Source organism: Lentzea aerocolonigenes (assembly GCF_000955955.1).
Lineage (GTDB): Bacteria > Actinomycetota > Actinomycetes > Mycobacteriales > Pseudonocardiaceae > Lentzea > Lentzea aerocolonigenes_A.
In genome coordinates, this window is the sequence record NZ_JYJG01000119.1 from 1 (window position 1) to 56,757 (window position 56,757).

The 56,757-nt window shown below is 68.5% G+C and carries 50 protein-coding genes, 2 tRNA genes, 1 other RNA gene and 5 pseudogenes (1 of these 58 only partly in view); 39 read left to right on the forward strand and 19 right to left on the reverse strand.

What is annotated here, in order from left to right:
• Positions 1-21: 21 nt before the first annotated feature.
• From UK23_RS18240 to UK23_RS18260, 5 genes and pseudogenes are all read right to left on the reverse strand, one after another.
• On the reverse strand, positions 22-1,206 hold the full coding sequence (locus UK23_RS18240; protein ID WP_045312764.1) for a thiolase family protein: 1,185 nt from the start codon (positions 1,204-1,206) through the stop codon (positions 22-24).
• An 18-nt stretch (positions 1,207-1,224) separates the two neighbouring features.
• Complete coding sequence (locus tag UK23_RS18245) at positions 1,225-2,946, reverse strand: hypothetical protein (RefSeq protein ID WP_045312765.1); 1,722 nt, start codon at positions 2,944-2,946, stop codon at positions 1,225-1,227.
• Positions 2,947-2,965: 19 nt separating this feature from the next.
• On the reverse strand, positions 2,966-4,516 hold the full coding sequence (locus UK23_RS18250; RefSeq protein ID WP_045312766.1) for a fibronectin type III domain-containing protein: 1,551 nt from the start codon (positions 4,514-4,516) through the stop codon (positions 2,966-2,968).
• A 9-nt stretch (positions 4,517-4,525) separates the two neighbouring features.
• Positions 4,526-5,485 (reverse strand): annotated as a pseudogene (locus tag UK23_RS18255) (prephenate dehydrogenase); the annotation flags it as partial.
• Positions 5,486-5,498: 13 nt separating this feature from the next.
• A complete protein-coding gene (locus UK23_RS18260) occupies positions 5,499-6,704 on the reverse strand; it encodes a M20 metallopeptidase family protein (protein ID WP_045312767.1) in 1,206 nt (401 codons plus the stop codon).
• A gap of 60 nt (positions 6,705-6,764) precedes the next feature.
• Here UK23_RS18260 and UK23_RS18265 point away from each other — a divergent pair, with 60 nt between their 5' ends.
• The 5 genes from UK23_RS18265 (at position 6,765) to UK23_RS18285 (ending at position 8,674) form a co-directional block, all read left to right on the forward strand.
• Complete coding sequence (locus UK23_RS18265; protein ID WP_045312768.1) at positions 6,765-7,253, forward strand: tRNA adenosine deaminase-associated protein; 489 nt, start codon at positions 6,765-6,767, stop codon at positions 7,251-7,253.
• Positions 7,254-7,267: 14 nt separating this feature from the next.
• Entirely contained in the window at positions 7,268-7,699 is a 432-nt protein-coding gene (locus UK23_RS18270) for a nucleoside deaminase (protein ID WP_082114758.1), read from the forward strand.
• 32 nt (positions 7,700-7,731) lie between these two features.
• Positions 7,732-7,816: transfer RNA gene (locus tag UK23_RS18275), tRNA-Ser, on the forward strand.
• A 127-nt stretch (positions 7,817-7,943) separates the two neighbouring features.
• The gene (locus UK23_RS18280; protein WP_156213203.1) at positions 7,944-8,294 is read left to right on the forward strand and encodes a hypothetical protein; all 351 of its coding nucleotides are present in this window, start codon (positions 7,944-7,946) and stop codon (positions 8,292-8,294) included.
• 14 nt (positions 8,295-8,308) lie between these two features.
• The gene (locus UK23_RS18285) at positions 8,309-8,674 is read left to right on the forward strand and encodes a hypothetical protein (RefSeq protein WP_156213204.1); all 366 of its coding nucleotides are present in this window, start codon (positions 8,309-8,311) and stop codon (positions 8,672-8,674) included.
• A gap of 44 nt (positions 8,675-8,718) precedes the next feature.
• Here the strand turns inward: UK23_RS18285 and UK23_RS18290 are convergent, their stop codons facing one another.
• A complete protein-coding gene (locus tag UK23_RS18290; protein WP_045312771.1) occupies positions 8,719-9,489 on the reverse strand; it encodes a maleylpyruvate isomerase family mycothiol-dependent enzyme in 771 nt (256 codons plus the stop codon).
• A 2-nt stretch (positions 9,490-9,491) separates the two neighbouring features.
• A complete protein-coding gene (locus tag UK23_RS18295) occupies positions 9,492-10,265 on the reverse strand; it encodes a maleylpyruvate isomerase family mycothiol-dependent enzyme (protein WP_045312772.1) in 774 nt (257 codons plus the stop codon).
• 199 nt (positions 10,266-10,464) lie between these two features.
• Here UK23_RS18295 and UK23_RS18300 point away from each other — a divergent pair, with 199 nt between their 5' ends.
• Positions 10,465-12,900, forward strand: coding sequence for an endonuclease/exonuclease/phosphatase family protein (locus UK23_RS18300; protein WP_045312773.1), 2,436 nt, complete (start codon positions 10,465-10,467; stop codon positions 12,898-12,900).
• A gap of 26 nt (positions 12,901-12,926) precedes the next feature.
• On the opposite strand, the gene UK23_RS18305 is transcribed toward UK23_RS18300, so the two are convergent.
• The 4 genes and pseudogenes from UK23_RS18305 to UK23_RS18315 all read right to left on the reverse strand — a co-directional run bounded on the left by UK23_RS18305 (position 12,927) and on the right by UK23_RS18315 (position 14,317).
• On the reverse strand, positions 12,927-13,571 hold the full coding sequence (locus UK23_RS18305) for a GOLPH3/VPS74 family protein (RefSeq protein WP_045312774.1): 645 nt from the start codon (positions 13,569-13,571) through the stop codon (positions 12,927-12,929).
• A 22-nt stretch (positions 13,572-13,593) separates the two neighbouring features.
• Positions 13,594-13,851 (reverse strand): GOLPH3/VPS74 family protein, encoded by a 258-nt coding sequence (locus UK23_RS18310; protein ID WP_082114759.1) that lies wholly within the window; start codon positions 13,849-13,851, stop codon positions 13,594-13,596.
• Positions 13,796-14,008, reverse strand: a pseudogene (locus UK23_RS55025) (GPP34 family phosphoprotein); the annotation flags it as partial. The gene UK23_RS18310 and the pseudogene UK23_RS55025, both read right to left, overlap by 56 nt.
• A gap of 221 nt (positions 14,009-14,229) precedes the next feature.
• A tRNA-Ser gene (locus tag UK23_RS18315) sits at positions 14,230-14,317 on the reverse strand.
• A gap of 130 nt (positions 14,318-14,447) precedes the next feature.
• On the opposite strand from UK23_RS18315, the gene UK23_RS18320 reads away from it, so the two are divergent.
• From UK23_RS18320 to UK23_RS18350, 8 genes are all read left to right on the forward strand, one after another.
• Positions 14,448-14,786 (forward strand): YciI family protein, encoded by a 339-nt coding sequence (locus UK23_RS18320; protein WP_045312776.1) that lies wholly within the window; start codon positions 14,448-14,450, stop codon positions 14,784-14,786.
• 7 nt (positions 14,787-14,793) lie between these two features.
• Positions 14,794-15,975, forward strand: a complete 1,182-nt coding sequence (locus UK23_RS18325; RefSeq protein WP_045312777.1) for an RNA polymerase sigma factor — start codon at positions 14,794-14,796, stop codon at positions 15,973-15,975.
• Entirely contained in the window at positions 15,972-16,385 is a 414-nt protein-coding gene (locus UK23_RS18330; protein ID WP_156213205.1) for a hypothetical protein, read from the forward strand. Before UK23_RS18325 ends, UK23_RS18330 begins: the two co-directional genes overlap by 4 nt.
• An 18-nt stretch (positions 16,386-16,403) precedes the next feature.
• Positions 16,404-16,498, forward strand: an RNA gene (ffs, locus tag UK23_RS49720) — signal recognition particle sRNA small type.
• Between the two features lie 31 nt (positions 16,499-16,529).
• Positions 16,530-18,527: a DNA polymerase III subunit gamma and tau gene (locus tag UK23_RS18335; RefSeq protein WP_045312778.1), complete on the forward strand. Its 1,998-nt coding sequence runs from the start codon at positions 16,530-16,532 to the stop codon at positions 18,525-18,527.
• A gap of 242 nt (positions 18,528-18,769) precedes the next feature.
• A complete protein-coding gene (locus UK23_RS18340) occupies positions 18,770-19,072 on the forward strand; it encodes a YbaB/EbfC family nucleoid-associated protein (protein ID WP_156213212.1) in 303 nt (100 codons plus the stop codon).
• An 89-nt stretch (positions 19,073-19,161) separates the two neighbouring features.
• Positions 19,162-19,770 (forward strand): recombination mediator RecR, encoded by a 609-nt coding sequence (gene recR / locus UK23_RS18345; protein WP_045312780.1) that lies wholly within the window; start codon positions 19,162-19,164, stop codon positions 19,768-19,770.
• On the forward strand, positions 19,767-20,288 hold the full coding sequence (locus UK23_RS18350) for a uridine kinase family protein (RefSeq protein ID WP_231114558.1): 522 nt from the start codon (positions 19,767-19,769) through the stop codon (positions 20,286-20,288). Before recR ends, UK23_RS18350 begins: the two co-directional genes overlap by 4 nt.
• Here UK23_RS18350 and UK23_RS18355 read toward each other — a convergent pair.
• Positions 20,267-23,545 (reverse strand): AfsR/SARP family transcriptional regulator, encoded by a 3,279-nt coding sequence (locus UK23_RS18355; protein WP_045312782.1) that lies wholly within the window; start codon positions 23,543-23,545, stop codon positions 20,267-20,269. The genes UK23_RS18350 and UK23_RS18355 overlap by 22 nt on opposite strands.
• Positions 23,546-23,761: 216 nt before the next feature.
• Here UK23_RS18355 and UK23_RS18360 point away from each other — a divergent pair, with 216 nt between their 5' ends.
• The 7 genes from UK23_RS18360 to UK23_RS18390 are packed head-to-tail and all read left to right on the forward strand — an operon-like array spanning position 23,762 to position 31,272.
• A complete protein-coding gene (locus tag UK23_RS18360) occupies positions 23,762-25,441 on the forward strand; it encodes an ABC transporter substrate-binding protein (protein WP_045312783.1) in 1,680 nt (559 codons plus the stop codon).
• Positions 25,442-25,485: 44 nt separating this feature from the next.
• Positions 25,486-26,490: an ABC transporter permease gene (locus tag UK23_RS18365; RefSeq protein ID WP_045312784.1), complete on the forward strand. Its 1,005-nt coding sequence runs from the start codon at positions 25,486-25,488 to the stop codon at positions 26,488-26,490.
• A gap of 5 nt (positions 26,491-26,495) precedes the next feature.
• Positions 26,496-27,419, forward strand: a complete 924-nt coding sequence (locus tag UK23_RS18370) for an ABC transporter permease (protein WP_045312785.1) — start codon at positions 26,496-26,498, stop codon at positions 27,417-27,419.
• A gap of 6 nt (positions 27,420-27,425) precedes the next feature.
• Positions 27,426-28,424 (forward strand): ABC transporter ATP-binding protein, encoded by a 999-nt coding sequence (locus UK23_RS18375; RefSeq protein WP_045312786.1) that lies wholly within the window; start codon positions 27,426-27,428, stop codon positions 28,422-28,424.
• Between the two features lie 26 nt (positions 28,425-28,450).
• The gene (locus UK23_RS18380; protein ID WP_045312810.1) at positions 28,451-29,527 is read left to right on the forward strand and encodes an ABC transporter ATP-binding protein; all 1,077 of its coding nucleotides are present in this window, start codon (positions 28,451-28,453) and stop codon (positions 29,525-29,527) included.
• 1 nt (position 29,528) lies between these two features.
• Positions 29,529-30,656 (forward strand): winged helix DNA-binding domain-containing protein, encoded by a 1,128-nt coding sequence (locus UK23_RS18385; RefSeq protein ID WP_045312787.1) that lies wholly within the window; start codon positions 29,529-29,531, stop codon positions 30,654-30,656.
• 22 nt (positions 30,657-30,678) lie between these two features.
• Positions 30,679-31,272: a TetR/AcrR family transcriptional regulator gene (locus UK23_RS18390; RefSeq protein WP_045312788.1), complete on the forward strand. Its 594-nt coding sequence runs from the start codon at positions 30,679-30,681 to the stop codon at positions 31,270-31,272.
• Between the two features lie 56 nt (positions 31,273-31,328).
• Here UK23_RS18390 and UK23_RS50315 read toward each other — a convergent pair.
• Positions 31,329-31,703, reverse strand: a pseudogene (locus UK23_RS50315) (DedA family protein); the annotation flags it as partial.
• Between the two features lie 94 nt (positions 31,704-31,797).
• Here UK23_RS50315 and UK23_RS18400 point away from each other — a divergent pair.
• From UK23_RS18400 to UK23_RS51690, 4 genes and pseudogenes are all read left to right on the forward strand, one after another.
• Positions 31,798-32,493 (forward strand): DUF4184 family protein, encoded by a 696-nt coding sequence (locus tag UK23_RS18400; protein WP_045312790.1) that lies wholly within the window; start codon positions 31,798-31,800, stop codon positions 32,491-32,493.
• 155 nt (positions 32,494-32,648) lie between these two features.
• Positions 32,649-34,217, forward strand: coding sequence for a discoidin domain-containing protein (locus tag UK23_RS18405; protein ID WP_231114559.1), 1,569 nt, complete (start codon positions 32,649-32,651; stop codon positions 34,215-34,217).
• A gap of 31 nt (positions 34,218-34,248) precedes the next feature.
• Positions 34,249-35,453: pseudogene (locus UK23_RS51685) on the forward strand (MFS transporter); the annotation flags it as partial.
• Positions 35,454-35,465: 12 nt separating this feature from the next.
• Entirely contained in the window at positions 35,466-36,326 is an 861-nt protein-coding gene (locus UK23_RS51690; RefSeq protein WP_419503887.1) for a hypothetical protein, read from the forward strand.
• Here UK23_RS51690 and leuA read toward each other — a convergent pair.
• On the reverse strand, positions 36,316-38,124 hold the full coding sequence (leuA, locus tag UK23_RS18420; protein WP_045312791.1) for a 2-isopropylmalate synthase: 1,809 nt from the start codon (positions 38,122-38,124) through the stop codon (positions 36,316-36,318). The genes UK23_RS51690 and leuA overlap by 11 nt on opposite strands.
• 277 nt (positions 38,125-38,401) lie before the next feature.
• Between leuA and UK23_RS18425 the strand changes: the two genes are divergently transcribed.
• Genes UK23_RS18425 through UK23_RS18435 form a run of 3 tightly spaced genes read left to right on the forward strand, consistent with a single transcriptional unit; the run spans position 38,402 to position 39,515 of the window.
• Entirely contained in the window at positions 38,402-38,698 is a 297-nt protein-coding gene (locus tag UK23_RS18425) for a hypothetical protein (RefSeq protein WP_045312792.1), read from the forward strand.
• 18 nt (positions 38,699-38,716) lie between these two features.
• A complete protein-coding gene (locus tag UK23_RS18430) occupies positions 38,717-39,004 on the forward strand; it encodes a hypothetical protein (protein WP_156213208.1) in 288 nt (95 codons plus the stop codon).
• A gap of 10 nt (positions 39,005-39,014) precedes the next feature.
• Positions 39,015-39,515 (forward strand): NUDIX domain-containing protein, encoded by a 501-nt coding sequence (locus tag UK23_RS18435; protein ID WP_045312793.1) that lies wholly within the window; start codon positions 39,015-39,017, stop codon positions 39,513-39,515.
• Here UK23_RS18435 and UK23_RS18440 read toward each other — a convergent pair.
• Positions 39,501-40,061 (reverse strand): nitroreductase family protein, encoded by a 561-nt coding sequence (locus UK23_RS18440; RefSeq protein ID WP_045312794.1) that lies wholly within the window; start codon positions 40,059-40,061, stop codon positions 39,501-39,503. The two genes, UK23_RS18435 and UK23_RS18440, sit on opposite strands and share 15 nt — an antisense overlap.
• On the reverse strand, positions 40,061-41,284 hold the full coding sequence (locus UK23_RS18445; RefSeq protein WP_045312795.1) for a membrane protein: 1,224 nt from the start codon (positions 41,282-41,284) through the stop codon (positions 40,061-40,063). The genes UK23_RS18440 and UK23_RS18445 overlap by 1 nt, the downstream gene beginning before the upstream one ends.
• A 104-nt stretch (positions 41,285-41,388) precedes the next feature.
• Between UK23_RS18445 and UK23_RS18450 the strand changes: the two genes are divergently transcribed.
• The 8 genes from UK23_RS18450 (at position 41,389) to UK23_RS18485 (ending at position 51,022) form a co-directional block, all read left to right on the forward strand.
• Positions 41,389-42,654 (forward strand): aspartate kinase, encoded by a 1,266-nt coding sequence (locus UK23_RS18450; RefSeq protein ID WP_045312796.1) that lies wholly within the window; start codon positions 41,389-41,391, stop codon positions 42,652-42,654.
• Positions 42,651-43,715, forward strand: a complete 1,065-nt coding sequence (locus tag UK23_RS18455; protein ID WP_045312797.1) for an aspartate-semialdehyde dehydrogenase — start codon at positions 42,651-42,653, stop codon at positions 43,713-43,715. The genes UK23_RS18450 and UK23_RS18455 overlap by 4 nt, the downstream gene beginning before the upstream one ends.
• 44 nt (positions 43,716-43,759) lie before the next feature.
• Positions 43,760-44,305, forward strand: coding sequence for a hypothetical protein (locus UK23_RS18460; protein ID WP_156213209.1), 546 nt, complete (start codon positions 43,760-43,762; stop codon positions 44,303-44,305).
• The gene (locus UK23_RS51695) at positions 44,302-46,302 is read left to right on the forward strand and encodes an ADP-ribosylglycohydrolase family protein (RefSeq protein ID WP_156213210.1); all 2,001 of its coding nucleotides are present in this window, start codon (positions 44,302-44,304) and stop codon (positions 46,300-46,302) included. The genes UK23_RS18460 and UK23_RS51695 overlap by 4 nt, the downstream gene beginning before the upstream one ends.
• Before the next feature lie 10 nt (positions 46,303-46,312).
• Positions 46,313-47,044 (forward strand): class I SAM-dependent methyltransferase, encoded by a 732-nt coding sequence (locus tag UK23_RS18470; RefSeq protein ID WP_052684785.1) that lies wholly within the window; start codon positions 46,313-46,315, stop codon positions 47,042-47,044.
• Positions 47,041-48,456 carry a gluconokinase gene (locus tag UK23_RS18475; RefSeq protein ID WP_052684786.1) on the forward strand — a complete coding sequence of 472 codons (1,416 nt, stop codon included), beginning with the start codon at positions 47,041-47,043 and terminating at the stop codon, positions 48,454-48,456. Before UK23_RS18470 ends, UK23_RS18475 begins: the two co-directional genes overlap by 4 nt.
• A 195-nt stretch (positions 48,457-48,651) precedes the next feature.
• Positions 48,652-49,836, forward strand: coding sequence for an MFS transporter (locus UK23_RS18480; RefSeq protein ID WP_045312800.1), 1,185 nt, complete (start codon positions 48,652-48,654; stop codon positions 49,834-49,836).
• 10 nt (positions 49,837-49,846) lie between these two features.
• Positions 49,847-51,022, forward strand: coding sequence for an MFS transporter (locus tag UK23_RS18485; RefSeq protein WP_045312801.1), 1,176 nt, complete (start codon positions 49,847-49,849; stop codon positions 51,020-51,022).
• Here the strand turns inward: UK23_RS18485 and UK23_RS18490 are convergent.
• Positions 50,998-52,050: an alpha/beta hydrolase gene (locus tag UK23_RS18490; protein ID WP_045312802.1), complete on the reverse strand. Its 1,053-nt coding sequence runs from the start codon at positions 52,048-52,050 to the stop codon at positions 50,998-51,000. The two genes, UK23_RS18485 and UK23_RS18490, sit on opposite strands and share 25 nt — an antisense overlap.
• 65 nt (positions 52,051-52,115) lie before the next feature.
• Between UK23_RS18490 and UK23_RS18495 the strand changes: the two genes are divergently transcribed.
• The 3 genes from UK23_RS18495 (at position 52,116) to UK23_RS18505 (ending at position 53,687) form a co-directional block, all read left to right on the forward strand.
• A complete protein-coding gene (locus tag UK23_RS18495; protein ID WP_045312803.1) occupies positions 52,116-52,691 on the forward strand; it encodes an NADPH-dependent FMN reductase in 576 nt (191 codons plus the stop codon).
• Between the two features lie 80 nt (positions 52,692-52,771).
• A complete protein-coding gene (locus UK23_RS18500; RefSeq protein WP_045312804.1) occupies positions 52,772-53,194 on the forward strand; it encodes an organic hydroperoxide resistance protein in 423 nt (140 codons plus the stop codon).
• A 16-nt stretch (positions 53,195-53,210) separates the two neighbouring features.
• Positions 53,211-53,687 carry a Dps family protein gene (locus UK23_RS18505; protein ID WP_045312805.1) on the forward strand — a complete coding sequence of 159 codons (477 nt, stop codon included), beginning with the start codon at positions 53,211-53,213 and terminating at the stop codon, positions 53,685-53,687.
• 51 nt (positions 53,688-53,738) lie between these two features.
• Here the strand turns inward: UK23_RS18505 and UK23_RS48745 are convergent, their stop codons facing one another.
• Both UK23_RS48745 and UK23_RS18515 read right to left on the reverse strand, forming a co-directional pair.
• Entirely contained in the window at positions 53,739-55,244 is a 1,506-nt protein-coding gene (locus UK23_RS48745; RefSeq protein WP_156213211.1) for a trypsin-like serine peptidase, read from the reverse strand.
• 39 nt (positions 55,245-55,283) lie between these two features.
• Positions 55,284-56,757, reverse strand: a pseudogene (locus tag UK23_RS18515) (S9 family peptidase) (it continues 337 nt past the right edge of the window).

The following is a 56,757-nucleotide window of genomic DNA, read 5'->3' on the forward strand; positions in this document are numbered from 1 at the left end:
AAGAACTAACGACTCAGGACACTAGACGCGCACCGCCACGGCCACCCCCTGGCCGACGCCGACGCAGGCAGCCGCAATGCCGACGCCACCACCACGTGCGCGCAGGTGCCGTGCGACGTCAACGATCACGCGCGGCATCGACGCACCCAACGGATGCCCGTAGGCGATGGCGCCGCCGTGGACGTTGACCTTCTCGCGGTCGATCTCCGGAAGGTGGTGCAGCACCGACAACGCCATGGCGGCGAACGCCTCGTTGATCTCCCACAGGTCGATCTGCGTGGCTTCAAGATGCAGGCGCTTCAACAACTTCCGGATCGCCGACACCGGCGCGATCGTGAACCGGTGCGGCTCCTCGCCGGTCGTCGCGGAACCGAGCACCTCGCCCAGAGGCTCCACACCGAGTTCGGAAGCCATCGCCTCCGTGCCCATCAACGCGGCCATTGCGCCGTCGTTCAACGGAGAAGCGTTGCCGGCGGTCACCGATCCGTTCTCGGAGAACGCGGGCTTCAGCTTCCCGAGCTTCTCGATGCTCGTGTCCGCGCGGACGTTCTCGTCGCGCCGCACCGCGGTCCCGTCCGGCAGCTGCACGGAGAACGCGAAACCCTCGTGCACACCGGCATCCCACGCAGCTGCAGCACGCCGGTGTGAGCGCAACGCGAAGTTGTCCATCTCGGCGCGCGTGATGCCGAGCTCGTGAGCCACGTTCTCAGCGGCCAACCCCAGCGGAACCGTGTAGTGCTTGGGCATTCGCGGGTTCACCAGCCGCCAGCCCAGCGCCGTCGACACGGTCTCCAAGCGGTCCGGGAAGGCCTTGTCCGGCCGTGCCGTCACGAACGGCGCCCGCGACATCCCCTCCACGCCACCGGCCACGAGCAGATCCGCATCCCCGGCGGCCAGCGCCCGAGCAGCCTGCACCACGGCCTCGCCACCGGACGCGCACAGCCGGTTCAGCGTCACGCCCGGCACGGAGACCGGCAGCCCGGCGAGCAGCGCGGCCATGCGGGCGACGTTGCGGTTGTCCTCACCGGCGCCGTTCGCGTCGCCGAGCAGCACGTCGTCGATGCGCGCCAGGTCCAGTGACGGATAGCGACGCAGCAGGTCGACGATGGGCAGCGCCGCGAGGTCGTCCACCCGGATGCCGGAGAGACCTCCCCGGTACCTGCCGAACGGCGTGCGGGCTGCGTCGAGGATCAGTGCGCGGGCCATACGCCCATAGTGAACCAATCAGGGCTTCAGCAGGAACGGGACGTAACCCGTTTCGGGATGCACGTCTGAATCGGTGCTGAACGCCCTGACCTCGACGGCGTGCGGACCGGCGGTCAACGACGACGTGTTCAGTGAAATCCGCCACCGGCCCGCGGCGGCCGGTCCGTCGACGGTGGTCGGCACGGTCGCGATGTGGTTGCCGTCGAGCCGGATCTCGAACCCGGCGAGGCCCGCGACAGCCGAGTCGAGGGCGTTCACGCGCACCTCCAGCACCACCCGGCCCCGGTTGAACGCGGCACCGTTCTCGATCGGCTGGCCACCGGCGTCGAGCATCTCGGGCACGGGATCAGCGAGTACCGGATGTGCGTCGACCAACGGCGTACCGGCCTGGCGTTGCGGTGGGCTCTTGGGGCCGGTCAGCTCGACGTCGGTGTGCGTGACCTGGATGCGCTCCTGCGTCACCAGCTGGACGTTGAGGTTGTCCGTGAAGGCCTCTTTGGGCAGGTCGGCGACGGCCGGGTACTCCGCGCCGGGCTTCCACGGCGTGCCGGGCACGGCAGGACGCAACGGCACCTCCACACCGTTGATCCTCACGGCGGTCACGGGCTCGCTCTCCCGCGACGGGATCAGGGCGATCCGCAGCTGGCCAGAGGTGACGTCCGGGATCGGGTGAGTGCTGCTCACGGGCCCGTCGATGCGGACCTGCGGCGTCGGCACGTTGGGCGGCGCGTCGGAGCGGGCGGTCCGGTAGCCGATGAGGTCGACGCCCGCGCGGATCCGGTCGCCCGCGAGTGCCGCGAAGCCGATCAACGCCGTCGCCTCGTGCCACTCAGGGACGAACGGCGACGTCGCGACGACCTCGCCGTCACGGGTGATCTGGGTGCCGGTCTTGGTCAGCACGATCTCCCAGCGCACGGTCATCCCCGGCACCGCGGCCGGGATCGGCTTGGCCGCCGTGCCGTTCGGGACGAGCTCGACGATCGAGTTGCCGACTACATCGGTGGAGATGGTCGCGCGGATCGCACCAGGCAGGACCGGGTCGCCCTGGACGCTGACCGGGCCGGGCACCAGGTCCAGCAGCAGTTTGCCGCCGGTGCTCGGCGCGTCGGTCTCGATCACGAAGCGCGATTCGTCGTCGCTGCGCACGAATGGCGTGCGGGACCGCAACGTCACCGCGCGCGTGCCGCAGCTGCTGCTGATGACCAACCGGTCGTGGTCTTCCTCGTCGCCCGAGGTCGCGCGGGCGCAGTCGGTGCGCTTGGCGAGGCGCCAGCGTTGGAGATCGGGCTCGTCCGGGCTGTCGAAGCGGTCGACGAACGTGTACGGGGCGTTGTCGGCACGCGGTGTGGCCTTGGTGCGAGCCGGCTGTGAGCGCTGGCCGAACGAGTCGACCGCGCGGATCTCGATCTCCTGCTCGCGCTCGTTCTCCAGACCGTTGAGCTGGGTGCCGGGCCGCGTCACGAGCTTGGTCTTCGAGCCCCACTTCACCTCGTAGGCGGGAGCCTCGCCGGACCAGTTGAGCTGGATCTTGTGGTGACCGCCGCGCGCCACGACGTTCGCCGGTGTCGCCGGACGCCCCTGCGGGCTCGGCACCAGCACCTGGTCCGACACGTACGGCTTGAGCTTCGTCGGTGGCGGGGGAGCCGTGGGCAACGTCGAGTTACCCCCGTCGGTGTCGCGCAGGACGATCACGCCCACCACCAACGCGAGGCCTGCGACGACGAAGGCGACCCGCTTCATGCGAGTCACGCTAAGGCGTTCACCCCAGCTCGAACACGGTTTCGGTGGTAACGGGTTCGCCATGGTCCGCCGGAAGGACGCTGAGCTTGAGCCGAGCGTGCGACCCGGAGGCCAGGTTCTTCGCGTCGAGCCAGAATTCGTGCCTCCCGGGCACGCCTGGACCCTGCTCGTCGGTGGGCAGCGAAACGATCCGCCTGCCGTCGAGTTCGAGCTCGATCCCGCGGTGGCCGATGGCGTTCACCTCCGCCGTGACGAGGATGCGGCCGGTGTGCGGGAGGGGCTGCGGCGGCTTGGTGCCGTCCTCGTGCATGACGTGCAGCCGGGGGCCGCCGGTCTTGATGCCACCTGGCCGGTCGGAGAGCTTCGGCAACGTGCCGGGGCGGCTCTCCGGCTTGCGGATCACGACGAGCTGGGCCGGTGGGGCAGCGACGATCTTGCCGGACTCGATCGGGACGTCGGCGACCCTGACCTGGTTGCCGGCCTCGGGCGTGACGATCTTGGCGGCCACCACGTCCGCGGGCACCTCGGTGTCCGGCAGGATCGGGATGACCTCGGTGGGCACGACCCGTTCGGGCACGCCGCCGACGCCGAACGCGTCCAGGAAGCCGCCACCGTCGATCCGGACCCTGGGGTGCACCAGCGGTTCCTTGAGCGCCACCGGCTCGTAGGCGACGACCACGCCGTCGCGCAACGCCAGCACCGCGTCCGGCAGCACCCGCATCTCCCAGCGGTGCCGCACGCCCGCCACGAGCCCGGTCAGCGGTGCGTCGCCGAGCTGGACCTGCTTGCCGGTGCGGGGGAGTTCCGGGTCGGCGACGATCCGCGTGCCCTGGGTCGTGATGTCCAGGCTGACCGCGCCGCGCGCCTGGACGTCGTTCTCCTTGAGGTACTGCCACGGGTCCGGCAGCAGCGTCAGCCGCACGTGGCTCGACTCGACGGCTCCGGCGACGCTGATGATCGCCCGGCCGATCGCGCCGTCACTCGCCGCAACGCCGAACCTGATCGGCGTGTTCGACTGGAACGCGGCCATCGGGCAGTCGACGTCTATGCGCTTGCTCGGACCGAACGGCCGCAGCCCCAGGCACTCCTGTTCGGCCTCGACGCGCCACTTCCGCGGGTCGAGCGCCTCCGGGCCGTCGAACTTGTCGATCTGGCCGACGAGCTGGTCGTCCCACTTGTCGTCGTAGAGGTCCTTGGGCGTGGCGGCGATCTTGAGCGGCTCTGACCGCCGGCCGGTCGCGCTGACCGCCCGAATCTCGACCTCGACCTGGGCGTCCGGGTTCAGCCCGGGAATCTCGACCTCGGGGCCGGGCACGAGCTGCTGGTTGCCGTTCCAGCGCACCTCGTAGGCGGACGCCGAGCCGTTCCACGCGATCTGCAGCGAGTCCGCGTCGAGCGCCTGGGCCCGCGCGTTCGACGGTTTGCCGGGTTCCTGCTGCTCCACGACCTGGACGACGTCGTCGATCTCGCGCTTAAGCGTGTCCGGCCCGTCACCGGTTCTGAGCGCTACGACCGCCGCGATGACGAGCGCGAGTCCACCGAGCCCACCGGCGAGCGTCCGTCGATCCACCCGGCGACCCTACGACGTTTCCGCTGTGGCGGTGCTGCCGTTCAGCCCAACCACGCGCCCGCCACGTGATCCAAGGTTCCGCAACGCCGCGAGGGCTCCCGGCTTGGTCAGATCGATGGTGATCTTGGTGCGCTGAGGCTGGTTGACCAGCGTGTTCCGGCCTTCGTGGCCCGCTTCGATAGTCTTGGCGAGGCCGCCGGTGGAGGCGAGCGATCCTCGTGCCGCGCCGAGTCTGCCGAGGGCGTCGTCGACGGCCATCAGGAGCGCGTCCCGGTTGCCTTCACACATGGCGCGGACGAGTTCCGGCCTGCTGCCCGCGACCCGCGTGCCGTCGCCGAAGCTGCCCGCCGCGAGCGCCATCGCGAGTGGTCCGCCGTCGGCTCCGGTCGCGGCCAGGATCGCGGCCATGACGTGCGGGAGGTGGCTGATCCGCGCGACCGCCTCGTCGTGCTCCTCCGGCGTGGTCGGGACGACGTGGGCGCCGAGGTCGAGGGCGAGCTCCATGACGTCGTTGAGGTGGTCGTCGGCCTCTTCCGGCGTGACGACCCAGGCCGCGTTCTGGAAGAGGGTGGCCGATCCCGCGTCCCAGCCGCTCTGGCTCGTGCCGGCCATGGGGTGGCCGCCGACGAACCTGACCTCTTTGGCGTACCGGTGCACGGCGTCGTGGACAGGCCCCTTCACGCTGGTCACGTCCGTGAGCCGGGTGCCTGCGGGGATCTTGCGCAGGAGGTCGGGCAGCGCCGGCAACGGCACGGCGAGCACGACGAGCGCCTCGGGGTCGCGGCCGAGGGCTTCGTCGACGGAGGTGATGTCGAAGCCCTCAGCCCGCGCCTTGTCCGCGTCCTCTTTGCTCGCCGTGGCGCCCCACACCGTGCGCCCGGCAGCCTTCGCGGCTCGCAGCACGGAGCCGCCGATCAGTCCCAGTCCGATCACGCACACGTCTCGCACGGCGTCCATCATTCCGTGCGACGCGTGTTCGGAACTACCGGAGGGCGTCCAGCGCGAACGCCGCGTACGTCGCCACCCCGTGCTCCATCGCGGCCTCGTCGAACAGCACCCGGTTCGAGTGGTTCGGCGGGGCGTCGTCCAGGTCGATGCCGCGCGGGCAGGCACCGAGGAACGCGAGCGCGCCCGGCACCCGTTGCAGCACGTAGGAGAAGTCCTCGGCGCCCATCAACGGGTCGAGCATGGGCTCGCTCCACGTCGGTCCCATCGCCTGCGCGGCGAGGTCGACGACGTGCTGGCCGACCACGTCGTCGTTCACCGTCACCGGGTAGCCGGGCACGATGCTGACCTCGGCGTGGCACCCGTAGGCGGCGGCGGTGTGCTTGATGACCTGCTTGAGCTCCTTGTGCACGAGCTTGCGCGTGGTCTCCGACAACGTCCGGATCGTCCCGTCGAGCGTGGCGGTCTCCGGGATGATGTTCGTCGTCGTACCGGCGTTGATCTGCGCGACCGTCACCACGGCCGGTTCGTGCACGCTGACCCTGCGCCCGACCATCGTCTGCAGCGCTCCGACCATCGCCGCGGCCGCCGGCACCGGGTCGAGCGCGTTGTGCGGCATCGCGCCGTGCCCGCCGCGGCCCTTCACGTGGACGTGGAACGTGTCCGCGGAGGCCATGATCGCGCCCGGCCGGCACGTCACCACGCCGGACTTCATGCTCGACGTGATGTGCAGCGCGAACGCCTTCTCCACGCCGTCGTCGAGCAGGCCTTCCTCGATCATGTACCGGGCGCCGTGGTAGCCCTCCTCGCCCGGCTGGAACATGAAGAGCACGTTGCCCCTGAGCGCGTCGCGCCGATCAGCGAGCAGCCGGGCGCTCGACGCCAGCATCGCCACGTGCGTGTCGTGCCCGCAGGCGTGCATGTTGCCGTCCACTTCGGACGCGTACGGCAGCCCGGTGTCCTCCTGGAGCGGCAGCCCGTCCATGTCACCGCGCAACAACACCGTCGGCCCCGGCCGTTCGCCCTCGAGCACCGCCACGACCGAAGTCGTCGACTCGCCCTTCGTGACCTTGAGCGGCAGCCCCTCCAACGCGTGCAGGATCGCCGCTTGGGTCTTGGGGAGCTGAAGTCCCTGCTCAGGGTGGCGGTGGATCTGCCTGCGCAGCGCCACGGTGCGGGGCTGCAGCGAGCGCGCCCCTTCGAGCAGTCCGGCGAGACGCGGGTCCGGCGTAGTTGTGCTCATCTATCGATGGTGCCACCACCTCAGCTACCGGGAAGGTCGTCTGGGCCCTACGGTGTGCACATGACACAGCAGGAGCCGGTCAACGGCTTCGCGGTCGCGGTCGTCCGGGAGGACGGCCGCTGGCGGTGCAGCAGGATGGACAGCTCCGCGTTGTCGGAGCTGGACGCGGCGATCACACAGCTGCGCCAACTGCGGTCGACCGGCGCCGCGTTCGGTCTACTGGCCGTCGACGACGAGTTCTTCATCATCCTGCGCCCCGTGCCCGGCGGTGTGGCGTTGCTGCTCTCCGACGCGGCCGCCGCCCTCGACTACGACATCGCGGCCGACGTTCTCGATCTCCTGCGCGTCGAACCGCCGGACGAGGAAGACACCGAACTCTGGCCGGAGGGCGACCTGGGCGTGCTGGCCGACCTCGGCATGCCGTCGCACGAGCTGCAGATCATCGTCGACGAGGTCGACCTCTACCCGGACGAGCAGCTCCAGATGATCGCCCAGCGCATCGGCTTCATCGACGAGTTCACGAAGCTGCTCGACACGATCCAGGCGTGATCTCCCCAGAAGCCATGATCAGGGCCGCTCTCGTCGCGGCTTCGTTGTCGGGCGCGGACGTCCCGATCGGCGCGGTCGTCTTCGCGCCGGACGGTTCCGTGCTCGCCTCGGCCTGCAACGCCCGTGAGGCTCTCGGCGACCCGACCGCGCACGCCGAGATCTTGGCTCTGCGTCAGGCAGCCTCTCGTTTCGGCGACGGCTGGCGGCTCGACGGCTGCACCCTGGCCGTGACTCTCGAACCCTGCACGATGTGTGCGGGCGCCTTGGTGCTGGCGCGTGTTTCTCGTCTCGTTTTCGGTGCCTGGGAGCCCAAAACCGGGGCTGTGGGGTCGCTGTGGGACGTCGTGCGCGACCGCCGGCTCAACCATCGGCCGGAGGTTCAGGGCGGTGTGCTGGAGTCCGAGTGTGCTGACCTGCTCGAACAGTTCTTCCGGACCCAGCGTTAACCCGGTGGATCGACCCCTGTATTGTTCTTAGCGGTGGCGTGTCCGAGCGGCCGAAGGAGCACGCCTCGAAAGCGTGTGAGGTTAACGCCTCCGTGGGTTCAAATCCCACCGCCACCGCTCGAACGGGGCCCGACCTGACACAGGTCGGGCCCCGTTCTGTTTCCCTGGGCAGGCCTGATCTCGGCTTCAACGTTTCTGCAACGTGCCGCTGCCACCGTCGTCTGTGACACAGATGGGGGTGGAGATGAAGTTCTCCAAGGTATGCGCTGCCGTGACGATGACCATCGCTGCGGCAGCTTCGGTGCTGTCAGTGCCGGCCAGTGCGGCACCAGCCGGTGACGGGCCGCAGATCGTTCGCACGCAGGCAGCCGAGGGCGTGACCACCTGCACGATCGAGCGCGTGTTCCGCGTGTGGTGGAAGTGGGACCCGAACGGCAAGAGCGAGGGTTTCTACGACCGCGGGCAGACCGTGGACACCTACAACTACGGCTGGGACAGCAACGGGTTGGCGTACTACCAGGGTGATCCGTGGGGCGCCCGGCAGCAGGGAATCTGGATCCCGGCCTACGCGTTCGGCAAGCCCTGCTTCGGATGAACGGGCAGGGTGTCATGACCAAGAGGGGGATGGGAATGAAGTTCAGCGCTGTTCGCAGGGCATGCGCCGTCGCGGTGTTGACGGTGGCCGCTGGCGTCTCGGTGACGGCGTCGGCGGGCGCCGCGCCGGAGATCGTTCGCACGCAGGCGGCCGAGGGCGTGACCACGTGCACGATCGAGCACGTGAACAGCGTGCTTTGGCAGTACAGCCCGGATGGCGCCTACGGCGGCGAGTACTGGCGAGGCCAGAACGTCGACACGTACAACTACGGCTGGGACAAGTACGGCCAGGCGTACTACCAGGGTGACGCGTGGGGCGACCGCAACCACAGGGGAGTGTGGATCCCGGCTTACGCCTTCGGCAGGCCCTGCTACGGCTGAGTGGTGAAAGGCCCCGGATCTCTCCCGGGGCCTTTCCTGCTTCTTCAGAACCGCGCGCGAGCCAGGAACTCCTTCAGCAGCGCGGAATCTCCGGACACGTCGAGCCCGTCCGGCCCTCGTCGTCGATAGAGCGCCAGCACCAGTTCCGCGGCCGGTCCGCGCACGGTCACCGCACCCGTCCCCTCGCCCTGAAGCGCCACGGGCTTGGTCCCGGTCAGATCCACCAGCCACCGGGCGTCGACATCGGTCGCCTCGAACGCCAGCGTGCCCGTCCCGAGCAGTTCGGCGAACTCGGGCCGGCGCAGGTGGACGATCTGCAGCCCCACCTTCATCCACTCGTACAACCCGTCGGCGGCGACCACCGGATCGACTTCGAACGGCACGCCCAGCGCCTCGAACGCGTCGTGGCGGTGCACCCACGTCTCGTGCGCCATCCGTCGCGCCCAGAACCGCGGCCCCGGCTGGTCGGGGAACAGCACCGCGATCGGCTCGTCCTCCGGCACCTCGCGCATCGCGGAAGCCAGCAGCGTCGCACCCTCGGTCAGCCACGGGCCCAGCTCGGCGGCAGTTTCTCCGGCGTACGAGTCGACCGAGTGCGCCTTGCTGAGCGAGCGGTCGGCGTCCGGGATCCGCTCCCGCACCAGCTGCTCGATCCACCGGTGCGCGTACCCGAGGTGGCGCAGGAGCTGGTTCAACGTCCAGTCCGGTGTCGCGGGCACCGGGATCGACAGGTCGGCGCCGACGAGTTCGGCAACGAGCAGCTCGGTCTGCGCGACGCCCGTGTCGAGCCGCTGCGCGTGAGTCAGCATCCCCATGGTCAAAAACGTACGCGCTCAAGGAGTTCGGCGAGCAGCTCCCGATCGCCGAACACTTCGAGGCCCTCCACCGGCCGCCGCCGGTAGACCGCCAGCACCAGTTCGACGACCGGCCCGCGCAACGCCACGGCGGCCTTCTCGTGTCCCTCCCGCACCACCGGCTTCTCGGCGGTGAGATCGATCACCAGCTCCACGTCGGCGTCGGTCGCATGCAGGTGCACGGTGTGGCCAGGGCCCACGAGCGGCTGGGTCTGCTCGGGCCACCTCTGGAACGCGTACGGCAGTGCCATCGCGGTCCACTCGATCAACGTGTCGGACGCGACCTCGGGATCCAGCTCGAACGGCACACCCAGGGCGTTCTCGGCATCCCAGCGGTGCATCACGAGCTCGTGCGTCATCCGTCGCGACCACACCCGTGGCCCGGGATGACCGGCGAGCACGGCGATCATCTCGTCCGGGGAGACGGCCTCGAGCGCAGCGGAAAGCGAGGCGGCGCCCTCCACCAGCCACGGCCCCAACGTGGCGGCCTTCTCGCCGGCGTACGACGACACGTTCATCGCGTTGTTGCGGTCGAACGGGATCTCCGGGGAACGGGAGCGGATCATCTCGTCTGCCCACCGCACCGCGAAGCCGACGTGGCGAACCAGCTGGTTCACCGTCCAGTCGGGGCAGGACGGCACCTGAACGCCCAGGTCAGAGCCGTCCAAGGAAGAAGCTAAGAGAGAAGCCTGGTTGACGATCTCGGCGCAATGGCGCTCGTAGCTCAACATGACCATGCTCTAAAAGTAGGGACGCCGACCGGCGCCTGGGAGGGGCCCACCGGTCAGCGTTCCGAAAGCGAGCATACACCATGATCGAACACTTGTTCGAGTGATCATTGATGGGCCAACCGGTTAACCGTTAGTAACAACCGCTACCAAACATCACTCGATCGAGGAAAGATGCGTCGGTCCGCCGCATCCCCTGGAGGAAGTTTTGAGACCCACCCTGCCCGGCGTCGGGACAGCGGTGGCGGCGATCATGTTCGCCGCCGTGCCCGCTGTTGCCGCACCCAGCCCCGACGCGCTGATCTCCGAGGTCTACGGAGGCGGCGGCAACTCCGGCGCCACCCTCAACCAGGACTTCGTCGAGCTCGCCAACAAGGGCGCGGCCGCGATCAGCCTGGACGGCTACAGCGTCCAGTACATCTCGGCCACCCCCGGCGCGACCACGCAGTGGGGCGTGACCCCGCTGACCGGTTCGATCGCGCCCGGCAAGACGTTCCTCGTCGCCGAGGCCAAGGGCAGCGGCGGCACGGTCAACCTGCCCGCCCCGGACGCCACCGGCACGATCGCCATGAGCGCCACCGGCGGCACCATCGCGCTGGTCAACGGCACCGCGGCGCTCACCTGCAAGACGGCCGCCGACTGCGCAGCCGACGCGCGCGTGAAGGACCTCGTCGGCTACGGCACCGCGGTCGTCCGCGAAGGCACCGCGACCAACGCCCTGAGCAACACCACCTCGGCGTTCCGCAACATCGAGCTCGGCGACACGGACGACAACTCCGCCGACTTCAAGGTCGGCGACCCCAGCCCGACCAACTCCAAGGGCGAGACCCCGGGCGGCGGCAACCCGGATCCCGACCCGGACCCCACGCCAGGCGACAAGCGCATCCACGACATCCAGGGCGTCACGCGCTACTCGCCGCTGTTCGGCCAGAAGGTCACCAACGTCCCCGGCGTCGTCACCGGCACGCGTGCCACGGGTGACCGCGGCTTCTGGATCCAGGACACGGTCGGCCCCGACGCCGACCCGCGCACCAGCGAGGGCATCTTCGTCTACACGGCAGGCACCGCGCCGACCGTGGCCGTCGGCGACAACGTGCTGGTCAGCGGCACGGTCGCGGAGTACCGGCCGGGTGGTGAGACGGGCTCCAACCAGACCCTCACCGAGATCGCCCAGCCCACCACGATCACGGTGTCGAAGGGCAACCCCGTCCCGGCACCGGTCGTCGTGAAGAACATCCCGGCCGGCTACCTGCCCGCGCCGGGCGGCAGCATCGAGCAGCTCCCGCTCGAGCCGGACAAGTACGGCCTCGACTACTTCGAGTCGCTCGAGGGCACGCTGGTCCAGGTCGACGACGCCCGCGTGGTCGGCCCGAGCAACACGTTCGGCGAGGTCTGGGTCACCACGAACCCCGACCAGAACAAGAACCTGCGCGGTGGCACCACCTACACCGGCTACGACCAGGCCAACAGCGGTCGCCTGAAGATCAAGACCGCTGGTGCGCTGCCCGTGTCCAACGTCGGTGACGTGTTCTCCGGAGCGACTGTCGGCGCCATCGAGTACACGAACTTCGGCGGCTACACGCTGGCTGCTCTGTCGCTCGGCCAGCACGTCTCCGGCAACCTGCAGCGCGAGATCACCGCGCAGCAGAAGGAATCCGAGCTGTCGGTCGCGACCTACAACGTCGAGAACCTCGACCCGTCCGACCCGCAGGAGAAGTTCGACCGGCTCGCCGACGGCGTGACGACGAACCTCCGCAGCCCGGATGTCGTTGTGCTGGAGGAGATCCAGGACAACAACGGCGCGGTGAACGACGGCACCGTCGCGGCGGACCAGACGCTGCAGAAGTTCTCCGACACGATCGTCGCCAAGGGTGGCCCGCGCTACCAGTGGCGCGAGATCGACCCGGAGAACCTGAAGGACGGCGGCGAACCCGGCGGCAACATCCGCGTGGGCTTCTTCTTCAACCCGCAGCGGGTGTCCTTCGTGGACCGTCCTGGCGGCGACTTCAAGACCCCGGTCTCGGTCGTGAAGAAGAACGGCCGCGCGGCGCTTTCCGTGTCACCGGGCCGGATCGACCCGCTGAACGACGCGTGGGCGAACAGCCGCAAGCCGCTCGCCGGTGAGTTCAAGTTCCGCGGGCGCACCGTCTTCGTGGTCGCGAACCACTTCAACTCCAAGGGTGGCGACGAGGCCATCCACGGCCGCAACCAGCCGCCTTCGCGCTCGTCGGAGGTGCAGCGCGCCAAGCAGGCCGCCGCCCTGAAGGCGTTCACCGAGCAGCTCCGCGCGGTCGACAAGGGCGCCAACATCGTCCTCGCCGGCGACCTGAACGACTACCAGTTCTCGCCCGCGGTGAAGGCACTGACCGCGGACGGCAACCTCAAGGCGCTGATCGAGACGCTGCCAGTGAACGAGCGGTACAGCTACGTCTTCGAGGGCAACTCGCAGACGCTGGACCACCTCGTGATGAGCAAGAACATCACGCGCTTCAGCTACGACGTGGTGCACATCAACGCCGAGTTCGCCGACCAGGCGAGCGACCACGACCCGCAGATCGTCCGCGCCCGCCCGTCCACGGGTGACGCGAACGTCGACAAGATCGTGTTCGCGCTCGAGGACATCCTCGACTGCCTCAAGAAGTAACTGCTCTTCTCGCTGCCGCCGCCGGGTCATCCACCAGATGACGCGGCGGCGGCAGCGGCCGTTGCGGCGCCCACACCGGCCTGAATCGCCTCGATCGCCTTGCGCACGGCGTCACCGGCCCAGTTGCCCGCGGCGATCTCCTTGGCGCGCTTGGTCATCTCGCGCTTGTCGCCGTCGAACACCTTGTGCACCGCCTTGACCGCGTGCAGCAGCGTGACCAACGACCCGGTGCGCGCGTCCGGCCCGCGATACCCGCGCACGACCTCGCCGACCTCGTGCCGCAGCTCGCTCGACCTGGCCACGTCGGTGATCACGTAGCTCTTGGCCGGGAAGATCCCGAGCACCTTCCGCGGTCCCACCCGCACGACGCCGTGGGCCTCCAACTGCGCGATCACGTTGTTGCGAACGTTCTTCCGCAGGCGTTCCACGGCCCGTTGCGGCTTCATTGGCTTGTCGAACCTCGCCAACGACTCCTGCAGCAACGGGCTCCTCAACGGCGTCGGATCGACGAGCTGGAGCTTCTTGCCGTTCGGTTCGAACGCGACGCGCCCCGAGTTCACCAGCTCGATGAGCACGGCACCGGCGAGCGCGTTCTCCACCGACGACGAATCGGCCAGCAAACGGCCGTTCTGCTGGTTGATGAGCAGCAGCATCAGGTCTTCTGGCAGCATGAAAGAACGGTAGTTGTCGCTGCTACCTCAGGAATCCATCTTTCGTCGTGGCCAGCACCATCTCTTCGGCTACGGCGTCGTGCACGGCCTGCACCGCGGGGGAGTGCCCGTCGGCGATGGCCTTCGCGCGAGCGGCAAGCTCGTGCCGGTCGCCCTCGAAAACCTTGTGCACTCGCTTCACCGCGTGCAGCAACGAGATCAGCGCACCGCTGCGCGCGTCCGGCGGCCGATGCCCGAACAGCACGCTGCCGATTCGCTGCACGGCGCGTCGTGGTGGCATCGGCGACGTGGAGCTGACCGCTGTAGGCGAGTCGTCCGGCGTGCATGAGCTCGATCAGCAACGCACCCGCGAGAGCGTTCTCCACGACGATGCGCTCGGCCACCGTGTGCCCGGTCCGCTGGTCGATGAACAGCAGCAGCACGTCCTCGGGCAACACGTCAGTTCGAACTGACCGACGTCGCGGCCACCGTGGACACAACCATCATCATCATGATCGTGGCCAGCGGCGAGGGATCCACCACCGCGAGCCTCTTGCCGTCGGCCTCGAAGTCGACGCGGCCGTCTCCTCGTCGAGGAAGAGCAGCATCAGATCCTCGGGCAGCATGGCCTCATAACGCCAGAAAGGCGCCGACTGTTGCAAGTCGACGCCCTTCGAGATGGCGGAGGATACGGGATTTGAACCCGTGAGGGGGTGAACCCAACACGATTTCCAGTCGTGCGCACTAGGCCGCTATGCGAATCCTCCGTCGAGAACCTTACCGGACGGGTGTCTCGCGACCCAAAACGGGGGTCTCCGGAAAAACCTTCGAAGGCTGTGTCGATCTGGCGTCTGCCCGCTCGTCGTGATCCCGTAAGACCGACCGAGGAGGGCATTCGTGAAGTACATGCTGTTGATCTACGCGGCCTCTGACCAGCAGGCGAGCTGCACCGTCGCGGACTGGATCGCCTACGAGAAGGAGATGAGGGACGCGGGCGTGCTCGTCTCCGGGCACTCGCTCGCCGACCTGGTCACAGCGACCACCGTCCAGGTCGGACAGGACGGCAGGCGCACCGTCACCGACGGACCGTTCGCCGAGACCCGCGAGGTGCTGGGCGGCTACGAGGTCATCGACGTGCCGGATCTCGACGCGGCACTCGGATGGGCGGCGAAGTGTCCCGGATCGCGTGACGGCGGCGCGGTCGTCGTGAGGCCGATCGCGGAATTCGACTTCTGAGTTCGCGATGAACGTCGAGCAGGTGTTCCGGGAGGAGCGCGGCAGGCTGCTCGCCACCCTGGTCAAGCGCTTCGGCGACCTCGACCTGGCCGAGGAGGTCACCTCCGACGCGATCGAGGCGGCGTTGCGGCACTGGCCGGTGGACGGGGTGCCCGATCGGCCCGGCGCGTGGTTGCTCACGACCGCGCGCCGCAAGGCCGTCGACCGCCTGCGCCGCGACCAGGTCTACGCGGCACGGCTGGCGTTGCTGCAGGTGGAGGTCTCGCGGGCCGATGCGCCGGTGACCGGGTCGTTGCCGGACGAGCGGCTGGAGCTGTTCTTCACGTGCGCGCACCCGGCGTTGCCCGCGGAGGACCGCGGTGCGCTGATCCTGCGCTGCCTGGCCGGGTTCACCACGCCCGAGGTCGCGCGGGCGTACCTGGTGCCGGTCGCGACGATGCAGCAACGGATCGTGCGGGCGAAGAAGAAGATCAGGGAGGCACGGATCCCGTTCCGCGTGCCCGATGCCGACGAGCTCCCGGAACGCCTGCCCGGCGTGCTGCAGGCCGTGTACTCGATCTTCACCGAGGGGTACGCGGCCCAGCGCGTCGACCTGGCCGGCGAGGCGATCCGGCTGGCCCGGATCCTGCGCGGCCTGTTGCCGTCCGAACGGGAGGTCGCGGGGCTGCTGGCGTTGATGCTGCTGGTCCACGCCCGCCGGGACGCACGCGATGAGCTGCTGGAGGACCAGGACCGCGCGCTCTGGGACAGCGACATGATCACCGAGGGCTCTGCGTTGGCGGAGACCGCCTTGACCGGTGGCCACGGCCCGTACGGGGTGCAGGCGGCGATCAACGCGTTGCACGACGAGGCTCCGGACTTCGCGAGCACCGACTGGCCGCAGATCGTCGCGCTCTACGAGGTGCTGCTGCGCCTGACCCCGTCGCCGGTGATCGCCCTGAACCGCGCGGCCGCCATCGCCATGCGCGACGGAGCTGCCGCCGGTCTGGCGTTGCTGGACGAGCTCGTGGACGAACCCAAGCTCCGCGACTACCACCCGTACCGAGCGGCCCGTGCCGACCTGCTGCACCGCCTGGGCCGCGGTGCCGAAGCCGCCCAGGCCTACCGGGAGGCCATCGCGCTCGCGGGCACCGAATCCGAACAGGACTTCCTGCGCCGCAGGCTCACCGCCGTCGAGCAGCAATCATGATCATGACGTGGCTGGAGGCGCGCTTCGACTGGAACCGCATGGAGGACGCGAAGGCCCACGAACTGGCGGCACAGTTCACCCGGTCGGAGTTGATCGCGCAGATCCGCGCGACGGCAGCCTCGCCGAAACGCGCGCCCATGGCCGCCCCGATCGATCCGCTGGTCGACTTCCTGGTCCACGGTCAGGACATCGCCCGTCCGCTCGGCCGTGTCCGCGAGATGCCGCTCGAACCTGCCCGGGCGGCTCTGGATCATGTGATGAAGAGCCCTTTCTGGGGCGCTCGCAAGCGCTTCCCCGGCGGGGTTCTGCCCGCCCTTCCGGCCTCTGACCTGCTGATGCTGGCGACGGGCCGCGAGTTGTCCCCACCTGTGGACAACACTGTGGGCAACTCGAACACACGTTCGATTTAGACCCTTCGCTACACTAGCGACGGACCTCGTGCGGCACACATCTCGCGAACCTCCCCAGGGCCGGAAGGCAGCAAGGATAAGCGGGCTCTGGTGGGTGCACGGGGTCCCCTTTTTCTGTCGGGGGTCCCCGGTACTGTCTGCGGCGTGGCGCTCGCTCTGTATCGCAAGTACCGTCCGGCCACGTTCTCCGAGGTCGTAGGCCAGGAGCACGTGACCGATCCGCTGCGAGTCGCGCTGGCGGCGGGCAGGGTGAACCACGCATACCTGTTCAGCGGCCCGCGCGGCTGTGGCAAGACCTCGTCGGCCCGAATCCTGGCCCGCTCGCTCAACTGCGTTCAGGGCCCGACGCCCGACCCGTGCGGCGAGTGCAACAGCTGCATCGGCCTGGCCCCCAACGGCACCGGCAGCGTCGACGTGGTGGAACTCGACGCCGCCTCGCACGGCGGTGTGGAAGACACCCGCGAGCTCCGCGAGAAGGCCTTCTACGCCCCGGCCGAGTCCAAGTACCGCGTCTTCATCATCGACGAGGCCCACATGGTCACCACGCAGGGCTTCAACGCCCTGCTGAAGATCGTCGAAGAGCCGCCGGACCACCTGATCTTCATCTTCGCCACCACTGAGCCGGACAAGGTCCTCCCGACCATCCGCTCCCGCACGCACCACTACCCGTTCCGCCTGATCCCGCCCGGCGTGATGCGCAGCCTGCTGGAACGCAACTGCGCCGCGGAAGGCGTGGCGGTGGAGCCCGCCGTGTTCCCCCTGGTCATCCGAGCAGGCGGCGGCTCGGCCCGTGACACCCAGTCGGTCATGGACCAGCTCCTCTCCGGCGCGGGCCCGGACGGCGTGAAGTACGAACAGGCCATGACGCTGCTGGGCGTCACCGACTCGGCCCTGATCAACGACGTGGTCGACGGCTTGGCCGCAGGCGACGGCGCAGCGATCTTCGGCACCATCGACCGCCTGGTCGAAGCCGGCCACGACCCGCGCCGCTTCGCCTCGGACCTCCTGGACCGCCTCCGCGACCTCGTCCTGCTCTGCGCAGTCCCCGACGCGGCCGACCGCAACCTGGTCAGCGCCCCGGAAGACGAGCTGGCCACCATGTCGGCCCAAGCGGAACGCCTGGGCCCAGCCGCCCTCACCCGCTACGCCGAAATCGTGCACTCGGGCCTGGTCGAAATGCGCGGCGCCACCGCCCCGCGCCTCCTGCTCGAACTCCTCGTCTCTCGCATGCTCCTGCCATCAGTGAGCCAGTCGGAAGCCGCCCTCCTGCAACGCCTGGAACAACTGGAACGCCGCCCCCCAGCCGCCATCGCAACCTCAGGCGACGCCCCAGCCGCCGTCCCACCGGCAGGCGCCCAGGTCTTCACCCGCAGGTCCCAGCAGCCAGCGCCAGCCGAGCCCTCCCAACCAGAACCACCTCGCCAGCCCCAGGCGCCATCCGTTCCCCCTCAGGCAACGCCCGCGGCCCAGCCACCGGCCGCAGTGCCGGCCCAGCCCCAGGAACCTGCCCAGGCTGCTCCGGCAGACCCGCCGGCCGAGGCCGCCCCAGCGGCCGACGGCACCCTGGACGCAGCAGCGGTGCGCCGACTCTGGTCCGACCTGCTGTCCGCAGTCCGCGCCTCCAGCCGCAGCACCGAGGCGATGCTGACCAACGCCATGGTCAGCGAGGTGGACGGCAACGTGGTCACCATCGCCCACACCTCGGCACCCTTGGCCCGCCGCCTCGCCGAACCCCGCAACACCGAGGCAATCGCCAACGCCCTGAACTCCGTCCTGGGCGGCACCTGGCAAGTCCGCTGCATCCACGGCACCCCAGGCGCGGCCCCCCAAGCGGCCCAACCACAAAAGGTCGCCCGCCCAGCCCCAACCCGCCCAAGCCAGGCCCAGCAACCCCAGTCACGCCAACCAGAACCGCAACGCCAAGCCCCACCGCGCCCGCCGGCAGACGACGTCCCGCCGCCCCCGGAACCGCCGGAGCCCGACGACCCGCTCCCGCCGGAACCGGACGACGAAGAAGCGATGCTGGCCGAAGCGGCCCGCCCAGCGGACCCGGACGCAGTGACCAAAGACCTGGACCCCGAAGCAGTGGTGCTCAAACTCCTGGCCGACGAACTTGGCGCCCGCCCACTGAAAAAGGCCTAGCAAGCTCCACCCGCCAGACGACCCCGACGGTGCCACCGCCGGGGTCTCTGCATGTTGGCGGCCCTCAGAAGCTTCGATCATGAGCCGGCGGTACCTGCGGACGCTGAACCCCGCCCGCCCGCCGAAGGCGGCCCACCCAACATAAGCCCCACCAAAACAGCACCACACCACCAAACCCGTACGCTGGAAGCCACTCCAAGCCACCCGAGAGAGGACCAGCGGTGCAACCCGGTCAGTTCGACATGCAGGCCCTGCTCCAGCAGGCCCAGAACATGCAGCAGCAGATGGCAACCGCCCAGGAAGAGCTGGCCAACACCGAGGTAACCGGCAACGCGGGCAACAACCTGGTGACCGCCACGGTCACCGGCGGCGGCGAACTGGTGAACCTCGCCATCGACCCGAAGATCGTCGACCCGGAAGACGTGGAAACCCTCCAGGACCTGGTGATCGCCGCAATCAAGGACGCCAACCAGAAGGCCCAGCAGCTGGTGGAGCAGAAGCTCGGCCCACTGGCGCAGGGCGGCCTCGGCGGACTGCTCGGCTAGTCGCGCCCGGCTGACAAGTCCAGCCAACGCGACCAGTCACCAAGCCCCGCTGACCCACCAGCAAGAACCGGCGAAAAGACGGCAACCGAATGTACGAGGGCCCAGTACAGGACCTGATCGACGAGCTGGGCAGACTCCCGGGCGTCGGTCCGAAGAGCGCCCAGAGAATCGCCTTCCACCTCCTGGCCACGGAACCGGCTGACATCGAGCGGCTCCAGAGCGCACTCCAGAAGGTCAAGGAGGGCGTCGTCTTCTGCGACGTCTGCGGCAACGTCTCAGCCGAGACCACCTGCCGAATCTGCCGCGACCCCAAGCGCGACCTCAGTCTGGTCTGCGTGGTCGAGGAGCCGAAGGACGTCCAGGCCATCGAGCGCACCAGGGAGTTCAAGGGCCGCTACCACGTCCTGGGTGGCGCGCTCGACCCTCTGAGCGGCGTCGGCCCGGATCAGCTGCGCATCCGCCAGCTGCTCAACCGGATCGGCACGGCCACCGACGGTGTGGACATCTCCGAGGTCATCATCGCCACGGATCCCAACACCGAGGGCGAGGCCACCGCCACCTACCTCGTCCGGATGCTGCGGGACTTCCCAGGGCTGAGCGTCACGAGGCTGGCCAGCGGCCTGCCGATGGGCGGCGACCTGGAGTTCGCGGACGAACTCACCCTGGGGCGTGCGCTATCTGGTCGCCGGAGCATGTGAACAGCGCTCCACCGCGACTGGGCGACACCCGCCTGGTCGCGGTGGACGGGCCGACGGGCGCGGGCAAGTCGACGTTCGCCGAGAACCTCGCCGGGCAGCTCGGCGCCCAGCTGATCAAGACCGACCACTTCGCGACGTGGGAGGACCCGACGACGTTGTGGTGGCCGAAACTGACTCGAGTGCTCGACGCCATCGAAAACGGCCAGGAAGCCCGCTATCGGCTCACGGACTGGTCCGCGGGCTTTCCACGCGAGGACGAAGGCCAGGAGGTCACGGTCCATCCACAAAGGACCATCATCCTGGAGGGGTTCTCCTCAGCGAGGAAAGCCATTGCCCACCAGCTGAGTCTCGCGATCTTCATCGAACACGGAGACGAGCGCCAGCGGCTGGAACGCGTCGTGGCGAGGGATGGCGAACGCCACCGCCATCACTTCATCCTCTGGCAGCAGTACGAACGAGGCTGGTTCGCGGTCGACGAGACCAGGGCCAGAGCGGACTACGTCGTCACTTCGAGCTGAGCCTGGACCACCACGGCCTCCGGCGTTCCGATCGAGCTGAACACCTCCAAGGACGACGCCCAGTACCCACGAGCGGCGTCCACCTCACCCAAGGCTGCCGACGCATCGCCGGCCAGCTGCAAGGCACGTCCGTAAACCCAGCGGTGCCCGGAATCCGACCCGACGGCAGAGGCCCGCAAAGCGCACTCAAGGGCGCCGGCGGCGTCCGAGGTGTCGAGGTGCGTGCGCCCGAGCACGAGCAGCACCTCCATCTCCGCCAACCGGAACTGCGACCGCCCGGCTTCGACCAACGCCGAGGTCGCCGTGGCCAACGCCTCCTCGTAACGGCCGGCGCCGCGGTACGCCGAGGCCAGACCGCGACGGGCCGAGCAGGTGCCCCACGAGTAGCCGGTCTCCTGAGCGATCGCCAGCGCGGACGAGAACTGCTCGATCGCCTCGTCCAGACGGCCCGCACCCTCCAAAGCACGCCCGAGCAGGTTCTGCGCGTCGCAAACGCTCTTGGCGTTCTCGAGGTCCTGCGCGATCTGCATGGCCAGTGAGGCCTCGACAGCAGCCTCGTCGTAGCGGCCGCGCATGATCAGCGTGATGGCCATGCCCTCGTGCATGGTGTGGCCGAAGTTGCGGGCGGCCGCACGTTCGTACAGCTCGCTCGCCCGCGCGAAGTAGGACGCGCCGCGCTCCGGCTCGCCGCGCCACGCGTGCACCTCTCCCAGCGCGCGCATCGAGTTGGCCTGCAGCGTCCACGAGTCGAGGCGGGTGGCGTCCTCCAGCGCCTCCTCGAACGTCGACGCCGCGCGGTCCAGCTGGCCGAGCTGCATGTAGACGCCGCCGAGGTTGAACAGGGCGTTGGCGAGCACCTGGGGCGCACGGACGCGGCGGGCGATCACCAAAGCCCGCTCGAGGTGGTCTGCGGCGTGCTCCAGCTCGCCCAGGTCGATGTACACAGACCCGGCGTTCGACAGCACGGCGGCCTCGGCTTCTGGCAGGTCGATGTGTTCCTGGAGAGCGATGGCCTGCTGGTAGTAGCCCAACGCGTTCCGGTGCTGCCCGGTCACCCAGTACAGCGTCCCCAACGACGACAGCATCGCGAGCTGCCCCAGCTCATCCCGCGGCGCGCGAGCCCCGAGCAGCCCGGCCTTCGCGGTCTCACGCCACTCCGCGGTCAGGCTCTGCGTGTAGAAGTAGCCGCGCAGGGCATCGGCCAGCTGCCACGGCGAGTTGTCGGGATCGCGCTCGACCGCGTGCGCGACCAGGGCCACCAGGTTCGCGCGCTCCACGTCCAGCCACGTCAACGCCTCGGTGGAGGTGGAGAACGTCCGCGGCACCACGCCGTCCAACGGCGCCGGACGCGGGAAGCGGAACAGGGTCGACTTCATCGCGGACGTGGCGTTGTCGACCGAGCGCACAGCCCAGTCCACCAGTCGCCGCAACGCCAGCCGGGAGTCCGCACGGCCTTCCTCGAACGCCAGCCGCTCGGCCGCGTAGTCGCGCAGCAGGTCGTGGAACTGGTACCGCGACGGCGCGTGGTTCGCGATCAGGTTCGCGGTGGCCAGCCGGTCGAGCCGCCGGCGAGCGTCCTGAGTGGTCAGTCCAGAAAGAGCAGCCGCCATCTCGGGCGTGAAGTCCGTGCCGGGAACCAATGACAGCAACCGGAACATCTGCGCGAGCTCGGGCTTCAAGGCGGTGTAGGACAGATCGAACGCCGCGTGCACCGCGACCCGTTCGTCGCCCTCGACCGCCAGAGCCGCCAGCCGATTGCCCGCCCGGAGCTCCTCCACGTAGTCCGCGATGGACAGCTCCGGACGCGACACGAGGTTCGCGGCTGCGATACGCAAAGCCAATGGCAGGTGCGCGCACAACACGGCCAGCTCCGCGGCGGCTTCCTCCTGGAAAGCCACCTCGTCCGCACCCAGGATCCCGGCCAGCAGCGCCTTGGTCTCGCTCCAGTCCAGCACGTCCAACCGCACGTTCGACGCCGCATGCGACACCGCGAGCCCGCGCAACGTGTCCCGCGAGGTCACCAGCACCGCACAACCGGGTGAACCAGGGAGAAGAGGCCGGATCTGCTCGGCTGAAGACGCGTTGTCCAGCAACAACAGCACGCGCTGACCGGTCAACGTCGACCTGAACATCGCCTCCTGCTCGTCCTGGTCGAGCGGAACCTGATCAGGCTCGGTCCCCAGCGCGCGCAGGAACCGCGGCAGCACGTCGACCGCGCTCAGCGGCGGCCCAGGAGCGTATCCGCGCAGGTTGACGTACAGCTGCCCGTCCGGGAAGTCCGCCCGCATCCGGTGCGCCGCGTGCACGGCCAGCGCCGTCTTCCCGACTCCGGGAGGCCCGGCCAGCGTGACCACCGGCACACCCTGCGCGGTCCGCAGCAGAGCCACGATCAACGACACGGCCTCGTCACGCCCGACGAAGTCCGGAATATCGGCGGGCAGCTGCGACGGCACGACCCGCTCCGGCTTGGCGGCCACGACGGGCGCGCCGGCGGAAGCACTCGCCACCGAGTCGATCGACCCGGACAGCACCTGGCTGTGCACGCGCCGCAGCTCGTCGCCGGGATCGATGCCCAGCTCGTCGCCCAGCAACCGCGAAACCCGCTGGTAGGCGGCCAGCGCCTCGCTCTGCCGGCCGGACCGGTACAGCGCCACCATCAGCTGCGCCCAGAACCGTTCGCGCAACGGGTGTTCGCTGGTCAGCCGCGACAGCTCCGCCACCAGCTCACCGTGGCGGCCCAGTTCGAGATCGACCTCGACCCGGCGCTCCAGCACGTGCAGGCGGCGTTCGTTCAACCGCGGCACCTCGTCGCGGTGCAGGATCTCCGACGGCACGTCGACCAGCGCCGGACCCCGCCAGAGTCCCAGCGCGGCGGCGAACGCGGCCGAGGCGGCCTGCAGGTTGCCCGCGGCGCGCTCCAGCTCGCCCTGCTCGATCAACGGCTCGAAGCGCATCAGGTCGATCGTCTTCTCGTCGACGTCGATCAAATATCCGTCTGGAACGGTTCTGATCGGCACCGACGGCCCGAGCAGCTGTCTGAGGCGCATCACGTAGGTCTGCAGAGTCGCGCGGGCACGGGCCGGCGGGTCGTCGCCCCACACGTTCCCGGCGAGCTCGTCCACGGACACCGAACTGCCCGCACGCAGCAACAACGACACCAGCAGCGCCCGCTGACGACCGGCGCGCACCAGCAGTGGTTCGGAGTCGAGGAGTACCTGCAGAGGGCCGAGGACGCGGAACTCGACCTGCCTGCTCATGCGACCTCCTCCGCGTGTCGTTGTTGTTTCTACAGCCTAGGAGAGCGTTCGACGCATCTGCCGTGCTCACGTTGGGTCAGCGGGCATGCGCCGGACGTATCAGAATGCCTGGTCTAGTGGCCGGATCGTGACCTGACTTACCTCGGAGGGGGTATGTGCAACGGTTATGGTCGGCGACCACACCGTGAGATGTGCGGATTGTCCAAGGGGTGTTTGATGGTCCACTCAGTAACGGCTCGCCGCCGTTGGGTTGCCGCGATCGGCTTCCTCAGCGTCAGCGCGCTGGCCCTGTCCGGTTGCGCGCAATCCCAGCGCGACTCTGGTGGTGGCGGCAAGGAGGGCGGCACGCTCACCTTCGGCGCTGCCGGCGCACCGAAGCTCTTCGACCCGTTCTACGCGACGGACGGCGAGACCTTCCGGGTCGCTCGCCAGATGTACGAGGGTCTCGTCGGCTTCAAGCCTGGTACTGCCGAGGTGGAGCCCGCGCTGGCCACCAAGTGGGAGTCGAGCTCCGACGCGAAGACGTGGACGTTCACCCTCAAGGAGGGCGTGAAGTTCCACGACGGCACTGCCTTCAACGCCGAGGCCGTCTGCTTCAACTTCGAGCGCTGGTACAACCAGAAGGGCGCCGGCCAGTCCGACGCCGTCTCGCAGTACTGGCTGGACAACTTCGGCGGGTTCAAGGACACGCCGGACAAGCCCTCGCTGTACAAGTCGTGCACGGCCAAGGACGCGAAGACCGCGGTCATCGAACTCGCTGAGGTCAACTCGCAGTTCCCCGACGTCCTCGGCTTCACCTCGTTCTCGATGTCGAGCCCCGAGGCGCTGAAGAAGTACGACGCGGACAACGTCCAGGCCGCCGGTGACGCGTTCACCTACCCGGCTTACGCGAACGAGCACCCGACCGGCACGGGCCCGTTCAAGTTCAGCAAGTACGACAAGGCCAACAACACCGTGGAGCTCGTCCGCAACGACGACTACTGGGGTACCAAGGCCAAGCTGGACAAGATCGTCTTCAAGATCATCCCGGACGAGACCGCCCGCAAGCAGGCGATCAAGGCCGGCGACATCGACGGTTACGACCTGCCGAACGCGGCTGACTGGGCCGGCCTGAAGTCCGACGGCTTCAACGTCGCGATCCGTCCGGCGTTCAACGTCTTCTACATGGGCATCAACCAGAAGAACAACCCGAAGCTCGCCGACCTCAAGGTCCGCCAGGCCCTGCAGTACGCGATCAACCGCGAGCAGCTGGTCAAGTCGCAGCTGCCGGAAGGTGCCAAGGTCGCGACGCAGTTCATGCCGGACACCGTCGCCGGCTACAACAAGGACCTGAAGGCCGTCCCGTACGACCTGGACAAGGCCAAGTCGCTGCTGGCAGAGGCCGGCGCGTCCGACCTGACGCTGAAGTTCTACTGGCCGTCCGAGGTCACCCGCCCGTACATGCCGTCCCCGAAGGACCTGTTCGGCGCGATCTCCGGCGACCTGCAGAAGGCCGGCATCAAGATCGACGTGGTCACCAAGCCGTGGAACGGTGGCTACCTGACCGACGTCGACCAGGGCATCCCGGACCTGTTCCTGCTCGGCTGGACCGGTGACAACGGCCAGCCCGTCAACTGGGTCGGCACCTTCTTCGGCCGCACCGACAACCGCTTCCACACCGGTGTGTCCGCGTGGGGCAAGACGCTCGCCGACGACCTGGCCAAGGCGAACGCCGAGCCGGACAAGGACAAGCGCAAGTCGCTCTACGAGGACCTGAACAAGCGGATCATGGAGGAGTACCTCCCCGCGATCCCGATCTCGCACTCCCCGCCCGCTCTGGTGTTGAAGTCGGACATCAAGGGTGTCGTCCCGAGCCCGTTGACCGACGAGAAGTTCGGCTCGGCCTCCAAGGGCTGAGCGCGGACTAGCTCCCACCACAAGAGAACAACGGGGTAGCTCAAGTGCTCCGCTACACGATTCGACGGCTGATTCAGCTGGTCGGCGTGGTGCTGGTGCTCTCGCTGCTGCTCTTCGCGTGGTTGCGCGTACTCCCAGGAGGGCCGGTCTCGGCCCTCCTGGGAGATCGTTCTACCCCGGAGAAGGCGGCGGAGCTCACCAAGCAGCTCGGCCTCGATCAGCCGATTTACCTGCAGTACTTCAAATTCCTCGGTCGCGCCCTGACCGGTGACTTCGGCGTCTCCACCGGTGTCCAGCCCGGTGACTCGGCGCTCGACATCTTCATCCAGCGGTTCCCCGCCACGCTCGAGCTGAGCTTCTTCGCGATCGCCATCGCGATCGTGATCGGCGTCCCGCTCGGATATCTCGCCGCGAAACGCCGCGGCAGCTGGTTCGACAACGCCAGCGTCGTCGGCTCCCTGATCGGTGTCGCGGTGCCGGTGTTCTTCCTGGCGTTCGTGCTCAAGGGCCTCGCTTCCTCCGCGCTCGGCCTGCCCTCCAGCGGTCGTCAGGACGCCATCGACGCCACGCGCGTCACCGGCTTCTTCACGCTCGACGGCATGATCACCGGTGAGTGGGACGCGACGTTCAACGCGCTGGTGCACCTGATCCTGCCGTCGATCGCGCTCGCGACGATCCCGTTCGCGGTGATCTTCCGGATCACCCGCGCGGCCGTGCTCGACGTGCTCGACGAGGACTTCGTGCGCACCGCGGAGTCCAAGGGCCTCACGGCTCCGGTGATCCGCCGCAGGCACGTGCTGCGCAACGCGATGCTCCCGGTCGTCACGACGATCGGTCTGCAGACCGGCGCGCTGCTCTCCGGCGCGGTGCTCACCGAGAAGGTGTTCGGCTTCCCCGGTGTCGGCGAGGCGCTCGCCATCGGGTTCGAACGGCGTGACTACCCGGTGCTGCTGTTGTTGATCATCATGGCCACGAGCGTCTACGTCGTCGTGAACCTGTTGGTCGACCTCTCGTACGCGCTCATCGACCCGCGCATCAGGACGAGGTGAGCGCAGTGGCTCTTGGTGTTTCCAAGAAGGAAAAGATCGACGACCTCGCCGAGACCGCGGGCGTCTCGCTCGCGGCCAGCGCGTGGAAGCGGTTGAAGCGCAGCCCGGTGTTCCTCACCGGCGCGGTGATCATCGGCATCTTCATCCTGATCTCGCTGCTGTCGCCGTGGCTCGCGCCGCACAACCCGTCCGACCCGATGCTGATCGACCAGGTCATCAAGGCGCGCAACGAGATCCCGCCCGCCCAGCCCGGTCACCCGCTCGGTGGCGACCTGCAGGGCCGCGACTTCCTGTCGCGCCTGCTGATCGGTTCGCAGCAGACGTTGATCGTCGGCATCGGCGCGACGGTCATCGGACTGACCGGTGGCCTGATCCTGGGCACGCTCGCGGGTGCGATCGGCGGCTGGGTCGACTCGGCCGTCATGCGCATCGTCGACGTCATGCTCTCGCTGCCGTCGCTGCTGCTGGCGTTCTCGATCGCGGCCATGTTCGCACGGCCCAGCCAGTTCACCGTGATCCTCGCGGTCGCGATCGTGCAGATCCCGGTGTTCGCCCGGTTGCTGCGCGGCTCGATGCTGGCGCAACGGCACAGCGACCACGTGCTCGCCGCGACGGCGCTGGGCGTGAAGAAGGGCGCGATCGTGTTCCGGCACATGCTGCCGAACTCGCTCGGCCCGGTGATCGTCCAGTCCACCCTGGTGCTCGCCACGGCGATCATCGAGGCGGCCGCGCTGTCGTTCCTCGGCCTCGGCAACCCGGACGACCGGATCCCGGAGTGGGGTCAGATGCTCGGCGACGTGCAGAAGGTGTTCGACACCCATCCGCAGCTCGCCGCGTACCCCGCGATCTGCATCATCATCGTCGCGCTCGGCTTCACGCTCATGGGTGAGACCCTGCGCGAGGCCCTCGACCCGAAGAACAGGCGGTGAGTCGTCGTGGCACTGCTCGAAGTACGTGACCTCTCCGTCGTGTTCCAGCGCAGGGGCGAGGAACCGTTCATCGCGGTCGACGGCGTCAGCTTCGACGTCGAGCCCGGTCAGACCGTCGGCCTGGTCGGCGAGTCGGGCTGCGGCAAGTCCGTGACCTCGTTGGCGATCATGGGTCTGCTGCCCAAGCGCGGCGCCAAGATCACCGGCACGGTGAAGTACGACGGCACGGACCTGCTCAAGCTCTCCGACCGGGAGATGCGCGACCGTCGTGGCCGCGACCTCGGCATGGTCTTCCAGGACCCGCTGTCGTCGCTCAACCCCGTCGTCCCGATCGGCCTGCAGGTCAGCGAGGTGCTCGAACGGCACCGCGGCATGCCCCGCAAGGAAGCCATGATCGAGGCGAAGGACCTGCTGGACAAGGTCGGCATCCCGGACCCGAACCGGCGGCTCAAGGAGTACCCGCACCAGCTCTCCGGCGGTATGCGGCAGCGCGCTCTGATCGCCATCGCGCTGGCGTGCCGGCCGAAGCTGCTGATCGCGGACGAGCCGACGACGGCCCTCGACGTGACCATCCAGGCCCAGATCCTGTCGTTGATGAAGGAACTGGTGCAGGACCTCGGCACCGCTCTGGTGATGATCACTCACGACCTGGGTGTCGTCGCCGGGCTGTGCGACGAGGTGAACGTGCTGTACGGCGGCAAGGTGGTCGAGAAGGCCATGCGGCACAAGCTCTTCGCCGAGCCGCGCCACCCGTACACGCACGGTCTGCTGGCCTCGATCCCGCGCCTGGACGCGGAACCCGGCGAGAAGCTGACGCCGATCAAGGGCTCGGTCGCGGACAACATCCCGTGGTCTCAGGGATGCGCGTTCGCACCCCGCTGCCCCAACGCGCTGGACGTGTGCGTTCAGGTCACGCCCGCGGAAGAAGACCAGCTGGGCCGCCTGCTCCGCTGCCACAACCCGGTGGTTCCTGGAACTCCCGCCGCCGAGGAGGTGCCGGTGTGAGCGAGACCCTGGTGTCCGTCCAGGACATGAAGGTGCACTTCCCGATCAAGCGCGGCGTCTTCATCGACCGCACCGTCGGGTACGTCTACGCGGTCGACGGCGTAGACCTGGAGATCAAGCGCGGCGAGACCTACGGCCTGGTCGGCGAGTCCGGCTGCGGCAAGTCCACCCTCGGGCGGGCGATGCTGCGGCTGAACGAGCCGACCGCGGGCAAGATGGTCTTCGACGGGCAGGACTTCTCGACCCTGAAGGGCGAGGAGCTGCGCAAGATGCGGCGCCGGATCCAGATGGTATTCCAGGACCCGCTGTCCTCTTTGGACCCGCGCCAGTCCGTGGAGTCGATCCTGGTCGAGGGTCTGCGCGCGCACGGCCTGGACAAGGGCAAGGAGTCCACGTCGAAGCGGCTGCGCGAGCTGCTCTCGGCCGTGGGTCTGCCGGCTTCCGCGCTGCGCAAGTACCCGCACGAGTTCTCGGGCGGTCAGCGGCAGCGCATCGGCATCGCGCGGGCACTGGCGCTCGAGCCGGACCTGATCGTCGCCGACGAGCCGGTGTCCGCGCTGGACGTGTCGGTGCAGGCCCAGGTCGTGAACCTGATGGAGGAACTGCAGGAGCAGTTCGGCCTGACGTACCTGGTGATCGCGCACGACCTCGCCGTCGTGAAGCACATCTCCGACCGGGTCGGCGTGATGTACCTCGGTGGTCTGGTCGAGGAGGCCACCGCCGAGGACCTCTACGCCGAGCCGCTGCACCCGTACACGCGGGCGCTGCTGTCGGCGATCCCGGTGCCCGACCCGGTGGTCGAGGACCGGCGCGAACGGATCCTGCTGGCAGGCGACCTCCCGTCGCCCGCCAACCCGCCCACCGGCTGCCGGTTCCACACCCGGTGCCCGTGGCGGCAGGCGTCCCGTTGCGACACCGAACGCCCGGCGCTGCGCGAACTCAAGCCCGGCCACAAGGTCGCGTGCCACTGGGCCGAGCAGATCCAGTCCGGCGAGATCCAGCCGCACGAGGTGAAGCCGATCCTCGTCGAGGAGAACGACGGCCTCTCGCCGGACGTTCCGCTCGTGGGACCGGCGTCCGTCACCGAGGCATTGAACCCCTGAGATGGCAACGGCACGGTTGAGCGTTCGCGCGCTCAACCGTGCCCTGCTCTCCCGGCAGTACCTGCTGAAGAAGCATGATCTGCCGGAACGCGACGTGGTCGAGCACCTGGTCGGCATGCACGCGCAGATACCGGTGGGGCCGTACGTCGGGCTCTGGTCGAGGCTGCGCCGCTACCGACCGGAGCGACTGTCCACAATGGTCGCCGAACGCGAGCTGGTCCGCACCGCGCTGATGCGGTCGACGATCCACCTCGTCACACCTGACGACTGCCTGACGCTGCGACCGTTGGTGCAGCAGGTGCTGGACCGCGACCTCTACTCGAACTCGAGCCATGCCGCGGTCGTCAAGGATCTCGATCTCGACGCGGTGGTCGAGCGCGGCCTGGAGTTGCTCGACGAGCGACCGCGCACGCCGAGCGAACTCGGCAAGGCCCTGCACGAGCGCTGGCCGGACCGCAAGCCGGACACGCTCGCCTACGCGGTGCGCAACCTGGCCCCGCTGGTGCAGACCCCGCCACGCGGCACGTGGGGCGGCGTCGGTCGCACCGTGCACGCGTCGGCGAGGACGTGGCTGGGCAGGCCGATCGACCCCGCCCCGTCATTGGAGCGGATGATCCGGCGCTACCTGGCGGCGTTCGGCCCGGCGAGCGTGCCCGACATCCAGGCGTGGTGCGGGCTGACCAGGCTGGCCGAGGTCGTCGGCCGGATGGACCTGCGGGTGTACCTGGACGACGACGGCCGCGAGCTGTTCGACGTCCCGGAGGCCGAGCTGCCCGATCCGGCGGTGCCCGCGCGGCCGAGGTACCTGCCCGAGTTCGACAACGTGTTCCTCTCGCACGCCCGGCGGGAGCGGATCATTCCGGAGGGTCTGTCGTTCGCCCAGTGGAGCCGCCGGCACGGGCTGATGATGACCGCGCGCGGCGGGGTGCTGCGCGGCAACCTCCTGGTCGGCGGCCTGCTCCAGGGCATCTGGCGGGTGGACGACGAGAAGAAGGCGTACCGGCTCGTCGTCGAGCCGTTCATCGAGGTGTCGAAGAAGGACCTGGCTGCGCTGGAATCCGAGGGCCACGGCCTGCTGGCGTTCGCGTTTCCACAGGGGGAGTCGTTCGACGTGCAGGTGGTGCTCTAGCGGGAGCTGCTGCAGTTCAGGGATGGACAGTCGTGGCTCGATCCTGCTTCGCGCGGCCGAGATCGCGTCCGTCGACGGCCTTGAAGGGGTCACGATCGGGCGGCTCGCGGTCGAGCTCGGCATGAGCAAGAGCGGGGTGTTCTCACACTTCGGCTCGAAGGAAGAGCTGCAGATCTCCACCGTGCACGTGGCCGCGGAGATCTTCTCGCGCGAGGTCGTGATCGCCGGTGGGTCGGTGCTGGACCTTTGTGGCCGGTGGCTCGACTACTCGAAGCGCCGCGTGTTCCCGGGTGGCTGCTTCTTCGTCGTGACGCGCTCGGAGTTCGCCGCCCGCCCCGGCCGCGTGCGCGACGCGTTGATGCTCTTCAACCTGCGCTGGATCTCACTGCTGGAACGGCTCTGCGGTGACGCGCAGATGGCGTTCGAAGTGGACGCTCTGCTGACCGCGGCCGACCGGTTCGCGGTGCTCTACGACGACGCCTCGGCGTACGAGAGAGTGCGGTCCGCGTTGCGTGCACGGATCACCATGCCGATGGGGATGGAGATGAGCGTCGCCACGCCGAACGACAGCAGCATCGCGAGCCACGCCTCGTCGACGATCTGTCCGCCGATGTAGCCGACGGCGGCGGGGTAGAGGCTCCACAACGCCGACCCGATCGCCGCGACCGGCACGAAGCGCCTCAGCGGCCATTTCAGGGCCCCCGCGAGCATCGCCCCGACGATCCCGCCCGCCGGCAGGAACCGCGCCGCGATGAGGATCGTCTCGCCCTTGGACGCGAGCTGGTCGGCGGTCCACACGACCATCGCCCGAGCCTTGGCGTTCTTGTTGACCCGGTCGAGGGCCCTCATGCCCATCCGGCGGCCCATAGTAAAGTTGATCATGTCGCTGGCCAGGCATCCGGCAGCGGCGACGGCGATCACCAGGTACAGCGGGATCTCACCGGACGCGGCCAGGACACCAGCGCCGATGAGCACGGCCTCCGTCGGTGCCAGGGGCACGACGGCGACCAGGAACAGCACGACGAGGCTGGCGGCTGTGGTGCTCATGATCCGTGAACGTACGTGACCCAGGTGAACAATCCCGACCTGGGGCTTTCTTCAGCCTGCCCACAGGTCAGAAGTCGATCTATACCCTCGATTTGTGCCGTTCACGCTCGCGCACCCGGCCGCGGTGCTCCCACTGCGCCGGTTCCTCTGGTTTCCGGGACTGGTCGCGGGCGCGATGGCACCCGATCTCGGTTACTACGTCCCTGTCCTGCCGACGCACGACGTCCTGGGCGGATCACTGGCGGCGGTGGTGTTGCTGCTGGTAGGACGGCTACTGCTGCCGTCGGTGATGGCGCTGGCACCGGAGTTCGTGCGGACGAGGGTGTCCCGGCCGGGAGACTTCCGCCGGCCGGTCCTGGCCGCGTTGTCCATTGTGGTGGGCGTGCTCACGCACCTGCTGTGGGACGTCTTCACCCAGACCGACGGCTGGTTCGTGCAACAGTGGGACTGGCTGACCATCTCGGTCGTCGGCCCGCACCGGGTCTACAACGTGATCGGCTACGTGTCATCCCTCGGCGGCCTCGTCCTGCTCGCCTGGATCGGTCTGGTTGCCCCCAGGGGCAATGACTGGCCGTCACACCCCAAGATTTCCCGGTACAAAATCCGGGCCTTCGTCGCCCTCGCCGCAATCGTCGGCGCTGCCTGGTCGTTGTCCGATCCTGTCAGCCAGGCGAGCACCTATGACTGGGTCCGCAACCTGCTGCTCGGCGTGATCCAGGGCACATGTGCGGCAGTGGCCGTGCACGCGGTCTTGTGGGGCTTCAAACAGTCACGGCATGACAGGTCATGACAGCCCGCTGAGGCCTGTCGAGTTCGCATCTGTCACGCATTCAAGCCTCGGAACTGCCGTTGACCGGCTTGTTCGCCCGTCATTAACCTCCGAGATCCAATAGGAAAGCTTGTTTACCAATCCTTCGCCGCCGCCCCTGTGCCCAGGAGGACGAAGTGATCAGAAAACACACCCGTGTGGGTGTCACATTGGCGCTGTTAGCGCTGGTGATGCCCCAGATAGCGGGGTCGGGGACGGCCAATGCGGCTGACACCCTGCTCTCGGCCAACAAACCCACCAGCACGTCGTCCGTCGAGGCGGAGACCTTCGGGGGTGCCAACGCCGTCGACGGAGATCCGACCACTCGTTGGGCGAGCCTCGAAGGACATGATCCGGAGTGGATCGCGGTCGACCTCGGCGGCACCGCGACCATCGGCAGGGTCAAGCTCACCTGGGAGGCCGCCTACGCTTCCGAGTACAAGATCCAGACCTCCGCCGACGGCTCGACGTGGAGCACCAAGAAGACCCTCACCGGTCAGAACGGTGGCACCGACGACGTGACCCTCACGACGAGTGGACGCTTCGTGCGGATCTACGGCACCAAGCGCGGCACGCCGTACGGCTATTCGCTGTTCGGGCTGGAGGTCTACGGCAGCAACCCCAACGGCGACAACACGCCGCCCACCGCGCCGGCCGACCTCGCCAGCACGGCGACCACGTCGGACTCGGTGAGTCTGCAGTGGACGGCCGCGACCGACAACGTAGGCGTGACCGGCTACGACGTCCTGCGCAACGGCAGCGTCGTCGGTTCTCCCGCCGGCACGACGTTCACCGACACGGGTCTCGCGTCGGGCACGCAGTTCACCTACACCGTCAAAGCGAGGGACGCGGCCGGCAACCTCGGGCCCGCGAGCAACGCGGTCCAGGCGACCACCAAGCCCGCCGCACCCGGCGACACCATCACGGTCGTCGTCGCCGGTGACATCGCGTCGCTCACGAACTCCGAGCACTACGAGACCGCGAAGCTGATCGACCAGATCAAGCCGAGTCACATCCTCACGGTCGGCGACAACCAGTACGACAGCGGCACGCTCGCGGAGTTCAAGGCCCACTACGACAAGTCGTGGGGCAAGTTCAAGAGCATCACCCACCCCGCGACCGGCAACCACGAGTGGGAGGACAACCTCAACGGCTACAAGTCGTACTTCGGTGCGCAGGCCTACCCGAACGGCAAGCCGTACTACACCTGGGACGCGGGCCAGTTCCACTTCGTCTCGGTCGACTCGAACCCGATGTACGAGAACGGCAGCGACTCGACGCAGCTCAACTGGCTGAAGGCCGACCTGGCCGCGAACACCAAGCCCTGCGTCGTCGGCTACTGGCACCAACCGCGGTTCAACTCGGGCAAGTACGGCGACCTGACCCAGGTGGCCCCGTACTGGAACGCGTTCGCCGACGCCAAGGCCGACCTCGTGTTCAACGGTCACGACCACCACTACGAGCGCTTCTCGCCGCTGAGCAAGAGCGGTGCGGTCGACACGGTGAACGGCATGCGGTCGGCGATCGTCGGCATCGGCGGTGACTACCTCTACGACGAGCGCACCCCGCGTGCCGGTGTCGAGAAGTACTTCTCCGACAGCCACGGCGTCATGAAGCTCACCCTGTCCGGCACCTCCTACTCGTGGGAGGTCATCGACACCGCCGGCAAGGTGCGCGACAAGGCCGGTCCTTACAACTGTCGCTGATCATTTCTGGCTGTTGAGTTCGGAGGCCGTCGTGTACATCGCAACTGCTCGACAAGCTCCAGCCGCGGGTGGCACCGGCAGGATCGCGGCGAACGTGCTCGCCCTGGGCGCGGTTTCCCTGCTCACCGACATCTCGTCGGAGATGGTCACCGCGATCCTGCCGCTCTACCTCGTGCTGGGACTGGGGTTCTCCCCGCTGCAGTTCGGTGTGCTCGACGGCATCTACACCGGTGTGACGGCTCTGGTTCGCGTTGTCGGCGGTCACGCTGCGGACCGCTGGCAACGGCGCAAGCTCGTCGCCGGACTCGGGTACGGGATCTCGGCGCTGGGCAAGCTCGGCTTGCTCGCCGCCGGGACCTCGGCGGGCGCGATGGGGCTCGTGCTGGCCGGGGATCGAACCGGCAAGGGCTTGCGCACCGCGCCGAGGGACGCGCTGATCACGTTGAGCAGTGAGCCTTCGGCGCTCGGACGCGCCTTCGGTGTCCACCGTGCCATGGACACCGTCGGCGCGTTCCTCGGTCCACTGGTCGCGTTCTGTCTCTTGTGGACACTTCCGGCTCGCTACGACGTCGTGTTCGTGGTGAGCTTCTGCTTCGCCGCCATCGGGTTTCTGGTGCTGGTGTTGTTCGTGCGCGATCACCGGGACGTGCTGCCACGCGTCGCGGTGTCGCTTCGGAGTGCGTTTGGGCTGTTGCGCGACCCACGTTTCCGGCGGGTCTGTGTGGTCGCGTGCGGGCTCGGGCTGCTGACGCTCGGCGACGGGTTCGTCTACCTGTTGCTGCAGAAGAAGCTCGACGTCGAGGTCGCCTACATCGCGTTGCTGCCGCTCGGCACGGCCGGCGTGTACCTGCTCGCCGCCGTGCCGATCGGCGCTCTGGCCGACCGGGTGGGGCGCTGGCGGATCTTCCTCGCCGGCCACCTCGCGCTGTTCGGCGCGTACCTGATGTTCGTTGGTGTGTCAGGGGTTTTCTTGCTCGTGGGCGTTCTGCTGCTGCACGGGTTGTTCTACGCGTGCACAGATGGCGTGCTGATGGCCGTCGCCGGGCCGATGGTCCCCGAGGAGCTGCGCACGTCCGGTCTGGCCCTGCTCCAGACCGGCCAGGTGCTGGCGCGGGCGTGTTCCTCCGTGCTCTTCGGTGCTCTTTGGACGTGGTTGGCTTGATGAGGATCCTGATCGTCGTCGCGGCCGTGCTCGTTCTGGGCGCCGGCGCGACGGCCTACGCGTTGCGCACTCCGGAGGCGGTTTCCGTGGCCACGGAACCGGGTCCTGTCGAACTCTCGCCGGGCCGGTTGCTGTTCGTGGACGACGTGAGCGGGAAGCTCGCCTCGGTGCCGTTGTCCTCACCTGGCGGGCCTCGCCGGGTGAGTTCGTTGTCCTGCAAGCGCTTCTACACCGCTGCCCAGCAGGGGTTGTGCCTCGCGGACACGACTCGGCCCATGCCCGGCTCGACCGCGGTGTTCGTCGACCGGGAGTTGCAGGAGAAGCGCCGCGTCGAGGTCGCGGGCGTGCCGAACCGCGCCAAGCTGTCGGCGGACGGGCGGATGGCGTCGTGGACGACGTTCGTGACCGGCGACTCGTACTCGCAGCCCGGGACGTTCTCGACGCGCACCGGCATCTTCGACACCCAGACCGAGGAGTACGCCAGCAACATCGAGGGGCTGCGGGTCGAGGGCCGGAAGATGACCAACGACATGAACTACTGGGGCGTCACGTTCACCTCGGACGACCGCCTCTTCTACGCCACTCTCGGCGTCGGCGGGAAGACCTACCTGATCCAGGCCGACGTGGTGGACAAGTCCGCGAAGGCGTTGCGGGAGAACGCCGAATGCCCGTCGCTGTCACCGGACGGCAAGCGCGTGGCGTTCAAGAAGCGCGTGCCCGGCGACGGCGCGCGGCCGTGGCGCGAGCACGTGCTGGACCTGAGCACGATGGTGGAGACACCGCTGGCCGAGACCCGTGGGATCGACGACCAGGTCGTGTGGCTCGACAACGACACCATCGCCTACGGCCTGCCGGGAGAGGGCATCTGGGCCGTGCCGGCGAACGGGGAGGGCGCGCCGCGGCAGCTGGTGCCGCACGCGTCCTCCCCGTCGCTGGTTACCGGTTAGCTCGGTTGATCGCGCTGACGATCGCGCGGAACGAGGCGGCGACCGTGGAGGAGTCGATACCGACGCCCCACAGCACCCGGTCGCCCACCGCGCACTCGAGGTAGGCGGCGGCGCGGGCGTCGTCACCGGCGGACAGCGCGTGCTCGGCGTAGTCCAGCACCCGCACGTCGTAGCCCACCGAGGCGAGCGCGTCGACGAACGCGGCGATCGGACCGTTGCCGGAGCCGGTGATCTCCTGCTGCTCTCCGTCGATCAGCAGCGTCGCGGTGATCTCCTCGTGCCCGCTGCCGTCCGAGGACGCCTTGTGCTTCAGCAGGTACAGCGGCACCCGGCCGTGCAGGTACTCCTCCGCGAAGGCGTCCCACATCTCCTTCGGGTTGATCTCGCCGCCCTGCGTGTCGGTGACCTCCTGGATCACCCTGGAGAACTCGATCTGCAGGCGGCGCGGCAGGTCGAGGTGGTGCTCCTGCTTCATCAGGTACGCCACGCCGCCCTTGCCGGACTGCGAGTTGACCCGGATGACGGCCTCGTAGTTGCGGCCGACGTCCTTCGGGTCGATCGGCAGGTACGGGACCTCCCACGGGAAGTCGTCGACGTGCTGACCGGCGTCCTTGGCGTCCGCCTCCAGCGACTCGAAGCCCTTCTTGATGGCGTCCTGGTGGGAGCCGGAGAAGGCGGTGAAGACCAGGTCGCCGCCGTACGGGTGGCGCTCGGCGACGGGCAGCTGGTTGCAGTACTCGACGGTGCGGCGGACCTCGTCGATGTCGCTGAAGTCGATCTGCGGGTCGATGCCCTGGCTGAACATGTTCATCGCCAGCGTGACCAGGCAGACGTTGCCGGTGCGCTCACCGTTGCCGAACAGGCAGCCCTCGATGCGGTCCGCGCCGGCCAGGTAGCCCAGCTCGGCCGCGGCCACACCGGTGCCGCGGTCGTTGTGGGGGTGCAGGCTCAGGATGATGCTGTCGCGGTTGGCCAGGTTGCGGGACATCCACTCGATGCTGTCCGCGTAGACGTTCGGGGTGGCCATCTCGACCGTGGCCGGCAGGTTGATGATCAGCGGCTTTTCCGGCGTCGGTTGGATGACCTCGGTGACCGCGTTGCAGACTTCCAGGGCGTACGTGAGCTCGGTGCCCGTGTAGGACTCCGGGCTGTACTCGTAGCGGAAGTCGGTCTCCGGGTAGTCCTTCTCCTGCGCCTTGGCGAACTTCGCCGCGTCCACCGCGATCTTCTTGATGCCGTCCCGGTCGGAGCGGAAGACGACCCGGCGCTGCAGGATCGAGGTCGAGTTGTAGAAGTGGACGATGGCCTTGCCTGCGCCGCGCAGGGACTCGAAGGTCCTGGCGATCAGCTCTTCTCGGCACTGGGTCAGGACCTGGATCGTGACGTCGTCCGGGATCGCGCCGTCCTCGATGATCTCGCGGACGAAGTCGAAGTCGGTCTGGGACGCCGCCGGGAAGCCGACCTCGATCTCCTTGAAGCCCATGCGGACCAGGAGGTCGAACATCTTGCGCTTGCGGGCCGGCGACATCGGGTCGATCAGGGCCTGGTTGCCGTCTCGCAGGTCCACCGCGCACCACTGCGGCGCTTTGTCCGCTCGCTTGGTGGGCCAGGTGCGGTCCGGTACGTCGATGACCTCGACCAGCTCGTGGAACGGGCGGTAGCGGTGGAACGGCATGCTGCTGCCGAGCTGGCGGTTCCAGGAGGGCTGTTCGGCCGGAGCCTGGCGCGCGGGCTGGCGAATGCGGCTGGTGCCGGAGGTGTAGGCGTCTGCTGACGAGAACTCGTCCGAGCTGGTCACTTTGGAGCTCCTGCGGGTCGTTTCACGGGAACGACCGGCGGCAACGCTGAGTCCCGCGACGGGGGGCCGGTCTGATCAGACCCCGTCACGGCAGCGAAGCAGGAGGGAACGCCACACGTCGGACAGAGTAGCCACAGATGCCGGGTTGATGGAACTTGAGGACCGGATTGTGGGATGTGGCTACTCAGAGTGGCCGCTGTTCAGCAGCCGCGACACTGGGCGCGATCGTGGTCGACTTGCAAGTTTTGGATCGCGCTGAACTGGGAAAAGTTCATACATGTCCAGATTACGTACGACTAGTGGCCGCGGCACGGCTTCACGCGTGATCAGCGGCATCGGTGTGGTCTTCGCCCTGATCGAGATCCTCTACATCCTGATGATCGTGCTCGGTGCGAACCAGGCGAACGCGTTCTTCAAGTTCGTCCAGTCCCTGGCCGAGCCTCTCGCACTGTTCTTCCCCGGCCTGTTCCACACGGGGAACTTCAACGTCGACGTGCTGCTCAACTACGGGCTCGCCGCCGTGTTCTGGCTGGTCGTGACCGGCATTCTTGCGCGTGCGGTGTCTCGCTACTGAGTAGTAGATTCCCCGGCTATGCGTACGCGGGTAGTCGGGATCGCGGCAGGTGTTGTCAGTTGGGTGGGCCTCGCGCTGGCGGTCGTGCTCGTGGTGCACGTGGTGCTGACCGTCGGCGGGGCCAACCCCGGCAACCCCATCACCAGCACGATCAAGTCGATCGCCGAGCCCGTCGCGCTGGCCTTCAAGAACCTCTTCGAGCCAGAGGACGCGAAGTTGCGGACGATCGTGAACTTCGGGCTGGCGGCGTTGTTCTGGCTTGCCGTTCGAGCGATCGTCCTCAAGCTCGTGAGGCGCCTCAACTAGGTTCGACGCCATGGCGCGCGACGACTTCTGCAGCAACTGCGGCACTGCCTACGCGGACACGTCCACGTACCCGCGTGAGTGCTCCAACTGCGGGCACATGGTGTGGGCGAACCCGGTACCCGTGGTGGTGTTGCTGGTGCCGGTCAAGGACGGGGCGCGGACCGGGTTGCTGACCGTGCGCAGGGCGATTCCGCCGGTCGGGCAGCTGGCGTTCGTCAGCGGGTTCATGGAGCGCGGGGAGTCCTGGCAGCAAGGGGCGGCTCGTGAGCTCGAGGAAGAGGCCGGGGTGAGCGTCAACCCCGATGACCTGCGGCCGTTGCACTTCGTGTCCACGCCGGACGGGGCGACGGTGTTGCTGTTCGCGACGGCGCCCGCGATCAACGCCGAGGACATGCCGCCGTTCGTGCCCAACGAGGAGGCGTCCGAGCGGCGGGTGATCTTCGAGTGCGAGCCGTTGGCGTTTCCGCTGCACAACGAGATCGCGAGCAAGTACTTCTCAACCGAACAGTGACTGGCCCCAGGTGCCGGTGAACGCGGTTTCGGACAACGGGTGGCGGCGGCGTTCGCGTTGTTCGCGGGCTTGCAGGTCCTCCGGGAGGTCCTCCAGGTTGCCGTGGTGCCCCAGGGCCATGACCACCAGCGGGCGGACGTCGGCGGGCATCGCGAAAGCGGAGTGGGCAGCCGCCTTGTCGAAGCCGCCCATCATGTGGGCGACCAGGCCCAGGTCAACGGCTTGCAGAGCGATGTTCTCCATGGCCAGGCCCAGGCCGAACTCGATGTTCGGCAGGTCGCCGCGGTCGTCCTGGGTGATCACGCAACCGATCAGCAGGACCGAGGCGCGGTGAGCCCAGGTCTTGTTGCCGGGGCGGAGGGTTTCGTAGATCGCGGCGAACGTCGGGGTGCCGCGCTTGCCGACGACGAAGCGCGCCGGCTGGCTGTTGCCGTGGGACGGGGCCCAGCGGGCTGCTTCCAGGAGGATGCGCAGCTCGTCGTCGGAAACCGTGGCGTTGGCGTCGAAAGCGCGAGGGCTCCAGCGCTGGGAGATCAGCTCGTTCATCAGATCGCATACTGCCAAACGGCCAGGGAGTAGGCACCGAACCAGGCGCTGAACAGCACTGCCAGACCCAGGACGGTCAGGACGGTGGACAGCCGGCGGCGGGCCAGGACCAGGGCCAGCGGGACGAGGAGGGTGAAGGCCGGCAGGAGCAGGCGGGCCTTCGAGTTCATCAGGCCGTTGGAACCGATGTCCATGACGATGACGCCGATGGCGTAGACGATCAGCGGCCATTCGAGTCGGCGCTGGAAGGCGTAGAAGACCAGCACGATGGCGAGGACCAGCAGCCAGACCGTGCCGGTTTCGAGTTCGGAGCGCGGGTTGCCGAGGTGCTCGAGGGCGAACTTCCACGTTGCCGATCCGCCGTCGAACTTGGAGCCCCAGCCGCGTTGCTGCACACCGAACCAGCCCGCCAGGTCACGGGTGCGGATGGCGACCCAGGCGAGGTAGCCGAGCAGGCCCAGAGGTGCGGCGAGGGCGCCCACCCAGGCTCGCCAGTCGCGTTTGTCGGCGATCACCGCGACGACGGCGGCCAGGACGACGGCTGCGATCAGGGCGCCCGCGGTGGGGCGGACCAGACCGGCGGCGGCGCAGGAGACGCCCGCGAGGATCCAGCGCTTCTTGACCACGCCCACGAGGGCCCAGACGGCGAACGCGCAGAACGTGGCCTCGGAGTAGGTCATCGACAGGACGACTGCCATCGGTGAGGCCGCGAAGAGCGTGACCAGGATCAGGCCGGACGGGACGGAGCCACCGCGCACGGCCCGGCCGAGGACGAACAGGCCGTACGCGCAGAACAGGCCGCTGATCAGGCTGACGGCGAAGGCGGCGCCCTCGACGGTCACTCCCGGGAGGCTGTCGACCCACCTGACCAGGGCGGGGTAGCCGGGGAAGAACGCGAGAGGTGTTTCGGCGCTGCGCCTGCCTGCGGCGTCGGTGAGGCGACCCGGGACGTCGTTGTAGCCACCGGCGGCGATGCCGAGGAACCACTCGCCGTCCCAGGTCTTGAGTTCGCCGAGCGCGGTGTTGGTCGTGCCGTGGAGCTTGTTCTGGTACTCGACGACCAGCTGCAGGACGTAGAGACCCACCTGGCGGACGAACAGGTAGATCAAGCCCGGCGCCGACCAGACCACCGCGGGGTGTTTGAGCGCCTCGGCCAACCGTGAGCGCGCACTGCTCTTATGCACGGCTGCTGGGGCCTCCACGCGACGGGCGGTCGACGACACCCGGACAGAGTAGTCACGCGCGTCACGGCTCCAGAGTCTCACCAGGTGGTCCGGGTAGGCTGCCTACGACGTGGGGTTTTAGTCGCGCGAAGGAGGTCAGGTCGGTGGCGCTCGTCGTCCAGAAGTACGGCGGTTCATCGGTTGAGAGTGCCGAGCGGATCAAACGCGTGGCCGAGCGCATCGTCGCGACCAAGAAGGCGGGGAACGACGTCGTTGTCGTCGTGTCCGCCATGGGTGACTCGACGGATGAGCTGCTCGACCTCGCCCGCCAGGTGTCGCCGGTGCCGCCGGCGCGTGAGCTCGACATGCTGCTCACCTCTGGTGAGCGGATCTCGATGTCGCTGCTCGCCATGGCGATCCACTCGCTCGGTGCCGAGGCCCGCTCCTACACGGGTTCGCAGGCAGGCGTGATCACGACCTCGGCGCACGGCAAAGCGCGCATCATCGACGTGACGCCGAGCCGCATCCAGGACGCGACGTCCGAGGGGGCCATCGCGATCGTCGCGGGCTTCCAGGGCGTCTCCCAGGGCTCGAACGAGATCACCACGCTCGGCCGCGGCGGCAGCGACACCACCGCGGTGGCGCTCGCGGCGGCGACCAAGGCCGACGTGTGCGAGATCTACACCGACGTGGACGGCGTCTACACCGCCGACCCTCGCATCGTGCCGAACGCGAGGAAGCTCGACCGGATCTCCTACGAGGAAATGCTCGAAATGGCCGCGTGTGGCGCCAAGGTGCTGATGCTCCGCTGCGTGGAGTACGCCCGCCGCTACAACGTGCCCGTGCACGTCCGCTCTTCGTTCAGCAACAAGACCGGAACCATCGTGTCCGGTTCAGTGGAGGACCTTCACGTGGAACAGGCGATGATCACCGGCGTCGCGCACGACCGGTCTGAAGCCAAGATCACCGTTACCGCCGTGCCCGACCACCCCGGCATCGCTGCCAAGATCTTCCGGGTCGTGGCGCAGGCCGAGCTCGACATCGACATGGTCGTGCAGAACGTCTCGCAGGCCGCGTCCGGCCGCACGGACATCACGTTCACGCTGGCCAAGGTCGACGGCCCGCGCGCGGTGGCCGCGCTGGAGAAGGCCCGCGGCGAGATCGGGTTCGACCAGGTCCTCTACGACGAGCACGTCGGCAAGGTGTCGCTGATCGGCGCGGGCATGCGCTCGCACCCCGGCGTCACGGCGACGTTCTGCGAGGCGCTGGCCACGGCCGGCGTCAACATCGACATCATCTCCACCTCGGAGATCCGCATCTCGGTCATCTGCCGCGACACCCAGCTCGACGACGCCGTCCGTGCCCTGCACGACGCGTTCGAGCTCGGTGGCGACGAAGAGGCCGTCGTCTACGCAGGGACTGGCCGATGACCGCGCCCGTACTCGCGCTCGTCGGCGCGACCGGTGCCGTGGGCACCGTGATGATCGACATCATGAACACCCGCTCTGACTTCCCGTGGGGCGAGGTCCGGCTGATCGCGTCCGCGCGCTCGGCGGGCAAGAAGATCAGCGTGCGCGGCCAGGAGCTGACGGTCATCGCGCTCTCGCCGGAAGCGTTCGACGGCGTGGACATCGCGATGTTCGACGTGCCGGACGAGATCTCGGCCGAGTGGGCCCCGATCGCCGCCGAGCGCGGTGCCATCGCGATCGACAACTCCGGTGCGTTCCGGATGGACTCGGACGTGCCGCTGGTCGTGCCCGAGGTCAACGCGGACCAGATCGACAACCGCCCGCGCGGCATCATCGCGAACCCGAACTGCACGACGCTGTCGATGATGGCGTCGCTCGGTGCCCTGCACCGCGAGTTCGAGCTGAAGGAACTGGTCGTGGCCTCGTACCAGGCCGCGTCCGGTGCGGGTCAGTCCGGCATCGACCGCCTCTACGCCGAGATCAGCGCGCTGGCCGGCAAGGAGGCCGGCGTGCACGCGGGCGACGTGGCCGAGGCGCTGTCCGCGGCCGGTCTGTCCGCTGAGGACTCGCCGTTCCCGGCCCCGCTGGTGCTGAACGTGGTGCCGTGGGCGGGTTCGCTGAAGGACGACGGCTGGTCGTCCGAGGAGCTGAAGGTCCGCAACGAGGCCCGCAAGATCCTCGGCATCCCGGACCTGAAGGTCTCCGCGACCTGCGTCCGCGTCCCGGTGGTCACGACCCACTCGCTGTCCGTCCACGCGACGTTCGCCCGCGAGGTCACGGTCGAGGCCGCGCACAAGATCTTCGAGGAGCAGCCGACCATCGTGCTCATCGACGACCCGGCGGCCAAGAAGTTCCCGACGCCGGCCGACGTGGTGGGCGGCGACCCGACGTACGTGGGCCGCGTGCGTCAGGCGCTGGACTTCCCGAACACGCTGGACTTCTTCGTGTGCGGTGACAACCTGCGCAAGGGTGCGGCGCTGAACACCTACGAGGTCGCGGAAGAGCTCGCGAAGCGTCTGTAGATCCGTCCTTCCACCGCTGCCCGGCCAGGTATGGTCGGGCAGCGATGGGGGAGATCGAATGGATTCGGCCGCCTCGACTCAGTCAGGTCGTGGCCGCCTATCAAGGGTTTGCACAAGGCGCGGGTGTCCGAACAGGACTCGTCGACCAGTTGGTCGCGTGTTCGTCCGACGATCCCGCGAAAGCGTTGACGGAGTGGCTCGGGCGGTCCTCCGTGCAACCAGACCTGGTGTCACGCCAGAGCGCCCGGTCACCGGGCAAGATCAGCTCGCAGGGGCCCGGCGCGTTGATCTGGGCGCTGCCTGCTGCCGTGCAACGACTTGAGGCCCATCAGATTCGTGAGCTGGTCGCGCTCACCCACGGTCCCGATTCTCCGGCCGCCGATGCCGTGATCATGCTGGCCGAACACCTCTTCACGGGCACCGAGCTCGATCCGCCGGATGCCGATCCGTTCACCGCTGCGGGCGCGTTGGTCCAGGCCGTCCGCGGCGAAGGGCGTGGTGTCGCGCGGGCGATCGCGGGTGCGCTGAGAGGCGGGCCGGAGCACGAGATCGCGCAGGTCGCCGAAGAGCTGCACCGGAGGTCGTGGTGAACCGGGACGAAGCGATCTCCCGAGCCGGGCGGTGGGTCGCCGAGCACCGCGGCGGAGAGTTCCGCGTTGACGAGAACAGCGTGTTCCAGACACGGGACGGCTGGACCGTCGGGTACGCCGTGCCCAGCGAGGACGGCCGGGTGCGCGGCGGCGGCAAGTGGCCGAAGACCGGGGTCGAGGTGCACGTGCTGGGCACGTTCACGGAGATCGACGACGGCAACGTCGTGGACCGGCCGTGGGAGGCCGTGTTCGACCCGGAGTTCGTCTGGATGTCCGGCATGCGCACCGACCCGTACTTCACCGCGGTCGCGGGCTGGCGGTCGAAGGCGAACGGCGATTTCCACCCCAACCCGGCGCACGTGCCGGGACCGGTCGCGTCGGGCGAACCGTGGCCGACGACGCCGATGGAGCGCCTCCTCGGCTACCTCCAACGCGGCTGGTACGACCGGGCCGGTCTGGCGCACAACGGCGTGCACGGCGAGGTGCTGATCGCGGGCGACGCGTCGCTCGACCGGTTCGACTACCCGGAGACGCTCGAGGTCCACACGACGTCCGAGCTGCTGCCGGAAGGCACCACCCGCTGGTACCGGGTCGCGCTCACCACGATCCTCTCCAGGATCTACGGCTCGAAGTTCCAGGGCACGAGGCCCGTGAAGCTGCACATCAACCCCGGCCTGCGGTACGACACGGTGTTGCCGTTGAGCGCGTTCTCCGACGAGGCCTCGCAACACATGCGGATGTGCGGGTGCTACGAGCACGACAGGTGGGGAAGCGAGGTCGGTCCCTGGATCGCCCCCGCCGACCTGGCCGTGCTGGGGCGGATCATGCGCGCCGCACCCGTCGACGCGGTGCCGGCGGTCGCCACGAAGTTCTCGTTCACCCTCGCCCAGGACGCGCACGGCCGCTTCTTCCTCATCAAGGACGACACCGTGGACACGGGCCGCCTGCGCGGCTGCCTGATCGGCGGGGCGATCGGCGACGCGTTGGGCGCGAACACCGAGAACCTGCCGATGGAGGTCGTCTACGAACGGCACGGCCCGGACGGCATCACCGACCTGCCAGAAGATCCGGCCGTCACCGACGACATGCAGATGACGCTGTTCACGTTCGAAGCGGTGATCAGGGCGCACGTGCGCAGGAGGATCACCGGCAACGCGGGCTTCACCGAGGTCGTGCAGCACGCTTACCAGCGTTGGCTGCACACCCAGAAGACGCCGTGGGAGAAGGCCCGCGGTCCACTGTCCACTTTGGATGAACCGGACGGCTGGCTGATCGGTCACGGTGACCTGTTCCGCATGCGGGCGCCCGGTCTCACCGTCACTTCGGCGTTGCAGCAGTACGGCCGAACCGGCGTGATGGCCACGAGCGAGAACCCGGCCAACGACTCCAAGGGCTGCGGCGGTGCCATGCGCGTCGCCCCGATCGCCTGCTACGCGGAAGACGCTCTGGAAGCCTTCTCGTTGGCGAAGTGCGCAGCCGAGCTCACCCACGGCCACCCGAGCGGCTACCTGTCCGCGGGCTTCTTCGCCGTGCTCGTCCACGAAGCGTTGCAGGGCAACGGTTTGCTCGAAGGTGTCGACTCCGCGATGAAGGAGATCGTCCGGTACGAGCACCACGAGGAGGTCGTCGCCGCCGTTGAACACGCCATCGAGCTGGCTGCTCTGGGCGAACCGAGCGTGGCCCGCGTCGAGGAACTGGGGCGTGGGGGCGTCGGCGAGACGGCACTGGCGATCGCGCTGTACTCGGCGTTAGTGACGGACGACCCCAACGAGGCGTTGCTGATCTCGGTCAACCACGGTGGCGACAACGACTCGACGGCGTCCATGTGCGGCAACCTCGTCGGCGCGCTGCACGGTGTCGACAAGATCCGTCCGGACTGGGTCGAGCGGGTCCAGTTCCGCGAGGTCGTCGACGAGATGGTGGCGGACTGGGCGAAGGAGACCGGCTCGAACCCGCCGATGGCACAGGAGTGGTTCACCCGCTACCCGCCCTCCTAGGCTGAGGTTCATGGCGGAGAGCGACGAGCAGTACGACGCCCTGGGCGCGGTGTACGAGCGGGCCAAGCACATCCCGACCGGGCTGGCCGAGCGTGCCACCCTGTTGTCGGCGGTCGGTGACCTGCGCGGGAAGTCCGTGCTGGACGTGGCGTGCGGCACCGGGTTCTACGCGCGGCTCTTCCACGACCTCGGCGCGACGAAGGTGGTGGGCGTCGACTCGGCCGGCGAGATGATCGGCTACGCCCGGTACGTCGAGGGCCGCGAACCCCGCGGCATCGGCTACGAGCAGCACGACGCGACGACGTTGCCAGTGCTCGGTGAGTTCGACGTCGTGACGGCGGTGTGGCTGCTCGGGTACGCGGACGACGAGGCGGCGCTCGACGCCATGGTCGGCAACCTCGTCGCGAACCTCGCTCCCGGCGGCCGGCTCGTCGTGCTGGTGCCGAACCCCGAACCGGACTGGGACCTGTACGCGCAGTACGGCCGCTACGGCTACCGGATCACGCCGACCGGCCCGATGAACCTGAAGCAGCCGGTGGTCGTGCACGTGCTGGGCGACCCGCCGTTCGACTTCGACTCCTTCTACTGGGAGCGCGGCGCGTTCGAGGGGGCACTGACCCGGGCCGGTCTGCAGGACGTGACGCGGCAGCCGGTCGTGACCCCGGACGACGACGAGTCCTGGGACGCGCTGCGGCGATGCCCGAGCTTCGGCGTGTTCACCGCAGTGCGGGACAGCGCATGATCGTGCTGGCGGTCGACCTCGGCACCACGGCAACGAAGGTCGTCGCGGTCGACGCTCAGGCGCGCGTGGTGGCGTCGACCGAACGCGGCTACCCGATGCGCACGAGCGGCCTGGAAGCCACGCATGATCCGCACCAGGTCCTCAACGCCGCTCTCGACGCACTCGCGGAGCTGGCCTCCGAGGACGTCCGCGCCATCGCCCTGACCGGCGCGATGCACTCGATCATGGGCCTGGACGCAGGCCTGAGGCCCGTCACGGAGTCGCTGAGCTGGGCCGACAACCGCGCGATCGAGCAGACCGAACGACTGCGCGGCACTCGAGAAGGCCGAGAGCTGCACCAGGCGACGGGCGCACCTATCCACTCGTTCACGCCGCTGATGAAGCTCGCGTGGTTCCACGAGAACGGCGTGCGGGCCGCGAAGTGGTGCGAGATCAAGGACTTCGTGCACCTGCACCTGACCGGCGAGCTGCTCAACGAGCACTCGTGCGGCTCGGGCACGGGTCTGATGAACGTCAACACCCTGCAGTGGCACGAACCGTCGCTGGAGTTCGCGGGCGTCACGGCCGACCAGCTCCCGCCGCTCGTCGAACCCACCCACTCCACCCCGCTGACAGCCGAGATTCCCGGTCTGCGCAAGGGAATCCCGGTCATCATCGGCGGCGGAGACGGCCCGCTCGGCAACCTCGGCGTCGGCGCGGCCACCCCCGGCGCCGGAGCGGTTTCGCTCGGCACGTCGGGCGCACTCCGCGTGGCACAACAGGGTCCGGGCGTCGACGAGGAAGGCCGCACGTTCAGCTACGCCATCGCCGAGGGCCTCTGGGTCCGCGGCGGCGCGATCAGCAACGGCGGCGTGGTCGCGCAGTGGGCGTCGGAAACCTTCAACATCCCGGTGGGCGATCTCCTCGGACAGGCTGCCGAGGTCGACTCCGACGGCCTGGTCGCGTTGCCCTACCTGCTCGGCGAGAGGGCGCCGTGGTGGGACCCGACCGCCCACGCCGCGTTGCTCGGCCTGCGCCGCGAACACACCCCGCAGCAGATCACGAAAGCCCTGGTGGAAGGTGTCTGTCAGCAACTGGCGCTGGTGCTCGACGCCGTCCCGCAGGTGGACTCGTTGCGGATCACCGGTGGTGCGTTCCGCGCGCCGATCTGGGCCCAGACGCTGGCCAGCACGCTCGGCATGCCGTTGCACCTCACCGAAGACACGGGTGGTTCCGCCGTCGGCGCGGCTCTGCTGGCCTGGCGTGCCCTGGACGAGATTCCCAGCTTGACCGTCGACCTCGTCCAGCCGATTCGGACGATCGCGCCGGACGAGGACGCGATCACGAGGTACGCGAAGGCACGGCCGTTCGTGGCGAAGGCGTACCGGGCGCTGGAGGAGCTGTACAGCGAGGGCATCGCCCCCAGAACGTGATCTCGGCCCGCTCGACGTGGAACCCGGCGAGCTCGACCGCCGGTTCGAAGACGCAGTCCACGTCCTCGGTCCGGCCGCATTCGCGACACACGAGGTGGTCCAGTGCTGGCACGGCCCTCACCCTAGTCCTGCGATTTTGAACACATCAAGAAAACGAAGGGTTAAACATTTTGCCAGGCGAGTGAGGATGACGGGGTGGACCTCGCCCCCTTCAAACACGTCCTCATGCTGCCCAGGGTTCGCCCGCTGACGCTGTTGATGTTCTTCGCGAGGATGCCACCCGCGGCGACCGGCGTGATCCTGACGCTGCACGTCGCGGTCACGCTGGACCAGGGCTACGGCGCCGCGGGCCTGGTGGGGGCGGCGGGCACGGTCGGCATGGGCCTCGGCGCACCGCTGATGGGCAAGCTGATCGACAGCCGGGGACTGCGGTTGATGCTCGCCGTCAGCGTCACGGCGAGTGCCGCCTTCTGGCTGACCGCGCCCCTGATGAGCTACTGGACGTTGCTGATCAGCTCGTTCGCCGTCGGCCTGCTCGGCGTGCCGATGATGTCGATCGGCCGGCAGATGATCACCGCGCTGGTGCCGGAGAGCCGGAGGCGCGTCGCCCTGTCGATCGACTCGATCTCGGTCGAGCTGTCTTTCATGGGTGGGCCCGCGCTCGGCGTGGCGGTCGCGACGAAGGTCTCCACCAGCGCGGCGTTGATGTTCATCGGCGTCTCGATCCTGGTCTCGGGCGTGCTGCTGTACTGGGCGAACCCGCCGATGGTGCACGAGGACGAGGTCGTCGACGGGCCGAAGCCGAAGGTCTTCGAATGGCTGCGCGGCCGGATCGTGGCGGTGCTGGTCGTGTGCGTCGGCGAGGTGGTCTGCCTCGCGGGCATGGAGGTGTCGGCGATCGCGTCGCTGGAGCACATCGGCAAGGCGAGCTGGCTCGGCATGGTGTTCTTCGCGATGTGTGCCGCGTCGATCGTGGGCGGCCTCGTGTACGGCGGCGTGAAGCGCGTACCGAGCGTTCTGGTGCTGCTCGTGGTGATGGCGGTGTGCGAGATCCCGGTGGGACTGGGCGATGGCAGCGTTCTCTGGCTGTGCGTGCTGCTCATCCCGATGAACCTGGTGTGTGCGCCGCTGATCGCCGCGTGCGGTGAGCAGATCAGCAGGCTCGCGCCGCCCGCCGCACGAGGGCTCGCGATGGGGCTGCAGGGATCGGCGTTCACCATCGGCGGCGCGATCGGCTCACCACTCGCGGGTGTGGCGATCGACAACGGTGGTGCTCCGCTCGGGTTCGCCGTCGTCGGCGTGGCCGGGTTGCTCGTCGCGGGCGTCGCGTGGGTGCTCGCCCGGCAAGGTCAACAGGTAAATCCATTGCCAGTCGGGTGACGATGGCACGGTGAACCTCGCCCCGTTCCGGAACGTCCTGGCGCTGCCGGGGGTCCGTCCCCTGATGCTGCTGATGTTGTTCGCGAGGATTCCTCCGACGGCGGCAGGCGTCACGGTGACCCTCCACGTGGTCACCACGCTCGACAAGGGCTACGCGGCGGCCGGCACGGTCGGCTTCGCGACCATGATCGGCTTGGGCCTCGGGTCTCCGTTGATGGGCAAGCTGGTCGACAGCAAGGGTCTGCGGATCACGCTCGCGCTGAGCCTGCTCGAAGGCGTGTTCTGGGTGACGGCGCCGTTGATGGACTACTACCTGCTCTTGGTGCTCGCGTTCGCCAACGGCCTGGTCGCGGTGCCGATGATGTCGATCGGCAGGCAGGCGCTGACCGCGCTGGTGCCGGAAGCCCAACGACGGCCCGCGTTCTCGCTGGACTCGATCTCGGTCGAGCTGTCGTTCATGGTCGGACCCGCTGCCGGGGTGCTGATCGCGACTCGGTTCTCCACCGGCACGGCTCTCGTCGCGATCGGTGTGGCGATCCTCGTGGCCAGCGCGGTGCTGTTCGTGGTGAACCCGGTGCTGGTGCACGAGGACGAGGTGGTCGACGGTCCGCAGCCGAAGCTCTTCGAATGGCTGCGCGGCCCGGTGATCACGGCGCTGATCATCCCGTTCGGCGCGACCATGACGTTGTCGGGCATGGAGATCGCCTCGATCGCGTCGCTGGAACGGGTGGGCGAGCAGAGCTGGCTGGGCCTGATCTTCGTGGTGATGTGCGCGGCGTCGGCGCTCGGCGGACTCGTCTACGGCAGCCTGAAACGGGTGCCGAGCGGGGTCGTGCTGCTGGCCGTCATGGCGTTGCTGGAGATCCCGGTCGGACTGGGTGACGGCAACGTGGCGCTGCTCGCGATCGCGTTGATCCCGATGAACTTCGCGTGCGCGCCGACCATCGCGGCCTCGACCGAGCTGATCAGCAAGTACGCGCCCGCGTCAGCTCGTGGCCTGGCGCTGGGTCTGCAGGGCTCGGCGTTCACGTTCGGCGTGGCGGCAGGTCAGCCGCTCGCGGGGGTCGCCGTGGACCACAGCGGACCCCCGCTCGGCTTCGTCGTCGCCGGCCTGGCCGGACTGGTGATCGCCGGGCTGGGCTGGGTTCTCAGCAGGCAGCGTCAGGCGGTCTCGGCCACGTCCTGAGCCGAGTTCGCGAGCGCGAGGCCGGTCCGGAGCGCACCGACGGCTTCGGACACGGCCTCGCGGAAGATCCCGCCGACGCCGAGCACGTTCGCGAAGCCGTGGAACAGGCCCTCGTGCCTGCGCAGCACGACCGGCACACCCTCGGCGGCCAGGCGTTCCGCGAAGGCCTCGCCCTCGTCGCGCAACGGGTCGTAGCCCGCGGTCGCGATGTAGGTCGGGGGCAGGTTCGAGAGGTCGTCGGCCAGCATGATCGACAGCCGCGGGTCGTGCCGGTCCTTGCCGCCCTCGCTGTACTTGTCGAGGAACCAGTCCATCTTCTCGTCGGTCAGGAAGAACCCGTTGCCGAAGATCTCCCGCGACCGGCGGCGCACCGAAGCGTCGACGCCGGGGTAGAAGAGCAGCAGGAACGCCAGGTCGATCTCGGCCGCGTGCGCGGTGACCGCGGCCAGGTTGCCACCGGCGCTGTCACCACCGAGCGCGATCCGTTTCGCGTCGATGCCCAGGTCCTCGGCCTTCGCGACGGCGTAGCGCAGCACCTCGGCGGCGTCGTCGGCCGCGGCGGGGAACGGGGCCTCTGGCGCGAGCCGGTAGTCGGCGGCGAGCACCCGCACGCCGGACTCCTTGGCGAGGAACCGGCACAGCTGGTCGTGGCTCTCCAGACTGCCGGTCACCCAGCCGCCACCGTGGTAGAAGATCAACAACGGTGAGCCGGTCGCGAGCCCGTCCGGCGTGTAGAGGCGCCCGGCGAACTCGCCGATCGTGAGCTCTCTGGCGCCGACGCCGGTGATCTTCGGACCGGCTACGAGCTTGGAGCTCAACTCCAGGTCGAGGCGACTCTCGGAGGCTGACTTCGTCCGCCAGTCCGTGCCAGACAGCTGCTGGAGCCTCAGCAACAGCTGGGCTTCCGGATGCAGGTCCTGGCCGTCCAGGCGGATCGGAGTACCGGCGATGAGGCGGCGCACAGGCCCGGGAAGACCGAACGCGAAGCGCAGAGCACCGGCCAGCACGGCCGCCTGGAAGTTCGACATGTGTCTCACGTTACTAGCGAGTAGTGCTAGATCTCCAGGTATCTGGAGGTGGAAGGATCGACGTCATGACGGTGACGGTGGTGGGCATCGGGGGCTCGATCAGGTCCGACTCGCAGTCCGAACGGGCGCTGCGGGTGGCTCTGGAGGGTGCTCGCGAACTCGGTGCGGAGACGATCCAGTACAGCGGCCCTGAGCTGGTGCTCCCGTTCTACGACCCGTCCGTGCCGGAACGGACCGACGTCGCGCTTCGCATGGTCGAGGACCTGCGCAAGGCGGACGGCGTGATCCTCGTGTCGCCCGGCTACCACGGCACCGTGTCCGGTCTGGTCAAGAACGCCCTCGACTACATCGAGGACCTCCGTCACGACGAGCGGCCTTATTTGGACGGCCGCGCGGTCGGCACCATCACCGCCGCATACGGCTGGCAGGCCGCGGTGAACACCTTGTCCGCGGTCCGTTCGATCGTCCACGCGCTGCGCGGCTGGCCGACGCCGTTGGGCGCCGCGATCAACTCCGCGCAGGTCAAGTTCGACGGCGACGGTGCCTGCTCGGACGCCGACGTGGACCGGAACCTCCGCGTGATCGGCCGCCAGGTGGTCGAGTTCGCTCTGCGGCACAGGTCTCATCTCGACGTGAACTGAGTCACGATCGGGCAGATAAGTCGTGCGCGATCCGTTGGTACCAGTGGGTAACAAAAACCACTGACTCAAGGGAGAGCGGAATGGACACGCTGTACACGGCCGAGGCGACTGCATACGGCGAGGGCCGCAACGGCGAGGTGCGCTCCTCCGACGGCGTGATCGACGAGGTGCTGTCGGTGCCGAAGGAGATGGGCGGCCCCGGCGGCGACGCGACCAACCCCGAGCAGCTCTTCGCGGCCGGCTACGCGGCGTGCTTCAACTCCGCCCTCGCGGCAGTCGCGCGCGCCGGCAAGATTCAGCTCCCTTCTTCTGAGGTAACCGCCAAGGTGGGAATCGGCCCGAACGGTGCCGGCGGCTTCCAGCTGGCCGTCGAGCTCGCGGTGACGATCCCCGGTTTCGAACAGGCGGTCGCGGAGAAGCTCGTCGAGCAGGCCCACCAGGTCTGCCCGTACTCGAACGCGACGCGCGGCAACATCGAGGTGGCGCTCACCGTCACCGTCTGAGGAGGCGCGTTAAACCATGGCCAAGAACCCGATCACCAGCCCGCTGTCCGACGCTGACCGCGACGCGGTCGGTTCCGTTCTGCAGGCGACTCTCGTCGACCTGGTCGACCTGTCCCTGATCGGGAAGCAGGCGCACTGGAACGTGATCGGCAAGAACTTCCGCAGCGTCCACCTGCAGCTCGACGAACTGGTCGTGCTGGCACGCAATGCCGCAGACCAGGTCGCCGAACGTGCCGCCGCCCTCGGCGTCACGCCGAACGGCACGGCGAAGACCATCGCCGAGTCGTCCGGCGTGCCCGAGATCGCGTCCGGCTGGCTGAAGGAGGACCAGGTCGTTGCCTCGATCACCGGTTCCCTGGCGTCGCTGATCACCCGCATGCGTGCCCGCATCGACGAGACCGACAAGCCCGACCTCGTCACCCAGGACCTGCTGATCGGCATCACGCAGGAGCTGGAGCAGGCGCACTGGATGTGGCAGGCGCAAGCGGCCTAGTTCATCAGCTGACGGATGGCCCGCTCCACGGTGGAGCGGGCCTCGTCTGTTCTACGGCGCGACGAGCTGGATTTCGCGGTGCAGCTGCCCGTCGACGTCCGGGTAGTAGCTGAGCTCGCCGTCACTCCACCGCACGACAACGCCGTTGCCGCGCCCGGCCGTGACCGTGGCGTGGGTCCACAGGTCGTTCGGGGCCTGGACCTGGCGTTCCTGGCTCAGGTTGCTGGTCGCGACGTCGCCGTAGATGGTGAACTCGCCGTCGCTCCAGCGGACGAGCAGGTCAGGTGTGCCGGAGCCGGTCCAGTTGCCGCCGGAGATCGTCTGGGCGTGCGTCCAGATGCTCTTGGGCGCGGCGAGCTGGCGTTCGGAACCGAGCTTGTTGCTCGCGATGCCTTGGTACAGGGTGGTTTCGCCGTCGTTCCACACCACTACGAGGTCGCCGCCGAGCCCGGCGATGTAGGAGGCGTGGTCCTTCCACAGGGGGTTGGGCGCGGCGAGCTGGACCTCGTTGTGGAAGCCGTTCTTGTCGACGGATCCGTAGTAGGTGACCTCACCGTCGTCCCACGTGACCACGAGGCCGTTGTTGACGGTCGCGATGCCCTTGGCGTGCGTCCAGATGCTCTGCGGCGCCGCGAGCTTGGTCTCACCGGCGAACGGCTTCTGCGGGTCGGTGCTCGAACCGCCCTGGTAGAGCGTCACCTCGCCGTCGCTCCACCGCACGATCATGTCGAGCTGCGTGCTGCCGGTGAACCGCCCGGACGTGATCAGCTGCGCGTGCTTCCACGTCGATCCGTCGCCGAGCGGGTAGCCGAGGTTGCCGTTGCCCGGCGGCACCGGGGCCGCGACCGCCTTGTCGTACACCGCCTTGACGCGGCTGTCGAACCGCACGCTGTAGTTGCGCGGGTCGGTGGGCGGCAGGTCCTGGCCCTTGCCGCCGATGACGCCGATCACTTCCTTCGTGCCGCGCAGCACCCACGGGCCGCCGCTGAACCCGTTGGGGATGCCGAGGCACTGCAACGTTTCCCAGTACTGGCCGTCACGCGAGGCGGTGCTGTCGCACAGGTACGGCTGGTCCTTGGCGGACGGGTAGCCGTAGACCGTCATGTCGGCGGGCAGCGTCGCGTCGACGTGCAGGTTGAGCGATCCGGTCACCTCGGCGATGTTCTTGCCGTTGCGCGGCTGCAGCACGACGAACGCGAAGTCGTACGGCGAACCGGCGCCGTTGATGTCCTGGTTGGTCTTCCAACCGTCGTCGACGTAGACGGCTGCCGCCTGCCAGGTCCCGTACGGCGCCTGTCCGTCGTGGTAGCCGGGCGTGAAGAAGATGTTGCGCCTGCCGTAGACGCAGTGCGCGGCCGTCACGATCACGTTGCCACGCGGGCTGTTGATGACGCTGCCGGTGCAGCCGTGGTCGTTGGGGTCGCTGGTGCCGGACAGCGACCCGACCTCGGCCCTCGGTGCGGTGACCTTGCTTTGCGGTGTTGCGGCTTCTGCGGCGTGCACCGGTAGCAAGAGTGCCACCAGCGCGAGAGCCGCTCCCCAGTGAGCTTTCCTCATGGGGCGGACTCTATGGTCGCGCTGGTGACATTTCCCTGACTATTGCGCGAGATGCCGCCTGGCGAAGTCCACTTCGGCCGCCGTCTGCCGCATCGTCTCGGCGACGACCAGCGAGCCGTGGCCCGCGTCGTAGCGGTACATCTCGTAGGCGTGGCCGCGAGCCGCGAGCGCGTCGAGGTAGTTGTCGATCTGCCGGATCGGGCAGCGCGGGTCGTTCTCACCGGCGAGCACGAGCACCGGCGCGGTGACCTGGTCGACGTAGGTGAGCGGCGAGCACTCGCGATACAGCTCCGGCAGCTCCTCCGGCGAGCCGCCGAACAGCGCCCGGTCGAACGCCCGCAGCGGCTCCATCTCGTCCTCGTACGCGGCGAAGTAGTCCGCCACCGGGACGCCCGCGACCCCGACGGTCCAGCGTTCCGGCTGCACCCCGATGCCGAGCAACGTCAGGTAGCCGCCCCAGCTCGCACCGCTGAGCACCGACTTCGACGGATCGGTGAGCCCGGACTCGACCGCCCAGTCGTGCACGGCGGCGATGTCCTCCAGCTCGGTCAGGCCCGGCCTGCCCTCGATGGCATCGCGCCACTTCGAGCCGTAGCCGCTGGAGCCGCGGTAGTTCACGTGCACGGTGGCGAACCCGGCGTCCAGCCACACCGCGCGGTAGGCGGAGAAGCGGTCCTCGTCGGAGGAGTGCGGGCCGCCGTGGATCATGAACACGGTCGGGAACGGTCCCTCGCCGGCGGGCTTCGAGACCAGCGCGTGCACCTCGCCGACGAACACGTCCTCGAGCTTCGACGACGTCGCGGGCTTGGCACCCTGCGGCTCGACCAGCACGCGCTCGGTGCCGTCGGTCGCCAGCGCGCGGATAACCGTGGACCTCTCGGCGGACGACCACGAGTACTCGACGGTGCCGTCCGGGCGCACGCCCGCCGAGCCGATCACGCCCGGCGCGGTGTCCAGAGTGGACAGTTCACCGATCGCGAGGTCGTAGCGGTGCACGGTGTTGCGTGCGTGGTGGGTGTGCACGATCAGCAACCCGGACGCGTCCGGGTACCAGTCGGCGGAGACCTCACCCGGCAGGTCGAGGACGATCTCCTGCTCGGTGTCGGTGGCGACGTCCCAGACCAGCAGCTCCTCACGGCCGCGGCGCTCGTGCAGCACCAGCAGCCGCTGGTCGCCGCGCACCGGGCTGAACGAGATGGCGTCCAGCCCGAGGCCCTTGCCGTCCCACTTCTCCGCGACCACAGCACCATCGGCGGCGTTGAGCGCGCGCAGGGCCATGTGCCGGTTGTCGCCGTGCTCGGAGTGCGCGATCACGACCAGCGACTCGTCCTTCGACAGCGCGGTCACGCCGGCGTCGTTGACGTGCTGGTAGATCACCTCGGAGGTCCCGTTGCGGGACAGCCACACCGTGGTGCCGTCATCGGTCGACGCGGCCACCGCGACGACGTTCCGGCCGAGCTCGAGCCCGGCGGGGTAGCCGGCGTGGACATCCGGGAGCGCGGGCTCGGCCTTG

Coding starts and splice junctions, on each gene's coding strand:
- UK23_RS18240 (WP_045312764.1), bottom strand. CDS start 1,206: ATGGCCCGCGCACTGATCCTCGACGCAGCCCGCACGCCGTTCGGCAGG.
- UK23_RS18380 (WP_045312810.1), top strand. CDS start 28,451: ATGAAGGTGCACTTCCCGATCAAGCGCGGCGTCTTCATCGACCGCACC.
- UK23_RS18260 (WP_045312767.1), bottom strand. CDS start 6,704: ATGAGCACAACTACGCCGGACCCGCGTCTCGCCGGACTGCTCGAAGGG.
- UK23_RS18495 (WP_045312803.1), top strand. CDS start 52,116: ATGACGGTGACGGTGGTGGGCATCGGGGGCTCGATCAGGTCCGACTCG.
- UK23_RS18245 (WP_045312765.1), bottom strand. CDS start 2,946: ATGAAGCGGGTCGCCTTCGTCGTCGCAGGCCTCGCGTTGGTGGTGGGC.
- UK23_RS18330 (WP_156213205.1), top strand. CDS start 15,972: ATGATCATGACGTGGCTGGAGGCGCGCTTCGACTGGAACCGCATGGAG.
- UK23_RS18440 (WP_045312794.1), bottom strand. CDS start 40,061: ATGAACGAGCTGATCTCCCAGCGCTGGAGCCCTCGCGCTTTCGACGCC.
- UK23_RS18270 (WP_082114758.1), top strand. CDS start 7,268: ATGATCAGGGCCGCTCTCGTCGCGGCTTCGTTGTCGGGCGCGGACGTC.
- UK23_RS18390 (WP_045312788.1), top strand. CDS start 30,679: ATGGACAGTCGTGGCTCGATCCTGCTTCGCGCGGCCGAGATCGCGTCC.
- UK23_RS18505 (WP_045312805.1), top strand. CDS start 53,211: ATGGCCAAGAACCCGATCACCAGCCCGCTGTCCGACGCTGACCGCGAC.
- UK23_RS18310 (WP_082114759.1), bottom strand. CDS start 13,851: ATGCCACCACGACGCGCCGTGCAGCGAATCGGCAGCGTGCTGTTCGGG.
- UK23_RS18470 (WP_052684785.1), top strand. CDS start 46,313: ATGGCGGAGAGCGACGAGCAGTACGACGCCCTGGGCGCGGTGTACGAG.
- UK23_RS48745 (WP_156213211.1), bottom strand. CDS start 55,244: ATGAGGAAAGCTCACTGGGGAGCGGCTCTCGCGCTGGTGGCACTCTTG.
- UK23_RS18455 (WP_045312797.1), top strand. CDS start 42,651: ATGACCGCGCCCGTACTCGCGCTCGTCGGCGCGACCGGTGCCGTGGGC.
- UK23_RS18435 (WP_045312793.1), top strand. CDS start 39,015: ATGGCGCGCGACGACTTCTGCAGCAACTGCGGCACTGCCTACGCGGAC.
- UK23_RS18460 (WP_156213209.1), top strand. CDS start 43,760: ATGGGGGAGATCGAATGGATTCGGCCGCCTCGACTCAGTCAGGTCGTG.
- UK23_RS18325 (WP_045312777.1), top strand. CDS start 14,794: ATGAACGTCGAGCAGGTGTTCCGGGAGGAGCGCGGCAGGCTGCTCGCC.
- UK23_RS18360 (WP_045312783.1), top strand. CDS start 23,762: ATGGTCCACTCAGTAACGGCTCGCCGCCGTTGGGTTGCCGCGATCGGC.
- UK23_RS18290 (WP_045312771.1), bottom strand. CDS start 9,489: ATGGGGATGCTGACTCACGCGCAGCGGCTCGACACGGGCGTCGCGCAG.
- UK23_RS18340 (WP_156213212.1), top strand. CDS start 18,770: ATGCAGGCCCTGCTCCAGCAGGCCCAGAACATGCAGCAGCAGATGGCA.
- UK23_RS18265 (WP_045312768.1), top strand. CDS start 6,765: ATGACACAGCAGGAGCCGGTCAACGGCTTCGCGGTCGCGGTCGTCCGG.
- UK23_RS18305 (WP_045312774.1), bottom strand. CDS start 13,571: ATGCTGCCAGAAGACCTGATGCTGCTGCTCATCAACCAGCAGAACGGC.
- UK23_RS18385 (WP_045312787.1), top strand. CDS start 29,529: ATGGCAACGGCACGGTTGAGCGTTCGCGCGCTCAACCGTGCCCTGCTC.
- UK23_RS18475 (WP_052684786.1), top strand. CDS start 47,041: ATGATCGTGCTGGCGGTCGACCTCGGCACCACGGCAACGAAGGTCGTC.
- UK23_RS18285 (WP_156213204.1), top strand. CDS start 8,309: ATGACCAAGAGGGGGATGGGAATGAAGTTCAGCGCTGTTCGCAGGGCA.
- UK23_RS18295 (WP_045312772.1), bottom strand. CDS start 10,265: ATGGTCATGTTGAGCTACGAGCGCCATTGCGCCGAGATCGTCAACCAG.
- UK23_RS18490 (WP_045312802.1), bottom strand. CDS start 52,050: ATGTCGAACTTCCAGGCGGCCGTGCTGGCCGGTGCTCTGCGCTTCGCG.
- UK23_RS18355 (WP_045312782.1), bottom strand. CDS start 23,545: ATGAGCAGGCAGGTCGAGTTCCGCGTCCTCGGCCCTCTGCAGGTACTC.
- UK23_RS18430 (WP_156213208.1), top strand. CDS start 38,717: ATGCGTACGCGGGTAGTCGGGATCGCGGCAGGTGTTGTCAGTTGGGTG.
- UK23_RS18425 (WP_045312792.1), top strand. CDS start 38,402: ATGTCCAGATTACGTACGACTAGTGGCCGCGGCACGGCTTCACGCGTG.
- UK23_RS18280 (WP_156213203.1), top strand. CDS start 7,944: ATGAAGTTCTCCAAGGTATGCGCTGCCGTGACGATGACCATCGCTGCG.
- UK23_RS18500 (WP_045312804.1), top strand. CDS start 52,772: ATGGACACGCTGTACACGGCCGAGGCGACTGCATACGGCGAGGGCCGC.
- recR (WP_045312780.1), top strand. CDS start 19,162: ATGTACGAGGGCCCAGTACAGGACCTGATCGACGAGCTGGGCAGACTC.